Below are 56,596 nucleotides of genomic sequence, written 5' to 3'. Positions count from 1 at the left end.
CAGAACCAGCGGCCAGATCCCGGCCGGCAGGGCAGGGCTTTGCCCGGCCAGCTTCATATGCACAGCCGCAAACACCACCCAGCTGAGGCACACCCCGGTGTAGCAGGACACCGGATGCGCCACCCCCTTCAGCGTCAGGTCGCGCAGCGGGTGCGAGACCGCTGACAGCAGAACCAGCAGGATCCAAAGCAGCTCCACTCAGCCGCCTGCCGCTTGGCCCGGGCGGTCCAGATAGGCGTCGAAATGCACCGTGACCTGGTCCTCGTTCACCTGCACCACGCTGTAGGCCAGGGGCTCGACGCTGTAATCCGTGCCAACCCGTTCCGGCACCAGCGGGATCTGGTGGTTGGTGCTGGGCAGCGACGTGAACGGATAGCCGCGCCAGTTCACATAGGTGATCCGGTGAATGTGGCCGTAGAAGATGTGGCGGATGTTCCGGCCTTTCTGCAGGGCCGCATGAAATGCATCAGGGCCGCGCAGCTTGATATCGTCCACATAGGGCAGGCCGATGTCGAAAGGCGGATGGTGCATAAACAGGAACACTGGCGCATCGCCTGCCTGTTCCAGCTCCTCTTCCAGCCAGGCCAGGCGCGTGGCACAGAGCTCGCCGTCATGCACGCCGGGGCCGCCTGTCAGCGTGTCCAGGAACACAAACTTGGCGCCGTCTGCCGTGCGGCTGTACTGAACAAACCCGTTTGCGTCGCGCGGATGGTCCGGGAACACCTGCAGGAACGTCTCCCGCACGTCGTGATTGCCCAGCATCAGGAACACCGGCAGCGGAAACGCCTGCAGCTGCTCCTGCAGCCAGCCATAGGCCTCCGGATCGCCTTCATCGGCCAGATCGCCGGAGATCACGCAGAACGCGGCATCGCTGTGCCATTCGGCAATGTCCGCCAGCACCCGCGACAGGTTTGCTGCCGGATCGCCGCCGTTGAGCGTCGCGCCGGAGCGCGTCAGGTGGATATCGGTGAGATGGATGAACTTCATGGCACTATCCTGCAAAGCCTGCTGTCCGTCCGCACGATAAAACCAGCAAGCGCCAGCGGCTGATAACAGGAAACCGCCATCAAAGTTGCAAGAGCGCGACAATTTTTGTCCGCGCAAACAAAAACGGCGGCGCCCAGGGAGGAGGAGGGGCGCCGCCGTTCTGTCAAACACCGGAATTCAGGGAGGAGGAGATCCCGGTGATCCAAGCCCGGCTTTTGGCCGGTATAGGGTGCGGCAGCATCAGGGAGGAGGAGGATGCTGCCGCGTAAGACAGGCTCTTCAAGGGAGGAGGAGAAAGAGCCTGATCTCTATCAGTTGTTTTCGTAAGCCGCCTGATAGGCGACGCGCTTGATTTCCGAGCGGTTCAGGCCCAGGTCCGCCAGCTCGCGGCGCGACAGCGCCGACAGCTCGTTGACGGTCTGGCGGTACAGGCGGTAGCGGACAAACTTGACCAGCAGCGCATCCAGGAAGCCAACCGGGGATGCCACGTTCACCGCGGAGATTTGCTGTACTGCTGCCATGGGTCCGTTCCTTCGTCTAACCGTCTCGTCCTGCGCTGCATCAGCGCTTGCTTGAGGCGTAATCTAGGCATCCCGCCGCCGGGTGCAATCCCGTGCTTCGTCATTGCTGCTATGCAGCATTTGCATGGGTGGTGATCTTGTATGTAACTGGAAAATGACAATATTTTCCGCACCCCTTTACACATATGCATAATTTTCCGGCACCAGCCGCGCGCAGCGCATGGCTGCGCGGACGGTTGCTTGCGGCTGCGCATCCCCTTGTTCCTCCCCGGCGCCTGCGGCAATCCGGCAAGGCGGGTTCCAAGGCGGGAAACCCCTGCATATATATGTGCCGGACAACACGCAGGAGAGCAGTCATGGCGGCCACCAAGGAACAGATACACGCGGCACTGGAGCGGCTGGCCCTGCCGGATGGCGGCACCCTGGTGTCGCGCGACATGCTGCGGGCGCTGCGCATCGAAGGCGGCAAAGTAAGCTTTGTGATCGAAGCGCCCAGCCCCGAGATCGCCAAGCTGATGGAGCCCCTGCGCAAGGCCGCCGAAGCGGCAGTCCTGTCGCTGGACGGCGTTGAAACCGTCTCCGCCGCGCTCACTGCCCATGCCCCGCAGCAGCCTGCGCCCAGCCTCAAGGTCGGCGGGCACCCGAAACCTCAGGCCGAACCGCTGAAACCGTCCGGCGTCAAGCGCATCCTGGCCATCGGCTCGGGCAAGGGCGGGGTGGGGAAGTCCACCATTTCTTCCAACCTGGCGGTGGCGCTGGCGAAACAGGGCCGCAAGGTCGGCTTGCTGGACGCTGATATCTACGGCCCCTCCCAGCCCCGCATGATGGGCGCCAAGGGCCGCCCGGCCAGCCCGGATGGCAAAATCATCGAGCCGCTGCACGCTCATGGTGTCACCCTGATGTCGATCGGCTTCATGGTCGATGACGCCAAGGCTGTGGTCTGGCGCGGCCCGATGCTGATGGGCGCGCTGCAGCAAATGCTGGGGCAGGTGAACTGGGGCGAGCTGGATGTGCTGCTTGTCGATCTGCCGCCCGGCACCGGCGATGTGCAGCTGACGCTGTGCACCAAGGCCGAGCTTTCCGGCGCCATCGTGGTCTCTACCCCGCAGGATGTGGCGCTCTTGGATGCGCGCAAGGCGCTGGATATGTTCAACACCCTGAAAACCCCGGTGCTGGGGCTGATCGAAAACATGTCCTTCTTCACCTGTCCAGATTGCGGCGGCGAGCATCACATCTTCGGCCATGGCGGCGTTGCGGCTGAGGCTGAAACGCTGGGCCTGCCGCTCCTGGGCGCCTTGCCGATTGATCTGGAGACCCGGCTGGCCGGCGACAGCGGCACACCCGTTGCAGCGGGCGAGGGCGCCATGGCGCAGGCTTATGCCCGCATCGCCGAGGGATTGGTTAAGGGCGGCATGGCCTGACGTCTCCCGGCACCCCCTATATAATATGTGTGAAGGCCCGCCGCTTTGGCGGGCTTTTTCTGTTCCGGGGCTCTGCGGATGGGCGCCGATGGGAAGGGCGGCTTGTTTTGGGACCGGATGGGACCCGCGGCCTGGCGCGGGACCTTATGGGATATCCGGGATTGCATGGGAGGCCTGGGAATTCACGGGACGGCTGGGAATTCATGGGTGCCATGGGAAATTATGGCCCAATTCCCGCACCCCACCTCTTGAAGTTGCGAATCGCCGGGTGTTGAAACGGTTTTAGCGGGTATTTCCAAAGGGGGGCTTTAGTTCACCATGTGAACGTAAGGGGAACTTGGGCCGGTTTGGTGAGTCTTTCGGCGGAATCGCGGGAAACTATGGGAAAAAAATTGCAGGTGCAACTCGCCTCTATATCTAGTGTTTGGGCTGAAGGTGATCACAACAAGTCCGGATTTTTGCCCTGATTTTGCCCCGAATCCCTCTCGAATCCTTGGAATCTCTGTCAAGGATTCGGCGGGTTCCCGCAGAAAACAGTTGCAGGACCATCAATTCCCATAGTATCCCTACTACATCGAATGAGACGAGGGACGGGGCGCCAAACGACCCCAAAGCCAAACTAAAAGAGCAGGTTTCATACAGGCCTTCGCTTTCATCGAACAAAGAGATCCGGCGCGCGGGCGAGCAGACATCCCCCCAGGTGGCGCGCGCAGTCGGACATCCCGCAAAGCGGGCCAAGGCGGCGGGTTGATCAGTGGCAGCAGATCAACCCGCCCCTTTTCATTCTGGGGGACGGATTAACGCGAGGGACACGCGAAAAGGACGGTAACTTGGGCCGCAGGTTCAGAGGCGAAAGCCACCATAAGGTGGACACAAAGGGGCGGGTCTCGATTCCGGCCTCCTTTCGCCGTGTGCTCGAGGCTGCCGATCCCAACTGGCAGCCGGGCCAGAACCCGGAACTGGTGATCGTCTACGGCGACAAGCGCCGCAACTTCCTGGAATGCTATACTATCGAGGCGATCGAGGAGGTCGACGCCAAGATCGACCAGCTCCCGCGCGGCTCGATGCAGCGCAAGATGCTGCAGCGGATGTTCCACGGCCAGTCCTTCCCGACCAATGTCGACGAGACCGGCCGCCTGGTTCTTCCCGCCAAGCTGCGCCAGAAAATCGAGCTGGACGCCGAGGCCTTCTTCATCGCCGCGGGCGACACCTTCCAGATCTGGAAGCCCGAGACCTACGAGGAAGAAGAGCTGGCCAAGGCCGAAGAATGGATGGAAGACCTGCCCGAGGACTTCGATCCGATGGAATTCCTAGACGGCGCTGGGGGCGCTTAAACAATGACCCAGGACCAAACAGCTGCCAATGGTCCCCACATCCCGGTTCTTCTCCGCCCGCTGCTTGCAGCCGTGGCCCCCGTTTCGGGCCGCTGGCTGGATGGCACCTTCGGGGCAGGGGGCTACACCCGCGGCCTGCTGGAAGCGGGTGCCGAGCAGGTCACCGGCGTCGACCGCGACCCGCTGGCCTTTGAACTCGCCAAGCCCTGGGCAGGGGACTACGGCGACCGCCTGATCCTGCAGCCCGGTGTCTTCTCCCGCATGGATGAATATGCGCAAGGCTTGGACGGCGTGGTGCTGGACCTTGGTGTCTCCTCCATGCAGCTGGACCTGGCCGAACGCGGCTTCTCCTTCATGAAGGACGGCCCGCTGGACATGCGCATGTCCCAGTCCGGGCCTTCCGCCGCCGATCTGATCGCCGAGCTGACCGAGGCGCAGATCGCCGACATCCTGTTCCACTACGGCGAGGAACGCGCAAGCCGCCGCATTGCCAAAGCCATTGTGAAAGAACGGGCAATCGAGCCGATCACCACCACCCTGCGCCTTGCGGGCATCATCGAGAGCTGCCTGCCGCGCCCCAAGCCCGGCCAGTCGCACCCCGCGACCCGCAGCTTCCAGGGACTGCGCATCGCGGTGAACGCCGAATACGACGAGCTGTTCGAGGGGCTGCTGGCTGCCGAGCGTGCGCTGAAGCCCGGCGGGCTCTTGGCGGTTGTCACCTTCCACTCGGTCGAGGACCGCATGGTCAAACGCTTCTTCCAGCACCGCGCAGGCAAAACCGGCCGCGCCAACCGCTATGCGCCGGAACAGGAAGAGACCCCCTCGCAGTTCGAGCTGGTTACCCGCAAGGCCGTTGGCCCGGACGACCAGGAGCTGGCCGAAAACCCGCGCGCCCGTTCCGCGCGCCTGAGGGTCGGGCGCCGCACCGATGCCGCGCCGGGGCCGATCTCGGCCAAGGAGCTTGGAATGCCGCAGCTGAAAGAGGCGCGCAAATGAAGACGCTGCTTTACATCGCAACCTGTCTTGCCGTCTTTGGCCTGGCCTTCTGGGCCTACCGCGAAAACTACGCCACCCAGCAGGTGCTGAAGGAAACCCGTCAGCTGCAGCGTGAAATCGGCGCTGCGCAGGTGCGCCTCGGCGTGCTGCGCGCCGAATGGGCTTACCTGAACCGCCCGCAGCGCCTGCGCGAGCTGGCAGAGATCAACTTCGAAAGCCTCGGCCTGTTGCCGCTGCGCCCGGATCAGTTCGGCCGCGTCGATGAGGTCTCCTATCCGGCGCCGCCGGAGCTGGAGATCACCAATGGCGTTGAAGTCTCGGGCCTCAATGCGGAGGACTACCCATGATCCGCACCCCGCTGCGCCCGCTGGCCCGGATCCTGCACGCCCGCGCAACCGGCGGGAACCCGGATCAGATCGAGCAGGACAACATTTCCCTGCGCCATCAGGAGATGCAGGTGCAGGCCCGCCAGCGCTCCGAAGGGCGCCTTCTGGTGCTGGGCCTGTTCTTCCTCTTTGCCTTTGGCACCATCGCCACCCGCATGGGCATGACCGCGGTTTCCGAGCCCGCTGAGCCCGTTGCCAGCGTGCCCGGCAGCGCCATCGCCGCGCAGCGGGCCGACATCGTCGACCGCAACGGCCGCCTGCTGGCCACCAACTTCGAGACCCATTCCCTTTATGCCCAGCCGCCGCAGATGATCGATCCGGTCGGCGCCGCGCAAAAGCTGGTGGAAATCTTCCCGGACCTGGATCTAGAGCAGCTCACCAAGGACTTCACCGGAAAGCGCAAGTTCCTGTGGGTGAAGAAGAAAATCAGCCCCGAGCAGCTCCAGGCTGTGCATGACATCGGCGATCCCGGCCTGCTGTTCGGACCACGCGAAATGCGGCTATATCCAAACGGCAGCCTCGCGGCCCATGTGCTGGGCGGCGCCGGTTTCGGCAAGGAGGGCGTGAACGCCGCCGAAGTCATCGGCGTGGCCGGTGTCGAGCGCCAGTTTGACGATTATCTGCGCGATCCCGGCAATGCCGGCAAACCGCTGCAGCTGTCGCTCGACCTCACCGTGCAGGCCGCGGCCGAGCAGGTGCTTTATGGCGGCATGAAGCTGATGAACGCCAAGGGCGCCACCTCGATCCTGATGGATGCCCATACGGGCGAGGTGATCTCGGTGGTCTCCTTCCCGGATTTCGACCCCAACGACCGTCCGCGCCCGCCGACCTCCGGCTTTGACCCCTCGGCCAGCCCGCTGTTCAACCGCGCAGTGCAGGGGGTCTATGAACTCGGCTCCACCTTCAAGATCTTCACCGCCGCCCAGGCGATGGATCTGGGCCTGGTCAACGCTGACACCGTGATCGACACCCGCGGGCCGCTGCGCTGGGGCCGCTTTGCGATCCGCGATTTCCGCCACTACGGCAACGAAATGTCGGTCACTAAAATTATCGTCAAATCCTCCAACATCGGCACCGCGCGGCTGGCGCAGCAGATCGGGGTGGAGCGGCAGAAGTCGTTCCTCGACACCCTCGGCATGCTGGAGCCGACCCCATTTGAAATCTCCGAAGCCGCAGGCGGGAAACCGCTCTTGCCCGCCAACTGGTCCGAGCTGTCGGCGATGACCATCTCTTACGGCCACGGCATCTCGACCACGCCGATGCACCTGGCCGCGGGCTATGCCGCGGTGGCCAATGGCGGCCGCTACGTGGCGCCGACGATTCTGAAACAGAGCGTGCCGCAGCTGGGCGAACGGGTGATGAGCGAAGCCTCCGCCGAGGCTGCGCGCAGGATGTTGCGCAAAGTGGTCTCCGAAGGCACCGCGTCATTCGCCGAGGTTGAGGGGTATCAGGTGGGCGGCAAGACCGGCACCGCCGACAAGCCCAAGCCCCGCGGCGGCTATTACGATGACAAGGTCATTGCCACTTTTGCCTCTATTTTCCCTGCACATGACCCGAAATACGTGCTGATCGTGACGCTGGACGAACCCTCCATCATTGCCCACGGAGAGGAGCGCCGCACCGCTGGCTGGACCGCCACCCCGGTGGCGGCAGAGATGATCGGGCGCGTGGCACCCTTGCTGGGTCTGCGTCCGCAAGTTGAACCTGCAGAGGTGACTGGTATAACCCTCACTTCGAACTGAACCAGGGAACTGAACCAGGCAGAGGGCCGCCATGAGCAGCAGACCAGACCAGCCCCAGAACCAATTGAGACTGAGCCAATTGGGGCTTACTGCCCGCGGCGGCGCCGATCCAGAGATCAGCGGCATTGCGGTGGACAGCCGCGAGGTGCGCGAAGGGTATCTGTTCGCAGCGCTTCCCGGCAGCCAGGTGCATGGCGCCAAGTTCATCCCCGGCGCGCTGGAGAAGGGCGCCACGGCAGTGCTGACCGATGCAGCCGGTGCCGAGATTGCCGCCAAGGTTCTGGAGGAAAGCCACGCCGCGCTGGTGGTGGTCGAGGATCCGCGCCAGGCGCTGGCCTATGCCGCCGCGCTCTGGTTCGGCGGCCAGCCGCAGACCGTGGTGGCGGTGACCGGCACCAATGGCAAGACCTCGGTCGCCACTTTCGTGCGCCAGATTTGGATGGAGCTAGGCCATCAGGCAGTGAACATGGGCACCACCGGCATCGAAGGCGCTTGGGCCTATCCGCTGGCCCATACCACGCCGGAACCCATCACCCTGCACCGCGCCCTGTCCGAGGCCGCCGCTGCGGGCGTGACACATGCCGCGATGGAGGCCTCCTCGCACGGGCTTGACCAGCGCCGTCTGGACGGGGTGCAGCTGGCCGCGGCGGGTTTCACCAACTTCACCCAGGACCACCTGGATTACCACGAGACGTTTGAGGCCTATTTTGCTGCCAAGGCAGGCCTGTTCCGCCGGGTGCTGCCGGAGGAAGGCGTTGCGGTTATCAACATGAACGATCCCCGCGGGGCAGAGATGCGTGCGGTGGCCGCCGCCCGCGGCCAGGAGGTGATCAGCGTCGGCCGGGGGCTTGGCGATCTGAGCCTTCTGGGGCTGCGCTATGATGGCACCGGTCAGGATCTGCGGTTCTCCTGGCATGACAAGCCGTATCAGGTGCGGCTGAACCTTATTGGCGGCTTCCAGGCCGAAAACGTGCTCTTGGCCTGCGGGCTGGTGATTGCCGGCGGCGAGGATCCGGAACGGGTCTTTGAAACCCTGCCGCATCTCACCACCGTGCGCGGCCGGATGCAGCTGGCAGCAGAGCGGGACAATGGCTCGGCAGTGTTTGTGGACTACGCCCATACGCCAGACGCGGTCGCCAGCGCCATCAAGGCGCTGCGTCCGCATGTGCTGGGCCGTCTGATTGCCATTGTCGGCGCCGGCGGCGACCGCGACACCACCAAGCGGCCCCTGATGGGGCAGGCGGCGCATGAAAATGCCGACGTGGTGATTGTCACCGATGACAACCCTCGCAGCGAGGACCCGGCCATCATCCGCGCCGCGGTCAAGGGCGGCGCCCCGGATTGCATCGAGATCGGCGACCGGGCCGAGGCGATCCTGCGCGGGGCTGACATGCTGCAGGCGGGCGATGCGCTGATCGTCTGCGGCAAGGGCCATGAAACCGGCCAGACCGTGGGCGACACCGTGCTGCCCTTTGATGATGTGGAGCAGGCCAGCATTGCCGTGGCCGCATTGGACGGGAGGCTGGCATGACCCTTTGGACTTCAAGCGAGGCTGCCGCTGCGACTGGCGGGCAGGCACAAGGGGAGTGGGCCGTTAGCGGCATGTCCATCGACACCCGCACCCTTGAGCCCGGCGACATGTTTGTGGCGCTGAAGGCTGCCCGCGACGGCCATGACTTCGTCGCACAGGCGTTGGAGAAGGGGGCAGGTGCCGCTTTGGTCTCCCGGGTCCCTGAGGGCGTTCCTGCCGATGCGCCGCTGCTGATTGTGGATGAGGTGCAGGCCGGGCTGGAGGCTCTGGGCCGGGCGTCGCGCGCCCGAACCGATGCCAAGGTTGTTGCAGTGACCGGCTCGGTCGGCAAGACCTCGACCAAGGAAATGCTGGCGCGGATGCTGTCGGATCAAGGCCGCACCCATGCGGCGGTGGCCAGCTACAACAACCACTGGGGCGTGCCGCTGACACTGGCGCGGATGCCGCGCGGCACCGAGTTTGCGGTAATCGAGATCGGCATGAACCACCCCGGTGAGATCGCGCCGCTGGCTAAGCAGGCGCGTCCGCATGTGGCGATGGTGACGACGGTGGCCGCGGTGCATCTGGAGGCCTTTGAGAACGTCGAAGGCATCGCGGCTGAGAAGGCTGCGATCATGGAAGGGCTGGAACCCGGCGGCACCGCGGTGCTGAATGCCGATATCGCCGAGTCGCATGTGCTGCGCAAGGTGGCCGCGGATCTGGGCGCAGATGCCCGCTGGTTTGGCGAAAGCGCGGATAACTATAAGCTGCACTCAGCCGGGATCGAAGGCGAGGAAACTGTCGCCCATGCCACGGCTGCAGGCCGGGAGGTTGAGTTGCATATTCAATCGCTTGGCGCGCATTTTGCGATGAATGCCCTTGGGGCGCTGGCCTGTGTCGAGGCGCTTGGTGCCGACGTCGCGAAAGCGGTGAAGAGCCTGGCGCTTTGGTCCCCTGTGAAGGGCCGCGGCGTGCGCGAAGCTATCCGGCTGGGAAGCGGAGACATCACGCTGCTGGACGACAGTTACAACGCCAACCCGACCTCGATGGCGGCGGCTTTGGCGGTGTTGGCGGCGACGCCGGGCGCGGGGCGCCGGATTGCCTATATCGGCGACATGAAGGAGCTAGGCCCGCAGGAGGTCCAGCTGCACGCCGGGCTGGCGCAGCTGGAGGCGGTGCAGGGCATCGACAAAATCCATTGCATCGGCCCGCTGATGCAGGCGCTGCATGATGCTCTGCCGGAGGCAAAACGCGGCGGCTGGTATGATACCAGTGCGGATGCGGTGCCGGGGCTGGCTGATGAAATCCGGGGCGGCGACATCGTGCTGGCCAAGGGGTCGCTCAGCATGGCGCTTGCCAAGATTGTTGACGGCATCCGCGAAATGGGCCACTCCGGCCCCAACTCTTAAAAAACCCAAAAGGATCGGGGGAAGGGCACAATGCTCTATTGGCTGACCGCTTTGTCGGACGGAGGGGATGTTTTCAACCTCTTCCGCTATATCACCTTCCGCGCAGGCGGCGCCTTCATGACCGCGCTGATCTTCGGCTTTCTGTTCGGCAAGCCGCTGATCAACGTGCTGCGCCGCCGCCAGGGCAAGGGCCAGCCGATCCGCGACGACGGGCCGGAGGGGCATTTCTCCAAGGCGGGCACGCCGACCATGGGCGGGCTGCTGATTGTTGGTGCCCTGCTGACCGCGACGCTGCTGTGGGCGCGCTGGGATAACCCCTTTGTCTGGCTGGTGCTGTTTGTGACCATGGCCTACGGCCTCATCGGCTTTGCCGATGACTATGCCAAGGTCTCCAAGCAGAACACCAAGGGCGTGCCGGGCAAGGTGCGGCTGCTGCTGGGGGTGCTGATTGCGATTACTGCGTCGCTTTGGGCTGCGGCCTATCATCCGGAGCCGCTGCAGAACCAGCTGGCGCTGCCGGTGTTCAAGGACACGCTGATCAATCTGGGCCTGTTCTACGTGCCGTTTTCGATCTGCGTCATCGTCGGAGCCGCCAATGCGGTGAACCTGACCGACGGCTTGGACGGTCTGGCGATCATGCCCTCGATGATTGCGGCCGGCACCCTGGGCGTCATTGCCTATGCGGTGGGGCGGGTCGACTTCACCGAATACCTGGATGTGCATTACGTGCCCGGCACAGGCGAGATCCTGATCTTCACCGCGGCGCTGTTCGGCGCAGGCCTCGGGTTTCTGTGGTACAACGCGCCGCCGGCGGCCGTATTCATGGGCGACACCGGCTCGCTGGCTTTGGGCGGCGCGCTGGGGGCCATTGCGGTGGCCACCAAGCACGAGCTGGTGCTGGCGATTGTCGGCGGGCTGTTCGTGGTGGAGGCGCTGTCGGTGATCATTCAGGTCCTATACTTCAAGCGCACCGGCAAGCGGGTCTTCCTGATGGCGCCGATCCATCATCATTACGAGAAGAAGGGCTGGGCGGAGCCCACCATCGTGATCCGCTTCTGGATCATCTCGCTGATCCTGGCGATGATTGGCCTGGCGACCCTGAAAGTGCGCTGAGCCACGCTTTTTGGCCGCCCTGCAGCTTTGCGGGGCGGGTCATCAGCTCTCCGATTTCTCAAGCCGCGCCGGGGAAACCTGAGCGCGGCTGTTTCGTATGAGGAAGGCGGCGCCGCCGAGGGGCGGAGCACCGGATGGCCCGTGCCAGGGCCATGCCCGTCTATCGGCCTTGTGCGGACCCGCCCTGCACCCGATGAAGAGGTGGTCTTTGGGGGCCGGTCTCCTGGTCGTCGTGTTGCAACGGGCAGAGGTTAGCGCAGAGTCGTGAAGCCCGGGTGAGGGCAGCGTGCGCAAGTCTGGCAACGGATGCGCTCCCGCCAATTTCGGCAGGCTGCGCCTGCCTGCCAATTGTTGGGCGCGGCACGGGCCATGCGGCCCGTGCGGGCGGGCGCTTGAAGGCGGGGCGGCTCCTGTGCAAAGTGCCGCCGGAACTGGTTTTTGAAGATGAGGGCAGGCGATGATCCCGGTCAAAGGATATCAAGGCGCAAAGGTCGCCGTGCTGGGGTTGGGGCGTTCGGGGCTGGCGACGGCGCGCAGCCTTCGCGAAGGCGGCGCTGAGGCGCTGTGCTGGGATGACAATCCGGCGGCGCGGGAGGCGGCGGAGGCGGAAGGCTTCGCCTGCCGCGACCTGCATAAGCAGGGGGCGTTTGAAGGCGTGGCGGCGCTGATTACTTCGCCCGGCATTCCGCATCTCTATCCCAAGCCCAATCCGGTGATCCGGGCCGCGATGGACGCGGGCGTGCCGGTGGACAATGATATTGGCCTCTTTTTCCGCTCCTTTGCCGATGCCGAGTGGCAGATGCACGACCAGCCGCCACGGGTGGTGGCGGTGACCGGCTCCAACGGCAAGTCGACCACGGTGGCGCTGCTGCATCACATCCTGCAGGAGGCCGGGCGCGAGAGCCAGCTGGCGGGCAATATCGGCCGCGGCGTGCTGGATATCGATCCGCCGGGCGACGGCGGCGTGGTGGTGCTGGAGCTGTCGAGCTATCAGACCGAACTGGCCCGTGCTTTGACCCCGGATGTGGCGGTCTTCACCAACCTCTCGCCCGATCACCTGGACCGGCACGGCGGCATGGGCGGCTATTTCGCGGCAAAGCGGCGTCTGTTTGCCGAAGGCGGGCCGGACCGGGCAGTCATTGGCATCGACGAAGACGAGGGGCTGTTTCTGGCTGGTCAGCTATCGGAAGGGTTGGGCGATGACCGGGTGATCCGGATTTCCGCCGCGCGCAAGCTGACCGGGCCGGGCTGGCAGGTCTTTGCCCGCAAAGGGTTTCTGAGCGAGTACCGCAAGGGGCGGCAGGCAGCGTCGATCGACCTGCGGGACATGATGGGTTTGCCGGGAGCGCACAATCATCAGAACGCCTGTGCGGCTTATGCGGCGGCGCGCTCCCTGGGGCTGGCGCCGCGGCTGATCGGCGAGGCGATGGCCACCTTCCCCGGCCTGCCGCACCGCAGCCAGACCATCGCTGAGGCGGACGGTGTGCGTTACGTGAATGACAGCAAGGCCACCAATCTGGACAGTGCAGTGAAAGCGCTGGGGGCATTCAAAAACATCCGCTGGATCTGCGGCGGGCTGGAAAAGGACGGCGGGCTTGATGCGCTGCAGGGGCAGACCGGCAATGTGGTGAAAGCCTATGTGATCGGCCGCGAGGCGGCGGGATTTGCGCTGCAGCTGGATGTGGAGGCAGAGGTCTGCACCACCATGGCGGCGGCGGTTGAGCGGGCCATGGATGAAGCGCAGGCAGGCGACACCGTGCTGCTGGCGCCTGCGGCGGCGAGCTTTGACCAGTATGACAATTTCGAACAGCGCGGCGATGACTTTGCGGCGGAAGTGAAGGCCCGGCTGGGATAGGCCGGCGGAGCGGGGTGAGACGATGAGCACAGAAACCAGGAACACCGTGATGCTGGCCTTCCAGGTCATTCCGCGGCTGCGGGAAGGCAACAACTTTGAGGTGGTCGACCAGGCGATTGCCGTGGTGAAGGACGCCGGCGTGCCGTTTCAGGTTGGTGCGATGGAAACCACCATGAAGGGCGAGCTGGACCAGCTGCTGGAGATCGTGAAGCGGGCCGAGAAAGCCTGTTTGGATGCTGGCGCGGTGGAGGTGATCACCAATATCAAGATCCACACCACCACGCCTGAGGCGCATGACACATTCTGCACCTATACCCGCGGGGTGACGCCGAACAACAAGGTGTTCATCGAGGACTGAGCGGACGGGCTGAGCAGGGAGGAGCTTCCAGACTCACCCAAGCGGAAAATCCGCCTCTGATCCCCCATCGCATGATCTGTGCCTGCCAGAGCTGCCGCGCGCGCTCAAGGGAAACAGCGGTATCCGCCTTTGGCGGAGCCTCCGCGATTTCCCTTGACCCCGCCCGCCATCCCCGGCCGTCTCTGCTCAGGCGAAGGCGGCTCCGAAGCGGAAAGTTCCGGAAAAGGCTCAGATGGTTGCGGCGATGGCGGTGCCGGCCGCAAAACCGGAGGACCAGGCCCATTGGAAGTTGTAGCCGCCAAGCCAGCCGGTGACATCCACCGCCTCGCCGATGGCATAGAGGCCCGGGGCGGCTTTGGCTTCCATGGTTTTGGAGGAGAGGCCATCGGTATCGATGCCGCCAAGCGTGACTTCGGCGGTGCGGTAACCCTCGGTGCCGGCGGGCAGCAGGTGCCAGTTCTGCAAGGCATCGCAAAGGGCCTGCAGCGCGGCATCGGACTGGTCGGCCAGACGGCCCTTGAGATCCAGCTGCGGCTTCAGGAAATCCACCAGCTTGCCGGGCAGATGGCGGGAGAGCTCGGTTGTCAGGTCGCGGCGGCCCTCGGCCTGGCGCTGCTCGCGAAGAAGAGTGAATAGAGGTGTTTCCGGGATCAGGTTCACCGTGATCTCTTCACCCTCGTGCCAGTAGGAGGAAAGCTGCAGAACTGATGGCCCCGAGAGGCCGCGGTGGGTGAACAGCAGCGCCTCGTCGAATGAGGTGCGTGCGTTGCTGAGGCGCGCAGGCAAAGCGGTGCCGGCGAGCGGTTTGAAGCGGCCGTCCGGGAAGGTGAAGGGCACGAGGCCCGCGCGGGTCTCTGTCACCGCCAGCCCGAACTGGCGGGCGAGATCATAGGCAAGGCCGGTGGCGCCCATCTTGGGGATCGACTTGCCGCCGGTGGCCAGCACCAGGTTGCGGCAGGTGACGGTGTGCGCTTTGCCCTCGCGCAGGAGCTTGACCCGGTAGCCCGCCGGGGTCGTTTCCACGGTTTCGACGGCGGTTTGCAGCCAGAGATCAGCCCCGGCCTGGCGCATCTCCTCCGCCAGCAGGGTGATGATCTGTTTCGAGGAGCCGTCGCAGAACAGCTGGCCCAGGGTTTTCTCGTGCCAGGCGATGCCGTGGCGGCTGACCAGATCGATGAAATCCCATTGGGTGTAGCGGGCCAGCGCCGACTTGCAGAAATGCGGATTGGCCGACAGGTAGTTCTTGGCCTCGGCATACATGTTGGTGAAGTTGCAGCGGCCGCCGCCGGAGATGCGGATCTTCTCGCCCGGCGCCTTGGCGTGGTCGATCACCAAAGTGCTGCCGCCCGAATAACGCGCGCACATCATGCCGGCCGCACCGGCGCCGAGAATCAGAGTGTTTACCTGCATGGCGCGCATCGACCACGGAAGCGGCGTCGGCGCAAGGGGGCGGGGGTGCGGGCCGGTTAATGGGGGGCGATGGAAGGGCTTGGGATGCGCCTGGACCTGAGCAGGGGAAGTGTTTGGTTGAGCGAGTTGCGGCGAATGTGTGCGTCGAGCCCAATTCTACGTAAGCAAGCCTATTCTTTCCAAGGCTCGCTCATCTCTTTCAATTCCAAGTCCATTGAGCCAGTAAGCCGTTCTTGTGCGCATGTGGAGCAAAGAAAAATTTCTCGATACATTTGCTGGTCAGCGCCGTCTAAACACTGCCAAAGATTGCAGATGGAAACGAGAACGGCCTGTATGTCGCTTCGTTCAATCCGCTGTTCGCAAACCCAACATTGTCGTACAATCATAAGGTAGCAATAAGTTCCTAGTCTTAAAACTTCAACGGGAGCAATGCTCCGTTAGCCGTCGTCCAACGCGATGATTGGCAAAGCCTGCATTCTGCACCTAGCAGCCGCAAGATCCGGTCACATTCGCGATCATCCGGGTGCCTGGGGCGGGGCACTCCGGCGGCCAAGGCGGTTCGCTGTGCATGCCGCAGCTGGCGCGGGACTGCCGGCGGCAGCGCTCCGGCGGCAGCTTCCTGCCTGTCAAGACGGCCTGCGGTCCCGGCGGTGGTTTTCCGCCGAACTGTGTTCTTTTTCTGGCGCCATCGCTCACGATTCGTTACAGTTTCCTTGAGACCCCGAAAACGGGGCGGAGCGAGGCATATAGTGGCGGTATTCCCATGACTGAGATGGTCTATGGCGCGGTTCCCGTGCAGGCAGGTGAACCGATTCTCCCCAAATGGTGGCGGACGCTGGATAAGTGGACGATGTCCTGCATCCTGATGCTGTTCGTGATCGGTTTGCTGCTGGGGCTGGCGGCCTCGGTGCCGCTGGCAGAGAGGAACGGGTTCGGCAATTTCCACTATGTGCAGCGGCAGGCGGTCTTTGGCCTGACGGCGCTGGCGGCGATGCTGATCACCTCGGTGATGTCGCCCACGCTGGTGCGGCGGCTGGCGGTGCTGGGCTTTGCCGTGGCCTTTGTCGCCTTGGCGTTTCTGCCGATCTTCGGAACCGATTTCGGCAAGGGCGCGGTGCGCTGGTATTCGCTTGGCTTTGCCTCGCTGCAGCCCTCGGAATTCCTGAAGCCGGGCTTCATTGTGGTGGCGGCCTGGATGATTGCCGCCAGCCAGCAGATCAACGGCCCGCCGGGCACGCTGATGTCCTTCGGCCTGTGCCTGGCTGTGGTCATGATGCTGGTTTTGCAGCCGGATTTCGGCCAGGCCAGCCTGATCCTGTTCGGCTGGGGAGTGATGTATTTTGTCGCCGGAGCGCCGATGCTGCTCTTGGTCTGCATGGCGGGCGTGGTCGTGATGGGGGGCATCTTTGCCTATAACAGCTCCGAGCACTTTGCCCGCCGCATCGACGGCTTCCTGAACCCGGATGTCGATCCGACCACCCAGCTGGGCTACGCCACCAATGCGATCCGCGAGGGCGGCTTGTTCGGGGTTGGCGTTGGCGAAGGCCAGGTGAAATGGTCGCTGCCTGATGCCCATACCGATTTCATCGTGGCCGTCGCGGCTGAAGAATACGGGCTGGTGCTGGTGGTGGTCCTGATCGCGCTTTACGCCTCGATCGTGGTGCGCTCGCTGTTCCGGCTGATGCGCGAGCGCGATACCTTTATCCGTCTGGCGGGCACCGGCCTGGTGTGCATGTTCGGCGTGCAGGCGATGATCAACATGGGCGTTGCGGTGCGCCTGCTGCCTGCCAAGGGCATGACGCTGCCGTTTGTGAGCTACGGCGGATCCTCGCTGATTGCCACCGGCATTGCGGTGGGTATGCTGCTGGCCTTTACCCGGACCCGTCCGCAGGGCGGGATTGCCGACTACCTGAACGGCCGCGGCCGCTGAGAGATCTGGAAAGAGACCCCCTGGGATGGCACAGAAACTGCTCTTGATGGCGGCTGGCGGGACCGGCGGCCACATGTTTCCGGCGCAGTCGCTGGCGGAGACGATGCTGGCCCGCGGCTGGCGGGTGAAGCTGTCAACGGATGCGCGCGGGGCGCGCTACACCGGCGCCTTTCCGGAGGCGGTTGAGATTTCCGAGGTGTCATCGGCCACCTTTGCCCGCGGCGGCCTGCTGGCCAAGGCGTTGGTGGGGCCGAAGATTGCCGGCGGCGTTCTGTCGATGATGATGCAGATGCGGCGCGAGCGGCCGAATGCGGTCATCGGCTTCGGCGGCTACCCGTCGATCCCGGCGCTGGGGGCGGCAACGCTGCTGAAGCTGCCGCGGATGATCCATGAGCAGAACGGCGTTCTGGGCCGGGTCAATCAGATCTTTGCCAAGCGGGTTGCGGGCGTTGCCTGCGGCACCTGGCCGACCGTGCTGCCGGACGGGGTGCCGCATGAGCATGTGGGCAACCCGGTGCGCGGTGCGGTGATGGAGCGGGCAGGGGCCGGCTATATTCCGCCGGGCGATTACCCGATGTCGCTCTTGGTGATGGGCGGCAGCCAGGGCGCGCGCATCCTGTCGGATGTGGTGCCGGGTGCGATCGCAGCCCTGCCGGAAGCCATGCGCCAGCACCTGCGGGTGTCGCATCAGGCGCGCAGCGAAGATCTGGAACGGGTCAGCGCCTTTTATGCGAAGAATGGGATCAACGCTGATGTGCAGACCTTTTTCAATGATGTGCCTTCGCGCATGTCCGAAGCGCAGCTGGTGATCTCGCGCTCGGGGGCGTCTTCGGTGGCTGACATCTCGGTCATCGGGCGGCCCTCGATCCTGATCCCCTTTGCGGCTGCCGCTGGCGACCATCAAACCGCCAACGCCCGCGGGCTGGTTGACGCTAATGCTGCCGTGATGATCCCGGAAAGCGCCCTTGATGTTCCGGCGCTGGCAGAGCATATGGGCGCGATTCTGAGTAACCCGCAGGCTGCGACACAGATGTCGGCTGCCGCTTTGAGCGCCGGGGTTCCCGATGCTGCCGAACGTCTGGCGGCACTGGTGGAGCAGCTGGCCGAGGAAGGATAAACGTTATGAACCCTGCAACCAAACTGCCTGGTGACGTCGGCCCGATCCATTTCGTGGGGATCGGAGGCATCGGCATGTCAGGCATCGCCGAGGTCTTGCTGAACCTCGGCTACATGGTGCAGGGGTCGGACCTGAAGTCCTCGAAGATCACCAATCGCCTGGAAGAGCTGGGCGCGCGGATCTTTGTAGGCCAGAAGGCGGAGAACCTGGAGGAAGCCGCGGTCGTGGTGATCTCCTCGGCAATCAAACCGGGCAACCCTGAGCTGGACGAGGCGCGCCTGCGCGGCCTGCCGGTGGTGCGCCGGGCCGATATGCTGGCCGAGCTGATGCGGCTGAAGTCCAACGTCGCCATTGCCGGCACCCACGGCAAGACCACCACCACCACCATGATGGCGGAGCTGATGGTGGCGGGCGGTTTCGATCCCACGATTATCAACGGCGGCATCATTCACGCCTACGGCTCCAACGCGCGGATGGGGCAGGGCGAATGGATGGTGGTCGAGGCGGATGAAAGCGACGGCTCCTTCAACCGGCTGCCTGCGACCATCGCTGTGGTGACCAATATCGACCCCGAGCATATGGAGCATTGGGGCGACTTCGACACGTTGCGCGACGGCTTCCTGGAGTTTGTCTCCAACATTCCCTTCTACGGCATTGCAGTCTGCTGCACCGACCATCCCGAGGTGCAGGCGCTGATCGGGCGGATCTCGGACCGCCGTGTTGTCACCTATGGTTTTAACGCCCAGGCCGATGTGCGGGCGGTGAACCTGACCTATAAGGCGGGCGTTGCCCATTTCGATGTGCATCTGCAGGCCGAGGACCGGGTGATCGAGGGCTGTACCCTGCCGATGCCGGGCGATCATAACGTCTCGAATGCGCTCTCCGCTGTTGCGGTTGCGAGGCATCTGGGCATGAACAGTACCGAGATCCGCGAGGCGCTGGCAGCTTTTGGCGGAGTGAACCGGCGCTTTACCAAGGTTGGCGAGGTGGACGGCGTCACCATCATCGACGATTACGGCCACCACCCGGTAGAGATTGCGGCGGTGCTGAAGGCGGCGCGCCAGGCCTGCGAGGGCCGGGTGATCGCGGTGCATCAGCCGCACCGCTACACGCGTCTGTCGAGCCTGTTCGATGATTTCTGCGCCTGCTTCAATGAGGCGGATGTGGTGGCCATTGCCGAGGTCTTTGCCGCCGGAGAAGAGCCGATTGAAGGCGCCAGCCGCGACGATCTGGTGGCGGGTCTGATCCGCCACGGCCACCGCCATGCCCGCGCCATCCTGAGCGAGGACGACCTGGAGCGCCTTGTGCGCGAGCAGGCCCGGCCCGGCGATATGGTGGTGTGCCTCGGCGCCGGCACCATCAGCACCTGGGCCAACGGCCTGCCGGACCGGCTGCAGGGCTGAGGAGGGCCGGGGCATGACCCTTTCGCTGACACTCGCCGCTGTCTGGGCTCTGGCGGCCAATATCCTGGCGATGATCCCCAGCCGGGATAACCACTGGCGGCGGGCCTATGTGCTGATTGCGCTGGGAATCCCTTTGCTGGGCTATGTCACGTATGAGAACGGCCCCTGGTGGGGGCTGGCGGTGCTGCTGGCAGGCATGTCGGTTCTGCGCTGGCCTGTGATTTACCTCGGCCGCTGGATCAAGAGAGGGCTGAGCCGCTGAGCGGCAGCCCGTCAGCTCTGATTTTCACTGGATTTCCAGCAAATACACCGCTTCCCGTTTACCGGGTGTTTCCGTTGTTGTGATAGTTTCCGGGGAAGCCTGGCGGAAATCTGCTGCCAGTCTGTGTTGTGTTGAGTTGTGTTGATTGCCGGCAGCCGGGTTATGGCGGTCCGGCTTCCAGCCCGAGTGTTCTGCCGGAGGCAGGTTGTGTTTGCGATCGTGTTGATTTGGCTGGTGTTTGGCCTGGTGTGGCTGATCAGCTTTTATTACCTGGCCCGGTTTCAGCGGTTCAGGCTGGCGCAGGCGCTGGTGCTGTTCTGGCTGGCGGTTCTGATCCTGCTGGCGCTTGGCATCTACCACAGAAATCATGAGCACGACATTCGCCAGGTCGTGTTGTCCCTTTATTTCAACGGCCATCTTGTTTACGGACTATGCGCGTTCATTGGCTGGAACTTGGGACGAAAGAGACGATGGCGGCGCAATCTGAAATTATTCTTCCGGCGGCTCGCGGGCGGCTCACCGGGCAGAAACCGCTCGCGGAGCTGACCTGGCTGCGGGTCGGCGGCCCTGCGGATCATCTGTTCCAGCCGGCCGACACGGAAGACTTGGCCGCTTTCCTGCGGGCGCTGGATCCGGCGGTGCCGGTGTTCCCGATGGGGGTGGGCTCCAACCTGATCGTGCGCGATGGCGGATTGCGCGCCGTGGTGGTGCGGCTGGGCCGCGGCTTCAATGCAATCGAGGCAGACGGCGATACGGTAACCGCCGGGGCTGCGGCGCTGGATGCGCATGTGGCCAAGCGCGCGGCGGATGCGGGAATCGACCTGACCTTCCTGCGTACCATTCCCGGCTCGATCGGCGGCGCGGTGCGGATGAATGCGGGCTGCTACGGCAGCTATACGGCGGATGTGTTTGTCTCGGCGACCATCGTGACCCGCGCGGGGGAGGTCCGCGAGATCACCGCCCAAGAACTGGATTTTAAGTACCGCCAGACTGCGTTTCCCGACGGTGCGGTGCTGGTTTCGGCCACTTTGCGCGGACCCAACGGCGATCCGGCGGAACTGCATGCGCGGATGGAGGCGCAGCTGCAGAAGCGCGACGAGACCCAGCCGACCCGCGACCGGTCGGCCGGCTCCACCTTCCGCAACCCGGCCGGGTTTTCCTCGACGGGACGGGCGGATGATGTGCATGACCTCAAGGCCTGGAAGGTGATCGACAATGCCGGCATGCGCGGCGCCCGCCGCGGCGGCGCGCAGATGAGCGAGAAGCACTCGAACTTTCTGATCAACACCGGTGGCGCAACTGCCGCAGATCTGGAGGGATTGGGCGAGGAGGTGCGGAAAAAGGTTTACGCCAATTCCGGCATCACGCTAGAGTGGGAAATCATGCGGATTGGTGATCCGCTTCCCGAATAACTGGAATTCCTCAGCGCTGACAAAGGCTTCTCAGGCCGCAGCCTGAGCGGGGCATGGGCTCCAGCCAGGATCCGGGGGCGGCAATTGTTAAACGTGGTAAAGGCATCGTTAACACCCCGGTAATGATTTGGGCGTTAGGGTGCCGAAGAGGCGGCAATGATATGCCGGTGCAAGGGGCGCAAAGCCTCGCAGAAATCAGCCGGACCCAATCCGGCGCAAAGACATAAGGCGGGTCCGTTCGGGGCTCCAAAAACCAGGGGCGCAAAGCCCCGTATATTGAGGCGCTTGTGGTGAGTAAGTCGAGCAGGGCACTCCCGAAAGTCGCGGTGCTGATGGGCGGACCGTCAGCCGAACGCGAGGTATCGCTGTCCAGCGGCCGCGAATGTGCGGCCGCTCTGCGCGGTGAGGGGTTCGAAGTTATCGAGGTGGATGCGGGCCAGGATCTGTGCGCGCGCCTGCAGGAGATCAAGCCGGATGTGGTCTTCAACGCTCTGCACGGGCGCTGGGGCGAAGATGGCTGCGTGCAGGGCATGCTGGAATGGCTGGGTATCCCTTATACCCACTCCGGTGTGCTGGCCTCAGCCCTGGCGATGGACAAGCAGCGTTCCAAAGACGTGTTCAAAGCGGCCGGTCTGCCGGTCTGCGAAAGCGGGATATTCCCCAAGGATGATGTGAGCGCGGGCCATGTGATGGCGCCGCCCTATGTGGTGAAGCCCAATAACGAAGGCTCCAGTGTCGGCATTTATATCGTGCATGAGGCCGCCAACGGCCCGCCGCAGCTGGCGCCGGAGATGCCTGCAGAAGTGATGGTGGAAACCTTTGCGCCTGGGCGCGAACTGACCACCACGGTGATCGGGGACCGGGCGCTGACGGTGACGGATATCCTGACCGACGGCTGGTATGACTACGACGCCAAGTACAAGCCGGGCGGGTCGCGCCATGTGCTGCCGGCCGATCTGCCGCGGGAAATCTTCGACCTCTGCCTGGACTATGCGTTGACAGCGCATAACGTGCTGGGCTGCCGCGGTGTCAGCCGCACGGATTTCCGCTGGGACGAGGCCCGCGGCGCGAACGGGCTGATCATTCTTGAGACCAATACCCAGCCTGGCATGACCCCGACCTCGCTGGTGCCGGAGCAGGCAGACCATTGCGGCATGACCTTTGGCCAGCTGTGCGCCTGGATGGTGGAGGATGCTTCATGCAACCGCTGAAAGGGCGTTTCCGCCGTGAGCCAAGCGAGCGGGCGGACCCGGCGCCGTCGCGGCTGAAGTACCGGCTGCAGCGCTGGATGCTGACCCCCGGCATCCGCTTTGGCCTGCGGTTCGGCGTGCCGTTCTGCCTGATCTTTGCGGCCGGAAGCGCCTATCTGGCGGATGAAGCCCGCCGCGACGCGCTGCGGGGGCTGGTCAATGATGCCCGCGCCGCGATCGAAGAGCGGCCCGAGTTCATGGTCAATGTGATGGCGGTCGACGGGGCGGGTACCAGCGTGGCGCAGGATATCCGCGAAGTGATGCCGCTGGATTTCCCGGTCAGCTCCTTTGATCTGGACCTGCAGCAGATCCGGGACGTGATCACAGGCCTGGATCCGGTGAAGTCCGCCAGTGTGCGGATCCGGCCGGGCGGCATCCTGCAGGTGGATGTTGAAGAGCGCGAACCGGCGCTGATCTGGCGCAGCCGCGAGGGGCTGGCGCTGCTGGATGAAAACGGCATTCACGTGGCTGAGCTGGGCCACCGCAGCCTGCACCCGGATTTGCCGCTGATTGCGGGCGCGGGGGCGGACGGCGAAGCGGTTGAGGCGCTGCGCCTGTTTGCGGCGGCACGGCCCCTGGGTGCGCGCCTGCGCGGGCTGGTCCGGGTCGGCGAGCGGCGCTGGGACGTGGTGCTGGACCGCAAGCAGCGGATCATGCTGCCGGCGGACAATCCGGTGCCCGCGCTGGAGCGGGTGCTGGCGGTGAGTGAAGTGCAGGATTTGCTGGAACGCGATGTGGCAGCGGTGGATATGCGCCTGGCTGGGCGCCCGACCATCCGCATGACCGAAAACTCAGTGGAAAACTGGTGGCGGATCCGGCAGCTGAACGGGGGCGGGCAGTAACAATGACAGATCTCTATCAATCCCAAAGGGCGATGCGCCAGATGCGCCGCCAGGCGATGCAGCGCGGCGTGGTCGCCATTCTGGATGTGGGCAGCTCCAAGATAGCCTGCCTGGTGCTGCGCTTTGACGGCTCCGGCCGCCTCAGCGAGGACGGCTCGATCGGCGCCTTGGCCGGGCAGTCAGGCTTCCGGGTGATCGGCGCTGCCACCACGCGGTCGCGCGGGGTGCAGTTTGGCGAGATCAATGCCATGCAGGAGACCGAGCGGGCAATCCGCACCGCAGTGCAGGCGGCGCAGAAGATGGCCGAGGTGCGGGTGGATCATGTGATCGCCTGTTTCTCGGGCGCCAATCCGCGTTCCTATGGCCTGGATTCCAAGCTGGAGCTGGAAGGGCAGGTGGTTTCCGAGAATGAGGTGGCGCAGGTGCTGGCCTCTTGCGAGGTGCCGGAGTACGGCGCAGGTCGCGAGGTGCTGCACGCGCAGCCGGTGAACTTTGCGCTCGACAACCGCTCGGGGCTGGGCGATCCGCGCGGCCAGATGGGCCAGACGCTGGCGGTCGACATGCATATGCTGACAGTGGATGCCATCGCGGTGCAGAACCTGGTGCGCTGCATTCAGCGCTGCGATCTGGAGCTGGCGGGGATTGCCTCCTCGGCCTATGCCTCGGGCTTTTCCTCGCTGGTCGAGGATGAGCAGGAGCTGGGCGCGGCCTGTATCGATATGGGTGGCGGCTCGACCTCGATCTCGGTCTTCATGAAAAAGCACATGATCTATGCCGACGCGGTGCGCCTGGGCGGCGATCACATCACCAGCGACATTTCGATGGGGCTGGGGGTGCCGTTGGCGAATGCAGAGCGGATCAAGACCTTCTGCGGCGGGGTGCATGCCACCGGAGCTGATGACCGCGACATGATCGATATCGGTGGCGATACCGGCGACTGGGAGCATGACCGGCGCACCGTCAGCCGGGCGGAGCTGATCGGCATCATGCGGCCGCGCGTCGAAGAGATCCTGGAAGAGGTGCGGGCGCGGCTGGATGCGGCGGGTTTCGAATATCTGCCCAGCCAGCAGATCGTGCTGACCGGCGGCTCCAGCCAGATCATGGGGCTGGACGGGCTGGCGAGCCGCATTCTGGGCCAGCAGGTGCGTCTGGGGCGGCCCTTGCGCGTCCACGGCCTGCCGCAATCGGCGACCGGTCCGGGCTTTGCCTCGGCTGTCGGGCTGTGCCTGTTTGCGGCCCACCCGCAGGACGAATGGTGGGACTTCGACATGCCCGCCAGCCGTCATCCGGCAGGTACTTTGGGCCGGGCTGTGCGCTGGTTCCGCGACAACTGGTAAGCAGCAGATCAATTCAACCTTCTTGGCGAATGAGGGCGTGACAGCGTCCTTATGACCCGTTAGGTTGTTCTTAACGTCCGCGAAAACGCGGCGAGTCAGAAGGCCGGGCAGTGGCCGTCACTCAATTCGAAGACCTCCTCCGCAGCAGTGGTTTTGCGGATGGCGGAGCTTTGTTGTGTGTGGCTTGTGCTTGATCCCCAATATCTGCTAGGGACGGCGAAATACCGCGTGTTTGCCTCAGAAAGAGGCCTTATTTTGTGGCGTTTTGCGCTTTTTTGGATGACGCAACATCTGCTGCGCGGTAGGATTATGGTGAATAGGACAGGAACAAGCCCTTTGCGGGAAGGGCGGGTAACACAGGCGGTAAGAGCATGACGTTGAATCTATCGATGCCCGGGCAGGAAGAGTTGAAGCCGAAGATCACGGTGTTTGGTGTCGGCGGGGCCGGCGGCAACGCCGTCAACAACATGATCGAGAAAGAGCTGGACGGCGTTGAATTCGTCGTGGCCAACACCGATGCACAGGCGCTGCAGCAGAGCGCGGCAAAAGCGCGTATCCAGCTGGGTGTGAAAGTCACCGAAGGCCTGGGCGCGGGCGCCCGTCCGCAGGTGGGCTCGGCGGCGGCTGAGGAGAGCATCGAGCAGATCGTCGATCACCTGGCCGGCGCGCATATGTGCTTTATCACTGCCGGCATGGGCGGCGGCACCGGCACCGGTGCGGCGCCGATCATTGCGCAGGCTGCACGGGAACTGGGTGTTCTGACCGTGGGTGTTGTCACCAAGCCGTTCCAGTTTGAAGGGCTGAAGCGGATGCGCCAGGCTGAGGCCGGCGTCGAAAGCCTGCAGAAGGTTGTCGACACGCTGATCATCATTCCGAACCAGAACCTGTTCCGTCTTGCCAACGAAAAGACCACCTTTACCGAGGCGTTCTCGATGGCGGATGACGTTCTGTACCAGGGCGTCAAAGGCGTGACCGATCTGATGGTGCGCCCGGGCCTGATCAACCTCGACTTTGCCGACGTGCGTGCGGTGATGGACGAGATGGGTAAGGCGATGATGGGCACCGGCGAGGGCGAGGGCGAAGACCGCGCTGTCCAGGCGGCCGAGAAGGCGATTGCCAACCCGCTGCTGGACGAAATCAGCCTGAAAGGCGCGCGCGGCGTGCTGATCAACATCACCGGCTCGCACGACCTGACCCTGTTCGAGCTGGACGAGGCTGCCAACCGCATCCGCGAAGAGGTGGATCCGGACGCCAACATCATCGTCGGCTCGACACTGGATACCGGCATGGAAGGCAAGATGCGGGTCTCCGTTGTGGCCACCGGCATCGACGCCGTGGATGTGAACACCGATATCCCGGTGCCGCGCCGCCCGATGTCTGCGCCGCTGCGCCAGACCGTGACCGTCGAGGAAACCCGCACCGCCGCACCGCTGGAGCTGGAAACCCCGGTGGAACAGCCTGCAGCAGCCGAAGCCGCGCCGGTTCCGGAAGCCGCCGAAGCGGAACAGTCCGCCCCGGCGCTGGAAGAGCCGTCGCTGTTTGCCGAAATGAACGCGGAGCAGGCCGCAGCTCAGGAGCAGGCTGAGGACATCTTTGAAGAGGTCGAACCGATGGGCGACGACGGTCTGCCGCCGCCCGCTTACCAGCCGCAGGTGCCGGAGTTCCGCCCGCAGGCGGATGCCGTGGACGCGCAGCCCGAAGCCTCTTTTGTAGCGCCGAAAGCGCCCGCGCCGGGCACCCCGTCGCCGCAGGCGCTGGAACGCCTGCAGGCCGCGGCTCAGCGGGTTCAGTCTCCGGCGGCCCAGCAGGCGCGTCCTGCCGCAGCCCCGGCCGCACCGGCGCCGCAGCAACAGCAGCAGGCGCAGCAGCCTGAGGGCCAGCGCCGCTTTGGTCTCAATTCGCTGATCCACCGGATGACCGGCAGCAATGAAGCCCCGGCTGCCAAGCAGCAGCCGCAGGCGGTGCGCCAGCAGCCTGCCATGCAGGCGCCGGCACCGGCTGCCCAGCCGCAGCAGGCGCAGGCCCAGCAGGCCGATCCGGACCAGGAACGCATCGAAATTCCCGCTTTCCTGCGCCGCCAGGCAAATTAACGGTTCACAAAACCGCTTGAAAAAGCCGCCTCAGGGCGGCTTTTTATTTTTTAATATTAGTGCATTAAGTGGTTCTGAGCGGTGTTTTGCCTATCTGTTACACCCATGTTTCAATCCGTTACAAAGATTGAGTTGTGCCTTTTTTGGCAAAACCTTAACTCTCATCCGCAACACGGCCCCGAGTGGCCGGAAACAGTGGAACGAGGCGCAACGTGCAGAATACGCTCAAGGCATCGGTAGCATTCGAAGGGGTCGGCCTGCATTCCGGCAAGCCCGCACGCATGGTCCTGATCCCGGCTCCGGCGGGGCACGGCGTCGTCTTCAAGCGCACCGATATCGCATTGGGCAACACTGTGCTTCCCGCCCGCTGGGACCTGGTCGAGCGCAGCCCGCTGTGCACCCGCCTGGTCAATGAAGCCGGTGTCAGCGTCTCCACCATCGAACATATCATGGCGGCCCTGGCCGGCTGCGGCGTGCACAACGCGCTGATCGAGATCGACGGGCCGGAAGTGCCGATCGTCGATGGCTCCTCGGCACCGTTTGTGCGCGGCATCATGAAACACGGTGTGCAGCGCCAGGGTGTGCCCGCGACCGCCTTTGAAGTGCTGAAGCCGGTAACGGTGGAACGGGACGGCGCCCGCGCCACCCTGCTGCCGTCCGACCGTCTGACCATCGAATTCCACATCGACTTTGCCGAGGCCGCAATCGGCCGCCAGAGCAAGGTCCTGGACATGCGCAACGGCACCTTTGCGCGTGAGCTGTGCGACAGCCGCACCTTCTGCCGCCAGGCGGATGTTGAAACCATGCAGGCCAACGGCCTCGCTCTCGGCGGCGTGCCGGGCGAGAACGCAATTGTGTTCGACGGAGAGCGGGTCGAAAGCGGCGCAGGGCTGCGCCACATGGATGAGCCTGTTCGCCACAAGATGCTGGATGCGCTTGGTGATCTGGCGCTGGCCGGGGGGCCGGTCTTGGGGCGTTACGTTGGTGAGCGCGCGGGGCACGCGCTGACCAACACTTTGCTGCGTGCCTTGTTTGCGGAGCCGGGTGCGGTCCGGGCCGTCGCCTGCGATGCAGCGATGACCGCACGGCTGCCGGGACAGGGACTGATCTGGTCGGAAATTCCGGCCGAGCAGCGCCGCGTGGCATAAGGCAGAGACTAAAGAACGAGCGGACAGACTGGCCCGGGACCCAATTGTCCCGGGTCTTTTCCTTTCTGCCCCGCCGGCAAGGGGCGGCTGGCCTTGACCCGGCCAATCTTTCTCTGCCATGTGAACGCGGAAGTGGCAAAAGGCGTTTTGCGCCCCAATTGAATATGCTAGAGACGGCATAACCGGGGCGCACACCCGTAAGGCAATGACGGTGAGGTTAGGCACTATGAACGGCATCAGGGCAGGAGCCAAAACCCTCGGCGCAATCCTTCTGATGGCAGCCTTGGCGGGCTGCGGCGGAGACGGCGGCGCCGTCAAGCGGGGCGAGTCGCTGGAAGCCTTCTCGCCGGAACAGATCTATGAGCGCGGCGAGTTCGAACTGGCCAACAGCCGCCCCAAGGATGCGGCATACTATTTTGCCGAGATTGAGCGCCTGTACCCCTATTCCGAATGGGCCAAGCAGGCTGTGATCATGCAGGCCTTCGCGCATCACGGCACCAAGGACTATGAAAACAGCCGTGCCGCTGCGCAGCGGTTCATCGATTTCTACCCGGCGGATGAGGATGCGGCCTATGCCCAGTATCTGCTGGCGCTGAGCTATTACGACCAGATCGACGAAGTGGGGCGCGACCAGGGGCTGACCTTCCAGGCGCTGCAGGCGCTGCGCACCGTGATCGAGGTTTATCCCGACAGCGAATATGCCAATTCGGCGATCCTGAAGTTTGACCTGGCCTTTGACCATCTGGCGGGCAAGGAGATGGAAATCGGCCGCTATTACCTGCGCCGCGGCCACTACACTTCGGCGATCAACCGGTTCCGGGTGGTGGTTGAGGAGTTCCAGACCACCAGCCACACAGCAGAGGCGCTGCACCGCTTGGTCGAAGCCTATCTGTCGCTGGGCCTGACCGGCGAAGCGCAGACTGCAGCTGCAATTCTGGGCCATAACTTCCAGTCGACTGAATGGTATGAGGACAGCTACCGCTTGCTGACGGCCAATGGGCTCAAGCCGAAGGACCGGGGCAACAACTGGCTGAGCCAGATCTACCGCCAGACTATCAAAGGGCAGTGGCTGTAACGGCCGCTGCGGCACGGGGGCAGGGCGATGCTGCGCGCGCTTGATATCCGGGATATCCTGATCATCGATCACCTGGAGCTGAACTTTCAGCCCGGCCTCAATGTGCTGACCGGTGAAACCGGGGCGGGCAAGTCGATCCTGCTCGACTCTTTGGGTTTTGTGCTGGGCTGGCGCGGCCGGGCCGAGCTGGTGCGCCAGGGTGCCAAACAGGGCGAAGTGCTGGCAGAGTTCGAGCTTGCCGACGGTCATCCCGCCCATGCCATTCTTGAGGAAGCCGGGCTGCCGGGCGGCGATGAGCTGATCCTGCGCCGGGTGAATACGGCGGAAGGGCGCAAGACCGCCTGGGTCAATGACCGGCGCTGCTCGGGCGAGGTGCTGCGGGCTTTGTCGGAAACCCTGGTGGAGCTGCACGGGCAGCATGATGACCGCGGGTTGCTGAACCCGCGCGGCCACATGGCTTTGCTGGACCAATACGCGGATGTGCAGGGCCTGCTGGCACAGGTGCGCTCTGCTTGGACCGGTGCCGCCAAGGCGCGAAAGACAGTAGAGGCCACCCGGGCCGCCTTGGAGGCGGTGCGGGCCGAGGAGGAATTCCTGCGCCATTCGGTGGGAGAGCTGGACAAGCTGGACCCGCAGGCGGGCGAAGACGAGGCGCTGGACACCCGCCGCCGCCAGATGCAGGCGGCCGAGCGCATCCGCGGCGACATCGCCCGTGCCCACGCGCTGCTGAGCGAAGGTGCGGAAGGCGCCATGGGCGAGGCACAGCGCTGGCTGGAAGGCGTCACGGGCCAGGAAGAGGATACCGGGCTGGATGAGCCGCTGGCCGCACTCTCCCGCGCGATGATCGAGCTGGGCGACGCTCAGGACGGGGTCGAGCGGGTGCTGGATGCTTTGGAGTTCAACCCGGGCGAGCTGGAAGACTGCGAAGAACGGTTGTTTGCGATCCGGGGCTTGGCACGCAAGCACGACGTGCAGCCGGATGAGCTGGCAAGCTATGCCGAAACTTTGCGCGCCAAGCTGGCAGCACTTGATGCGGGCGACCAGAACCTGGCGGATCAGGAAGCTGCTCTGAAAGCGGCGGAGGCCGCCTATTTGCAGGCGGCAAAGCAGCTGGGCGCGGTGCGCCGGCAGGCGGCAGCGGCGCTGGACAAGGCGGTGATGGCGGAGCTGGCGCCGCTGAAGATGGAACGCGCGGTGTTTGAAACCCGCATCACCACCGCTGAGCCGGGGCCAGAGGGCATGGATGCGGTGGCCTTTACCGTGGCCACCAATCCGGGCGCGCCGGCTGGCGCCTTGAACAAGATCGCTTCGGGCGGCGAGCTGAGCCGGTTTCTGCTGGCACTGAAGGTCTGCCTGCGCGGTGAAGACGCCAGCAAGACGTTGATTTTCGACGAAATCGACCGCGGTGTCGGCGGTGCGACCGCAGATGCTGTGGGCCGCCGCTTGCGCAGCCTTGCGGGCAGCGGCCAGGTGCTGGTGGTGACCCATTCGCCGCAGGTGGCGGCTCTGGGCGGCCATCACTGGCAGGTGCGCAAACAGGTGGTCGACGGCATGACCCTGTCGCAGGTGGTGCCGCTGGCGGACGGCGAACGGGTGGACGAGCTTGCCCGAATGGTGTCAGGTGATACGATCACCGATGAGGCCCGCGCTGCGGCCCGCGCATTGCTGGCCGGGTAACCGCCCCAAAAGCGGCGCCGGGTGAGGGTTCCTTAACCGGATTTATGGCAGTTTTGCGCCATTGAAAACAAAAGATCCGCTGGCAGGCTATGGTAGAAGAAATCCGTTCGTCCCTTTCCGCAATGCTTGTCCAGTGGCTGGCCGGCCTGAAGGATATCTGGCGGGTGCTGCGCCATCGCGGCCCGAGCCAGTTCCAGTTCTGGCTGATCGCCTTGCTGATCGGCATTGCAGCAGGCTTTGCCGCCCTGTTTTTCCGCAAGGGGATCACGGCGCTGCAGGGCTGGATCTACGGCGCGCCGGATGTGCATTACCTGCATTCCTTTGCCCAGGATCTGCCCTGGTACACGCTGGTCGGTATTGCAGCCGGTGGCGGGCTGGTGGTTGGCCTGATCCTGGACCGGTTCACGCCGGACGGGCGGGTGCGCTCGGTCGCTGATGTGATCGAGGGCGCGGCGCTTAATGATGGGCGGGTCGAGCACAAGGAGGGGCTGGCCTCAGCGCTGGCGTCCTTTATCACCCTCTCGACCGGCGGCTCTACGGGGCGCGAGGGGCCGGTGGTGCATATGGCCGGCGTCATTGCCACCTGGGTCAGCAATCGGATCAACGCCGATGGCATCACCGGGCGCGACCTGCTGGGCTGCGCCGTGGCGGCCGGCGTCTCCGCCAGCTTCAACGCGCCGATTGCGGGTGCGCTGTTTGCGATGGAGGTGGTGCTGCGGCATTTCTCGGTCAATGCCTTTGCGCCGATTGTGGTGGCGTCAGTGGCAGGCACCGTGATCAACCGGCTGGAATACGGCGATGTTACCGAATTCACCCTGCCGACACCGGGGGCGCTGCAATTCTATGTGGAGCTGCCGGCTTTCCTGATCCTTGGGCTGATTTGCGGCCTGGTGGCGGTGGCGCTGATGAAAGCGATCTTTTTTGCCGACAAGGTGGGCAACACGGTGCAGCAGCGGCTGCATCTGCCGCGCTGGCTGCGTCCGGCGGTGTCCGGTGCCATGCTGGGCGTGATTGCCGTCTGGTACCCGCATATCATCGGCGTTGGCTATGAAACCACCGTGCTGGCGCTGACCGGCGGCTTGCTGCTGGGGCAGGCGGTGATCTTTACCGCGGTCAAGACCGCGGCTGTTGCCATCACCATGGGCGGGCGCATGGGGGGCGGAGTGTTCTCGCCCTCGCTGATGGTCGGCGCGCTGACCGGGTTGGCGTTTGGCCTGATTGCTACGGCGGTGCTGCCGGACGTGTCGGGCACCCATACGCTTTATGCTTTTGCCGGCATGGGGGCGGTTGCCGCGGCGGTGCTGGGGGCGCCGATTTCCACCACGCTGATTGTGTTTGAGCTGACCGGCGACTGGCAGATCGGCCTTGCCGTGATGGTGTCGGTGTCGATGTCCACGGCTTTGGCTTCGCGGCTGGTGGACCGGTCTTTCTTCCTGACCCAGCTGGAAAAGCGCAACATCCACTGTGCGGCCGGCCCGCAGGCCTATCTGCTGTCGCTGATCCGTGCAGGCGCCGTGATGCGGCCGATGGGCGACAGCCGCTGCGCCACGCTGGAGGATTGCCGTGAAATGCATGAGCAGGGGCTGTGCATCCGCGCCTCCGCCTCGCTGGAGGCCGCGATGCCGGTGTTTGAGCGCGCCGACGTGGCCTATCTGCCGGTGATGATGGAAGAAGGCGGCACCGAGGAGATCATCGGTGCGCTGTATCACGTGGACGCGCTGAAGGCCTACAACCGGGCGCTGGCTGCCACCGCCGCGGAAGAACACAGGTAATGCTCCTGCCATCTGAGGTTGCTAACGGGGAAATTTCCCGCACCTCTCCCCTGACCTGTGAGAAATCCGCTACAGGTGCGGGATTCCGGTAAAGGGATTATTAAGAAATTAGTTGCCCTGCGATAACGGCTGTCTCAACAATAAGTGAGCGACATAGCAAGACTTACTCACTTCGGTTGGAAAATCATGCGCAATTTCGAAATCGGCCCAAAAGAGGCTGATACGAACATGAAGGCGGACGAGCGGGCAAATGAACGGGCGGCACTGGAAGCGGTAATCAACTACGCCATCCAATGCGCCCGGGAAACGGATGTGCTGGGCGCAGGTGATGCGCTGGAGGAAGCCAGGCTGAACCTCAGCCGCACAGTGCTTACCTGATCCGGTCTCTCACCCCAGAAAGGAAGCTGGCATCCGGTCAAGGTGCCAGGCGGTTGTTCTGTACCTTCTGCCGGGGCAGGTACAGCGGGCCTTGGGCTGCCGGCATCCCTGAAATGCAAAACACCGGCGCCTGAGCGCCGGTGCTGGAATTTCCCGCTGTCTGCCCAATGGGGCGGTCGCAGGCCGGAGCAGATCAGACCTGCTCCACTTTCACGGAGTCGCTCAGGACAAAGGCCAGATAGCCCTTGATTTCGGCAACTGCTTCGATCGGATCCTCATAGCTCCAGGCGGCGTTTTCGGTCACCGAGGATTTGTTGGCGATCGAGTAGTAGCTGGCGTCGCCCTTGTGCGGGCAATGGGTGGTCTTGTCGGTCTTGTCGAAAAAGGCCATCGCCAGATCTTCGCGCGGGAAGTAGATGACCGGATCCAGATCGCCCTCCGACAGCTCCAAAGCGTTGGCGGTTTCCCCCAACACGGCGCCGCCGGAACGGACGGTCCAGGTGCCTTCGGCCTTGCGGATACGGATATTGGTCATGCGTGTTTTCCCATTCTCTTCGTTCGTGTCGTCTTTTGCTCAGTCTATGTAACAGCCTATGTAACAAAGGCGTGTCACAAGGGGGCAGTTGCGGCATCAAGCCACGCCTTTGCGGCGGGGCTGAGCTGCGCTGCGGTCTTTTCAACCACCTCCCTGTGATAGGCGTTCAGCCAGTCCTTTTCGCAGGGCGTCAGCATTGCCACGTTTACCAGCCGCCGGTCAATGGGGGCAAAGGTCAGGGTGCGCCAGCTGAGCATTTCGCGCTCCGGGTCGCTGGTCTCCAGCGCCGGGGCTTCTTCAGCAACGATCAGGTTTTCGATGCGGATGCCAAAGGCGCCCTCGCGGTAGTAGCCGGGCTCGTTTGACAGGATCATGCCAGGTTCAAACGGCACATGGCTGGTGCGGGCAAGGCGTTGCGGCCCCTCGTGCACACTGAGGTAAGCGCCAACGCCGTGGCCAAGCCCGTGGTTGAAGTCCTGGCCTGCCAGCCACAGCGGCATTCTTCCGATCGCCTCGATATCGCGGCCTGCCAGCCCCTTGGGCCAGCGCAGGCGGGACATGGCGATCATGCCCTGCAGCACGCGGGTGAAGGCGGCGCGCTCCTCATCGCCGGGCGTGCCGATGGCAATGGTGCGGGTGATGTCGGTGGTGCCGTCCAGATACTGGCCGCCGCTGTCCAGCACCAAGAGGTGGCCGTCCTCAAGCCTGGTGTCTGTCTCATCCGTCACCCGGTAATGCATGACGGCGCCGTTCTCGCCGGTGCCTGCGATGGTCTCAAAACTGATATCGCGCAGGGCTGGGTCCTGACGGCGGAATTCCTCCAGTTTCTTGACCACATCAATCTCGGTGAGTGTGCCGGGCGCCTGGGCATCGAGCCAGGCCAGCAGTTCGATTACGGCGGCACCATCGCGCAGGTGGGCAGCGGCGCTGCCTGCGATCTCAGCTGCGTTCTTGCGGGCTTTGGGCAGGGCACAGGGGTCGCCTGCCGGCACCAGCCGCTCTCCCAGCGCGTCGGCCACGATCTGCGGCAGAGTGCTATTGTCCGCCGCGACTGAGCCGTTGAGTGCGGCAGCGGCCTGCAGGAAGTCTTCTGGCGCGTGCAGCGAGACCGAGGGGCCGAAATGCCCCTCAAGGCCTGCGAGCTTCTCCGCCGCCATGAACAGATCTACGCGGGCGTCGCTGTGCAGGATGGCAAAGCCATGCGCCACCGGGTTGCGCGCCACATCGCCGCCGCGGATGTTGAGCAGCCACATGATGCTGTCAGGCAGGGTGATGATAGCAGCCGCCTGGCCTGTTTCCTGCAAGCCCTTGGCCAGGCGGGCGCATTTGTCTGCGGCGCTTTCGCCTGCGTAGTCAAGCGGGTGGGCCGCTACCGGCTGCATCGGGTGCGCGGGCTGATCCGCCCAGATGCGGTCCACCAGGTTGCCGCATTGCACCAGGGTGATGCTGCTGCCCTTTAGCTCGCGGGTGAGCGCTGTGATCTGCCCGGCGGCATGCAGCCAGGGGTCAAAACCGACCTTGCCGCCTTGCGGCAGCTGTTCTTTCAGCCAGTCCGCCAGCTGCACCTCCGGCCAGGGCACGGGCGTGAAGTCGGCGGCCACCTGCCGCTTTACCTGGGTGCGGTAGCGGCCGTCGATGAAGACGCCGGCGGTCTCCTTGAGTACAGCGCAGAAGCCGGCTGAGCCGGTGAAGCCTGTAAGCCAGCCCAGGCGTTCGTCGCGCGGGGCGACATATTCGCCCTGGTGCGCATCGGCGCGGGGGACCAGAAAGCCGTCGAGGTTTTCGGCGGCCAATTCCTTGCGCAATGCTGCCAGCCGCGGCGGGCCCTGCTCCGGGCGCGCAGTCACATCGAAGGTCTGATACATGGGGCAACTCTCCTGCTTGACGGGCGGGGCGGCTGGGGACGGCGGTCCCTGGCGGCAAAGAAAAGGCGCGGAAGCCTCCGCGCGTTCCTTCTTGTCCCAAATCGCCCCGCGGCTGGCAAGCCCGGGCGGCGGAGAATGACCGGGACCTTGCGGAACTATCGGACCGGGGGGGCGCTCCCGCCCGTTCTCAAGGCATCAAAGATGCCCTTCGCCCGGTTGGGCCGGGCACCGGAGGCCGAGGCCTCCGGTGCCGCCGCGCGCGGATGCGCGCGGCCACGCCCAAGGCTTTTGACGGCATCTTAGATGCTGGCCAAAGGCGCGGGAGTGCTCCGTTTGCGCCTTTAGCAGCGTCCGTTGTCAGCTGGCGCGTTTCATGCCCATGACGCGGGCGCGGGCGCGCGGATCGCTGTCAAAAAGGGCCGCCAGCTGTTCGGTCATGGCACCCGCCAGCTGCTCGACGTCGGTGATCGTCACCGCGCGCTGGTAGTAGCGGGTCACGTCGTGGCCGATGCCAATCGCCAGCAGTTCCACCTGCTTCTTCTTCTCCACCATGGCGATCACGTCGCGCAGGTGTTTTTCAAGGTAGTTCGCAGGGTTCACCGACAGCGTCGAATCGTCCACCGGCGCACCGTCCGAGATCACCATCAGGATCTTTCGGGCTTCCTGGCGGTGCACCATGCGGCGGTGGGCCCATTCCAGCGCCTCGCCGTCGATGTTTTCCTTCAAGAGCCCCTCTTTCATCATCAGGCCGAGGTTGGCGCGGGTGCGGCGCATCGGAGCGTCGGCGCCCTTGTAGATGATGTGGCGCAGATCATTCAGGCGGCCAGGCTGCTGCGGGCGGCCGTCGTTCAGCCAGGCCTCGCGCGCCATGCCGCCCTTCCAGGCGCGGGTGGTGAAGCCGAGGATTTCGACCTTCACGTTGCAGCGCTCCAGGGTGCGGGCCAGAACGTCGGCGCAGATCGCCGCGATCGAGATCGGGCGGCCGCGCATGGAGCCGGAGTTGTCGAGCAGCAGAGTCACCACGGTGTCGCGGAATTCGGTGTCTTTCTCGACTTTGAAGCTGAGCGGCGTGGTCGGGTTGGCAACCACCCGGGCGAGGCGGCCGGCATCGAGGATGCCTTCCTCGCGGTCGAATTCCCAGGAGCGGTTCTGCTGCGCCTGCAGGCGGCGCTGCAGCTTGTTGGCAAGACGCGATACCGCGCCCTTCAGCGGTTCCAGCTGCTGATCGAGATAGGCGCGCAGGCGCTCCAGCTCTGCAGGTTCGGCCAGGTCCTCGGCGTTGATTTCCTCGTCGTGGGTGTCGAGGAACACCTTATAGTCCGGATCGGCCTCGGAGGCAGGCGGCGGCGCGGGCGGCTCCAGCGGCGCTTCGCCGTCGGGCATCTCCACGTCTTCGGCCAGCTCCTCGTCGGCCATCTCGTCCATCGAGACCTGGGCCTGGCTTTCGTCCTGCTGCTGCTCCTGGCTTTGCTCAGGGGAGGCGTCGGCCTGTTCCTCTTCCGAGTCGTCCTGGCCGGTGCTGTCCGGGTCCTGCTGCTCCTCGGCGTTGTCTTCGGCCTCGTCGCCCGTGTCGTCGTCCAGCTCGTCCGGATCATCGCCCAGCTGGTCGCCATAGCCGAGGTCGGAGATCACCTTGCGCGCCAGTTTTGCAAACTCGGCCTGGTCGGCAATGGTTTCGTCCAGGTTTTCCAGCGTGCCGCCGGCCTGGGATTCGATGAAGCCGCGCCACAGCTCCATGATGTTGGAGGCGCCTTCCGGCAGCTCGCGGCCGGTCGCCAGGTGGCGCACCAGGAAGCCTGCGGCGGCAGCCAGCGGCGCCTCGGAGGAGGATTTCATCTGGTCGTAGCCGCGGCGGATCGACTCGTTGCGGATCTTGACGTCGATGTTCGAAGCAGTGCCGGGCATGTGGCGTGCGCCCATCGCCTCGCAGCGGGCGGTTTCCATCGCCTCATAGAGGTCGCGGGCCATTTCGCCCTGCGGCACGTATTTTGCGTGGGTGGCGTCGTCGTGGAACTTGTGGCGCAGTGCCAGCGCATCGGCGGTGCCGCGGGCCAGCAGCACTTCTTCGCGGGTCATCCGGCGGGAGACCTGCGGCAGCCGCATTGAATCGCCCGACAGCCCCGAAGGGTCGACGGTATAGCTCACCGACAGCTCCGGGTCGTCGGCCATCACCTTGGTGGCTTCAGCCAGCGCCTTCTTGAACGGATCGGCTGGGTTGTCGTTTGGCTTTTTCATGGTCGCACCTTATCCGCTTGTCAGCATCGCCTTAGCCTCCGGTAAAGTCCAGTGGGCGGGCTGCGGTTAGGGCAGCGCCCGTCCCGGCGGGGCAGGAAGCGAAGCGCCCGCCCCGTGGGGGGCGGGTCGGGCGCTGCCCGGCCTTTCGGCCGGGCGGCACGTCAAAATCAGCCCAGCGAGACGCTCGCGGCGCTTTCCGGCAGCTCTTCGTCGAAGCAGCGCTGGTAGAACTCGGCCACGGTCTGGCGTTCCAGTTCGTCGCATTTGTTCAGGAACGACAGGCGGAAGGCATAGCCCACATTGCGGAAGATCTCGGCGTTCTGGGCCCAGTTGATCACCGTCCGCGGCGACATCACGGTCGACAGATCGCCGTTCATGAAGGCAGTCCGGGTGAGGTCGGCAACGGTCACCATCTGGGAGATGGTCTTGCGGCCCTCGGCCGTGTTGTAATGCGGTGCCTTCGACAGGATGATCGCAGCCTCGGCGTCGTGGCTCAGGTAGTTCAGGGTCGAGACCAGCGACCAGCGGTCCATCTGTGCCTGGTTGATCTGCTGGGTGCCGTGGTAAAGGCCGGTGGTGTCGCCGAGGCCAACGGTGTTGGCAGTGGCGAACAGGCGGAAGAACGGGTTCGGGGTGATGATCTCGTTCTGGTCCAGCAGGGTCAGCTTGCCGTCATGCTCCAGAACACGCTGGATCACGAACATCACGTCGGCGCGGCCTGCGTCGTATTCGTCGAATACGATGGCAACCGGGTTGCGCAGGGCCCAGGGCAGGATGCCTTCGTGGAACTCGGTCACCTGCTTGCCGTCGCGCAGCTTGATCGCGTCCTTGCCGATCAGGTCGATCCGGGAGATGTGGCTGTCCAGGTTGACGCGGACAGAAGGCCAGTTCAGGCGGGCGGCAACCTGTTCGATGTGGGTCGATTTGCCGGTGCCGTGGTAGCCCTGGATCATCACGCGGCGGTTGTGGCTGAAGCCGGCCAGGATGGCCAATGTGGTTTCCGGGTCGAACTTGTAGGTGTGGTCCATTGCCGGCACCCGGTCAGAGCCTTCGGCAAAGCCCTTGACGGTCATATCCGTGTCGATCCCGAACACATCGCGGACCGAAATTGTTTCGGTCGGTTTCGCATTCATGTCTACAAAGCCGTCGGTCATCCCAGTCGATCCTTATCTCACTTCCCTGCCTTCAGGGTCCAATCCGCGGGATTGGTGCCCGATCTGGCGCGCGCGCGCAAGGGAAAGTCGCGCCTCAAACCAGCTGAAGATGCGATTGGATGGGAACTGGACAGTCGGAAGCGGGGCTTGCAACGAAACTGCGCCCCCGGCCGGGCAGCAGGGGGCGCGTATCGCCGGCTCTTGTCAAGCTTCGGGGGGGTATGCTGCGGCCGGCTCATATTTGCGTAGCCGGCGGCGGGAAGGCTTCAAAGCAGAATGTTCGGAAATGTAAATTTTCGGCAAAAGACCGCCCATGGCTGCGGCGGCCACGGGCAGTTTTCAGATAACAGCCAGGAGAGCTGATCCGGGGTTCAGGCGGCCAGCGCAGGAGGTCCGAATTCCTGTTCAAAGGTGAGGCCGGAGCCAAGCCCGAACTCCAGCCCGGTGAGCATGGTGATTTCCCGGCGCATGTCCTCAGGCAGGTTTCCGGGTTTGGCATAGGCGAGGCAGATCCTGTCAAAGGCGCGGAAGCGGATCGGCATTTCTCCGGCCGTGAGGACCTGCCCGAACAGGCCGCTGGCACGGATCCGGCTGGTGACTTCCTGCAGTTCGGCTTCGGGGCCTTCGAGCAGGAAATGGACGGCATCCTCTTCGCGGATCATCAGGCCGGTGACGCCGCCGCGGCGGCAGTGCGGGCGGGTTGCGTTGATGAATTTGCCAATGTCCTGATGGGACAGGCCGGCGGCGGCGGTGGCTTTGAGGGTAAGGCGGTTCATGGTCTGTCTCCTGTGCGGGCGGGGCTGTGCGGGCGAAGATTTTCGATAAATTCAATCTATACGGGATTCGCGTGCTCCGCCTGCCTGCAAAGGGATAGAAACAGCGCCCCGGACGGAGCAAAGGCGCCAGCAGCTATCCCAAAGGATAGACAGCTGGACTTCAGAATGCAGGCCTCCTGCGGTGAAAAGGCCGGAGGTCAGGCTTCAGCGGCAGGAGCCGGTGTGGCGGAAGGGGCTTCCCGCGGTGCAACAAGTTCTGCAGCCAGCCCGTGCAGAAGGCTGCGGACCGATTCCTCGGCCTGGTCGCGGGATTTCTTGCCGCGCAGCTTGCGGGCCAGCGCAGAGCCGCGGGCGGCGGCCTCCTGCGTCAGCAGCAGCAGGGCGATCTCTCGCAGATGGTGCAGAACCTGCTCTGCCTCATCCCTGGCCGGCAGCGCTGCCAGTCCGTCCGGGGCTGGGCAGCCGGCCAGCAGCGCCTTGAGATCCTGCCCGTGTTTCGAGGCCTCGGCCCGGGCGATGCAGATTTCAGTCATCGCGGCCATTCCGGAAAGAAAACTGCCTGCCGGAAGGCGGGCCGATTGCTGCGAGTAGCCGGCTTGCCGCTCCACGAGGATGTCCTGCCGGTCCGGGTCGAAGGACAGAGCCAGCCCCTCAAGCGCCACTTCAGAGGCGGCTGGCAGGCCTGCGGCGGCGCGCAGGCAAAGCGCTTCAGTGAACAGAACAAGCTGCACCAGGCCCTCCGGCGGCACATCGCAGGAAATGCGCTGGATGCCGCTGCGCCCGGCAGGTTTGAATTTGAGCGCGAGCCGGGCACTGCCGTCCGCCCGCGCTTCCATCGAAAAAATCTTGGCTGGCATGGCGCGAGTTAGCTGCAAACCGGAGGCGGCTGCAAGCGCCTGCGGCCGGATGGGCGGCTGCCCGCCCGGGCAAGGGCGCACGGCAAGCCGGGAAGCATGGGCCAGGCAAAGAAAAAGGGCGGCTGTGCGCCGCCCTGGTAAACCGCACCTGCAGGCTTATTTGAAGCTCTTGCTGTCCTTGATCTGGTCCCAGGCCCACATGACTTCCTGCAGCTGCTCTTCCTGGCTGCGGTCGCCGCCGTTCATGTCCGGATGCAGCACCTTGATCAGCTTTTTGTAGGCCTTGCGGATGTCGGCCTTGGACCAGTCGTCCTTGGCCTCCAGGATTTCGACGGCGCGGCGTTCGGTGGGCGGCAGGCGGCGGCCGGCCTTGGCGCTGCGGCCCGGGTTCTGAGTTGCGTTGGCGCCCAGAACCTGATGCGGATCTTCGATGCCCAGACGGGCCCAGGCACGGGCTTCAGGGTCGCCCATCGGCTTGGTCTCACGCTCCCAGACTTTGTCCTTGGAGCGTTGCGCATTCATCTCGGCTTCGGTGGTGCCTTCGAAGAAGTTCCACTGGTTGTTGTATTCGCGCACGTGCTCTTGGCAGAACCAGTAGAAGTCATCCAGCACATCCGGGGCTTTCGGCGCGCGGAACTTGCCGGGCTCGTTGCAGCCTTCCTTGTCGCAGACGCGCTGGGATGTTTCGGACGCTCCGGTGGCCGCCCGGCGCCCGCGCGGGTTCTTCTTTTTCGCGGAGCGGACGGACATATCAAAGCCAAAAGGATCGGACTTGCTCATTTGGGTGCACCTTCCAGACGCATCTGTTCGACTCGGAGGCCGCAGTTTAATCTAAGGCGCGCCGGATTGAAGGGGGCGCGGAGAAAAAATATGGGGATGAGCGGAAAATGGACGTGAAGACCGAAATCGAGACAGCGCTGCAGGCGGCCTTTGCCCCGACCGCGCTGGAGGTGGTGAATGAAAGCCACAAACACGCAGGCCACGCCGGCGATGACGGCTCGGGCGAGAGCCATTTTGCGGTGATGATCCGGGCCGGGGCCTTTCAGGGCATGAACCGGGTGGCGCAGCACCGTGCCGTGCACAAGGCGCTGGGGGATATCGTGCCGCGCATTCACGCGCTGGCACTGGATATCGGAGCGTAATCAGAAAAAGGGGAGGATCAGTCCTCCCCGTCGCCTTTCTGCTCGGCCCGCTTTTTCAGCGCGGCGGTCATGCCGGAAACCGGGCTCAGCTCTTCGACACCGTCATCTGCCTGCATCTTTGCAGCCCCGGGGCCTGGTACCTGGGCCGCTTCCGGCGGTGCCTGCGGATCGCCAGCCGCGGCGGTCAGCGGCGGTTCGTTGTGACGGAACTCCGGCGCCGGAGCCGCAGCTTCTTGCTGTGGAATTTCGGCAAGCGGTTCTGCGGCAAGGGCGCGGCGGAACACCATCACATTGCGCCAGTTGGTGGTGGAGCCGGTGAGGCCCGAGCGCTCTTCGCTGGGCAGCAGTTCGGCGCGCTGGAATTCCCAGCCTTCTGCGGCCAGCTCATTCAGCAGGAGTTCGATCGAATTGGCAAAGCGTGCTTCGGGTGTCTTTACCCCTTTCGCCTTGGTGCCCTTGGCCGGGGCGGGAACAACCTTGTACTCAAAAGCTTGCATGAACGTCTCCTGTCTCAGTGGGCAGGTTTAGCGGATAGGGGAGAAGGGTCAAGCGGCGGGATGTCCTGAAGAGCCCGCCGCGTCTGGTGTCAGCCCTTTTCCGCTGCCAACTGCGCGAGGGTCAGGCAGACTTCCGTGGCCTTGGCCATGTCCTGCACCGAAATCCATTCCTTGGGGCCGTGAATGCATTGCATGCCGGTGAAGATATTCGGCGTCGGGACGCCGAACTCAGTCAGGCGGGAGCCGTCGGTGCCGCCGCGGATCGGCACGGAGACGGGCTCGATCCCATGTGCGCGGCAGGCATCGCGGGCGAGGTCCACGGGGGTCATGTCCTTCTCCAGCCAATAGCGCATATTGCGGTACTGGTGACTGATCTCGCAGGTGATTTCGGCGCGGGGCTCCGAGGCCTGCACAGCCTCGCAGACCTTGCGCAGCAAGTCGCCCTTGGCGGCCAGACCGTCGAGTTCAAAGTCCCGCAGGATCAGCTTGATCTCCATCTCCGAGGAGCCGCCGTTCATGTCGGTCACATGGATGAAGCCCTCGCGCCCGTCGGTGGTTTCCGGCGTCATCGTGGCCTGCGGCAGGGTCTGGACGATCTTGGCGGCCAGATGGGCGGCGTTGACCATCTTCTCCTTGGCAAGGCCGGGGTGGATTGAGACGCCTGTGATCCTGACCACGGCGCGGTCGGCGCTGAAGCTTTCGTATTCGATCTCGCCCAGCTCGCCGCCGTCCAGCGTATAGGCGAAATCGGCGCCCAGATCTTTTGGCAGCTGTTCGGTGACGCCGCGGCCGATTTCCTCGTCCGGGGTGAAGGCGATCCGGACCGGCCCGTGTTTCAGATCAGGGTTCTGCAGCAGATGGCGGGCCATGGTCATGATGATGGCAACGCCGGCCTTGTCGTCGGCACCCAGGAGCGTGGTGCCGGAGGCTGTGACCAGATCATCGCCTTGCTTCTGAGCCAGATAAGGATGATCAGCCGGCGACAGTACCAAGTGGGGGTCATCGGGGAAGGTGATGTCACCGCCGTTATAACCTTTGATCACCCGCGGCTTGACGCCGGAGGCGTTGAATTGCGGCGCGGTGTCTACATGGGCGAGCAGGCCGATAGTGGGGCCTTCCACCGTGCCGGGAATGGTGGCCAGCACCACGCCGCAGTCGGTCAGCTTTACATCCTGGGCGCCGATCTCCTGCAATTCCTGCTGCAAGAGGTGCAGCATATCAAATTGCACTTCGGTGCTGGGAGAACTGGGTGAGTTTTCATCGCTCTGGCTGTCGATAGCCGCGTAGCGGACCAAACGGTCCTCGAGTTCCTGATCGAAATTGCGTGTCATGAAACCTCCTGAAACTGGCAGGAACAAAGCGGCTGCAGACGCGAAGGTCAAGGCAGGGAAGCCAGTGCTCAGGCTTGATCGTGACCGCCTGGCTATAATGAACAGAAAAGGGCGCCCCGGTTTTACCCTTGGGGCGCCCTTCAGCAATCCGTTTCCGGCTGGGATCAGCCGCCCAGTTTCTTGGCGACCAGCTCGTTCACCGCCTTGGGGTTGGCCTTGCCGCCGGTGGCCTTCATCACCTGGCCGACAAACCAGCCTGCCAGTTTCGGGTTCACCTTGGCCTTTTCCACCTGCGCCGGGTTGGCGGCGATGATCTCGTCCAGGGCGGTCTCGATGGCACCGGTGTCGGTCACCTGCTTCATGCCGCGCTCTTCGACGATCTGCGCCGGGTCGCCACCTTCGGTATAGACGATCTCGAACAGGTCCTTGGCGATCTTGCCGGAGATGGCGTCCGAGGCAATCAGGTCGATGATGCCGCCCAGCTGCGCGGGCGAGACCGGGCTGTCGGTGATGCCTTTATCGTCTTTCTTGAGGCGGCCGAACAGCTCGTTGATCACCCAGTTGGCAGCCAGCTTGCCGCTGCGGCCCTTGGCGGTTTCTTCGAAGTAAGCTGCGGCTTCCACTTCGGCGGTCAGCACCGAGGCGTCATAGTCGCTGAGGCCGAAGTCACCGATGAAACGCGCTTTCTTCTGGTCCGGCAGTTCTGGCAGATTGGCGGCGATGTCGTCCACCCAGGCCTGCTCGATTTCCAGTGGCAGCAGGTCGGGGTCGGGGAAATAGCGGTAGTCATGCGCCTCTTCCTTGGAGCGCATGGAGCGGGTTTCGCCCTTGTCCGGATCGTACAGACGGGTTTCCTGCTCGACCTCGCCGCCGGCTTCGATGATGGCGATCTGGCGGCGCGCTTCGACCTCAATCGCTTGCTGAATGAAGCGCATCGAGTTCATGTTCTTGATTTCGCAGCGGGTGCCGAGATGCGAGAAGTCCTGGGTTTCCTGGTATTTCTCGTACTGGCCGGGCAGGCAGACAGAAACGTTCACGTCCGCGCGCAGGTTGCCGTTCTGCATGTTGCCGTCGCAGGTGCCCAGATACTGCATGATCTGGCGCAGCTTGGCGATATAGGCGGCGGCTTCCTCGGGCCCCCGGATATCGGGGCGCGAGACGATTTCCATCAGGCAGACGCCGGTGCGGTTCAGGTCCACGAAGGACATGTTGGGGTCCATGTCGTGGATCGACTTGCCGGCGTCCTGCTCCATGTGGATGCGCTCGACGCGGACGTTGCGCGCGGTGCCGTCGCCCAGTTCCACCAGAACTTCGCCTTCTCCGACGATCGGGTGGTAGAGCTGCGAGATCTGATAGCCCTGCGGCAGGTCGGGGTAGAAATAGTTCTTGCGGTCAAAGGCGGACCACAGGTTGATGTCGGCCTTGAGGCCCAGGCCAGTGCGCACCGCCTGCTCGACGCAGTATTCGTTGATCACCGGCAGCATGCCGGGCATCGCCGCGTCGACAAAGGCCACGTTGGAGTTCGGCTCGGCGCCGAACTTGGTGGAGGCGCCGGAGAACAGCTTGGCATTGGAGCTGACCTGGGCATGCACCTCCATGCCGATGACCAGTTCCCAGTCATGCTTGGCGCCCGCGATCACCTTGGGCTTGGGGAGTTCATATGTCAGGTCGAGCATGGTTTTCCGCCGTATCCGAATGTCCTTGGTTGGCAAGCGTTCTAGGCTTGTGTGCGGGCAGGGGCAAGGGGGCAATGACGGGTGGAAGGGTACATTGATTTGCCCTTTGCGCGGGCCGCAGGCCCGGGCGGCGCCCGTCCCGCCCCCATGGGCGGGCGCTTCACGCCCACCCTCGGGACGGGCGCCGCCCTTAGCGATCGGCTGCCGGGCTTTGATTGCCCCCCTTGGCGGCGGCGGGCTGCGGGGCTAGAACTGGCAGCCCGAGCAGAATATCAGGAGGCCGCCTTGGACACATCCGCCCGTATCAGCCAGACCATTGCCGGTGAAATCAGCGCCAGTTCGAAACAGGTGAGTGCGGCCGTCGCGCTGCTGGATGAAGGGGCGACGGTGCCCTTTGTTGCGCGCTACCGCAAGGAAGCGACCGGGGGGCTGGATGACAGCCAGCTGAGGACACTGGCGGAACGGCTGGAGTATCTGCGCGAGCTGGAGAAGCGGCGGGCCGCGATTCTGGAATCGGTTAAGGGCCAAGACAAGCTGACGGATGAGCTGGCGGCTTCGATTGCCAGGGCGGAGACCAAGGCGCAGCTGGAGGATATCTATCTGCCCTACAAGCCCAAACGGCGCACCAAGGCGATGATTGCGCGCGAAAACGGGCTGGAGCCGCTGGCGGAGGCTATTCTGGGGGATCGGGGCGCAGACCCGGAAAAGCTGGCAGAGGGTTATGTCACTGAAGCTGTTGCGACGGTGAAGGACGCTCTCAATGGCGCGCGGGATATTCTGACCGAGCGTTTGACCGAAAATGCTGAGCTGCTGGGGCGGCTGCGGGAGTTTCTGCAGCGCGAGGCGGTGGTCATGGCCAAGGTGGTTGAGGGCAAAGAGCAGGAAGGCGCCAAGTTTGCGGATTACTTTGCCCATTCCGAGCGCTGGGCGGATGTGCCTTCGCACCGGGCGCTGGCGATGCTGCGCGGCTCAAACGAAGGTGTGCTGACGCTGGATGTTGGCCCCGAGCCGGAAGAGGGCGCTGCGCGGGCTGAGGCGATGGTCGCCGCGGTGCTGGGCGCGGGCGGCAATGGGTCGGGCGACATATGGCTGCGCAAGGTGGCGGGCTGGGCCTGGCGGGTGAAGCTGAGCCTGTCGATGATGCTGGAGTTGATGGGCGATCTGCGCGGCCGCGCACAGGAGGACGCCATTCAGGTCTTTGCGCGCAACCTCAAAGACCTGCTCTTTGCAGCGCCAGCCGGTGCGCGGCCGACTCTCGGGCTGGACCCGGGCATTCGCACCGGCGTTAAGGCGGCAGTGGTTGATGCAACCGGGAAACTGGTGGCCACCGAGACCTTGTACCCGTTTCAGCCCAAGAATGATCTGCGCGGGGCGCAGGTATCGATTGTGAAACTGATCGCCGAGCACGGCGTGGAGCTGATTGCCATCGGCAACGGCACCGCCAGCCGCGAGACCGAGCGGATGGTGGCGGAGGTGCTGAAGCATCTGCCGGCCAAGGTGAAGGCGCCAACCAAAGTGGTTGTGAGCGAGGCTGGCGCCTCGGTCTATTCCGCCTCCGAGCTGGCGGCGCGGGAGTTTCCGGATCTGGATGTCTCTTTGCGCGGCGCGGTTTCGATTGCCCGGCGCCTCCAGGATCCGCTGGCGGAACTGGTGAAGATCGAACCCAAAAGCATTGGCGTCGGCCAGTACCAGCACGATGTGGACCAGCATAAGCTGTCGAAATCGCTGGAGGCGGTGATCGAGGATGTGGTGAACGCCGTTGGTGTTGATCTCAACATGGCCTCTGCGCCGCTGCTTTCCCATGTCTCGGGCCTTGGCCCCGGGCTGGCAGAGGCGATTGTGGCGCATCGTGACGTGAACGGCGCCTTCAAGTCGCGGCGGGAGTTGCTGAAGGTTGCGCGGCTGGGGCCCAAGGCGTTCGAGCAGTGCGCAGGATTCCTGCGGATCCGGGACGGCAAGGAGCCGCTGGATGCTTCCTCGGTCCACCCCGAGGCCTATGATGTGGCGCGCAAGGTTGTGACGGCGTGCGGCCGTGACATCCGCCAGATCATGGGGGATGAGAGCGCCTTGCGGGGGCTGCGGGCTGAGGATTTTGTCAGCGACAGCTTTGGCCTGCCCACGGTGCGCGACATTTTCCAGGAGCTGGAGAAGCCGGGCCGCGATCCGCGCCCGTCGTTTGTCACCGCGTCGTTCAAAGACGGGGTGGAGGAGATAACCGACCTCAAACCCGGCATGGTGCTGGAAGGCACGGTGACCAATGTGGCGGCCTTTGGCGCCTTTGTGGATATCGGGGTGCATCAGGATGGGCTGGTGCATGTGAGCCAGCTGGCGGACCGGTTTGTCAAAGATCCGCATGAGGTGGTGAAGACCGGCCAGGTGGTAAAGGTGACCGTCACCGAGGTGGACGTGCCGCGCAAGCGTATCGGCCTGACCATGCGCAAGGACGGCGGTGCCTCGGCCAAGGAAGACCGCAATGCCCGCGGGCCTTCCAAGAACACCGGGCCGCGCCGCGGCGGCAAGCCGGGCGGGCCCCAGGGCGGCCGGGGCAAGATGTCTGCCGGTCCCAAGGGCGGCAAGCAAGGCGGCCAAGGCGCGGGCCAAAGCACCGGCGCGCTGGGCGCGGCCTTGATGGATGCGTTCAAGAAGAAGTGACGAAACGGGGCGTTGGCCCCGTTTCTGCAGCCCGGTCAGAGGTTAGGCCGGGCTGAACTGCAGGCCTTTTTCGGTGAAGGCAACTTTCTGGCCGCCTTCGATTTCCTCGCGGAACTGCCCGGCGATGGCTTGCAGTGCGCCGGCATGGCCGCGGGCGGCAAAGCGGCTGAGCGAGGTGATGCGGGCGCTGTTGTCAAATCCTTCGGCGGCATGGGCCCAGACCAGCGGGTGCAGCTCTTTCAGATGGTCACGGATCAGCCAGTCCGCTGCCTCGGCGATCTTCAGCCGCGGCACGTCGGCCTGCAGGTTCTGCCCCAGGCCCTTGCGCAGGGTGACGGTGCAATAGGCGGCCAGAAGGTTGATCATGTCCTGCGAGGGGTTGGCGGCAACGATGTCCCGCAGCCCGTCCAGGAAGAACCGCGTATCGACCCGGGCACAGGCCTGGTCGTCGATGGTGATGGCGTCGAAGTAGACCCAGGTGTAGCCGCCGGCCCCCCAGATGCCTTCAGTGCGCGAAGCGGTGCGGCGGGCCTCCAGTTCCAGCGCGGCATAAGAGCCCGACCAGCGCGGCAGCATATGGGTGCCAAGGGTGCGCATGTGGCGGTGGTTGTTTGGGGCAAGGTCGATCAAAGCGCTGAACTCATCGGCCACCTGCAGGGCTTCACCATTGTGCCCGGCCAGCAGAGAACATTGGGCGCCTTTGAGGAACGGGCTGTTGCAGCTGCCGTCCGCCAGCGGCTGCAGCAGGGCGGCGGCGCGGTCGAAATGGGCGGCGCAGCGGTGCCGGCTGGACGGGTCCGCCGCCTGGCCCTTGCCAGGGGTGCGCCAGGCCCAGCCGATATCGATATGGGCCAGCGCCACGAGGGCGGTCAGATAGGGGTCATTGCGGTGCTCGGCGCGCAGGGCTTCAAAGGCCATCAGTCCGCGGATCAGGCTGCGGCTGCTGGCGTCTTCTTCCTCGGCCAGGGCGTGCTCGGTGGCGTTCACCACATCGGCGCGGGCGCCATAGGCGATCAGGTCGGCAACAGGCAGCCCGCAGCGGGTAGCGGTGCGGGCCTCATCCGCCTCCCGGATCTGGCGGGACAGGTCCTCCCAGCGCTCCTGGCGGGCCAGAAACTGGCCGCGGTTCTGGGCACCGGTGCTGTCCGGGTCGTCTTCGCTGCTGCAAACAGGGATCGACAGGCTGTCCTCCAGCGGCCGGGTCAGCAGCTCCTCCGCCGGGGCCGGGGAGGGGGCGGGAGAAGGAGCAGGTTCCGGGCGTGCAGCGGGCCGGATACGGCTGGAAACCTTGCCGGAAATCCGGGACAAGAGATCCCGCGCCTGTCGAGACGGTGTGAGCATTCGTGCTTCCTGATAAGTGGCAGCTTATTGTTGTTCACAGTTTCGTCAGGCAATGGGGCGCAAAGATGGCGGCACTGGGGAAGTTCCGGTTCCAAGGCGGATTCCTGCCTGTGCGGCCGGGCTGCTGCGGTTCAGAAGGCCGTGAAGTGGTGCCGCTGAGTCAGGATCGCGCGCTTTTGGAATTCGGCATCCAGTTCCGTATGGGGCGGGGTGGCTTCCTGCGGCAGGCGGATGCGCTGGCCGCTGCGCAGGATCAGGGTGGCGCGCACCGAGAAGTCCCAGCGGGTGTCGAACCGCACCTTGTCCAGCTCGCCCAGGTCGGCGCTGCCGGTCAGGCTGCCGGTGAACCATTCGATGCGGCTGCCGGAAATTCTAAGGCCGGCCAGCGGGTTGCGGATGAGATCGGCGAGCGCAGGCAGTACCGGCAAGGCCAGCAGAAGAACCAGCCACCAGGCGGCCTGCAGCACCAGCCACAGCACCAGCAGCGCTGCCAGCCAGCCGCCGGTGGCCAAAACTGCGGCGGGGGTGCGGCCCCGGCGGGAGAAGCTGTAGTCTTCCGCCGGCGGCAGGGTTTCTGGCGTCTCAGGCATCCAGGATCCGGGTGACCATTTCATTGGTGTCGCGGCTCAGGCCCTCAGCGCCGGCGATCCGCGTCAGCTGGGCGCGGATCAGCGCCTGCCGGTCGCTGCCATAGCGCTTCCAGGTCTGGAACGCGGCGCACATGCGGGCGGTGGTCTGCGGGTTCAGCTTGTCCAGCGCGATGAGGCTGTCTGCCAGCAGCTGGTAGCCTTCGCCGCTTGCATGGTGGAAGCCCGCATGGTTGCCCGCCAGCGCCCCCATCACCGCGCGGAAGCGGTTGGGGTTCTTCATGTCGAACAGCGCGTGTTTGGTGAGGCCTGCGGCGGCGGCAGCAGTTTTTTCCGGCGCCGCGCAAGCGATCTGCAGGGCAAACCACTTGTCCATCACCAGCCGGTCATCCTGCCATTGATCAAAGAAGGCCTGGCTTTGGGCGTCGCCCTTCTCGGCCTTCAGCAGCGCAGCCAGGGCGGCATACTGCTGGGTCATGTTGCCGGCGGCCTCATACTGGCGCGCCGCCTGCTCGCCGCCGTCGAGACGGGTCAGCAGCGACAGGATGCGGCCGTTGAGGGCGCGCTTGCCGGCGCCTTCGGCATCGGGGGAGTAGGGGCCTTCAACGGTGGTCGCGGCATAAAGCCGGGGCAGGCTGGTTTCGAGCTGCTGTGCCAGGGTCTGGGTGAAGGTTTCGGCAGCGTCGTAGATCTTCTGCGGATCTGGGGTATAGCCGCGTTCATGCAGGGTCTGGGCGATGTCGGCCTGGCTGGGCGGTGACAGCACCAGGGCGCGGAAGGCCGGGTCCTGTTCGTCGTCGCGCACCAGCTTCTCCAGCGCGTCCAGATAGGCGGTATCGGGCGCGGCGCCATCCAGCACCATTGCCACGCGGGTTTCCTTGGCCAGCGCGTTGCCCGCTTCCCAGCGGTTGAACGGGTCGGTGTCATGGGCCAGCAGGAAGGCGCGCTCGGCGTTGGTGGTGCCGCGCTCCAGGATCACCGGGGCAGAGAACTCGCGCAGGATTGAAGGCACAGGCTTGGAGGCGAGGCCGTCGAAGGTGAAGCTTTGCTTCGCCCCGGTCAGCTCCAGAACTTGCGTGCCGCGCACTTCATCACCGTTGGGCGACAACAGGCCGACCGCCATCGGAATCACCCGCGGCGCCTTGTCGGGCTGGCCGGGGGTGGGCGGGGTCGATTGCTCGAAGGTCAGGGTATAGGTGCCGTCGGCGTAGTCCTCGGAAACTTTCACCCGCGGGGTGCCGGCCTGGCTGTACCACAGTTTGAATTGCTGCAGATCGCGGCCGGTTGCGTCCTCAAACACCTTCAGCCAGTCCTCGATTGTGCAGGCCTGGCCGTCGTGGCGCTCAAAGTAGAGCTTCAGCGCCTTGTAGTAATTCTCATCGCCGACCAGCCGTTTCAGCATGCCGATCACCTCGGCGCCTTTTTCGTAGACGGTGGCGGTGTAGAAGTTGTTGATCTCCTGGAACTGCTCCGGACGCGGCGGATGGGCGAGGGGACCGTTGTCCTCCGGGAACTGGCGGGCGCGGAGCGTAATCACGTCGTCGATCCGCTTAACCGGCTCGGAGCGCATGTCAGAGGTGAACTGGGCATCACGGAAGACCGTCAGCCCTTCCTTCAGACAGAGCTGGAACCAGTCGCGGCAGGTGATCCGGTTCCCGGTCCAGTTGTGGAAGTACTCATGCGCAATAATTGCTTCAATTCGTTCGAAATTTGCATCTGTGGAGGTTTCGGGCGACGCGAGGACGCAGGAGGAGTTGAAAATGTTCAACCCCTTGTTCTCCATCGCCCCCATGTTGAAGTCGTCCACGGCAACGATATTGAACAGCTCCAGGTCGTATTCGAGGCCGTAGACGTCCTCGTCCCACTTCATCGACTTTTTCAGCGCTTCCATGCCGAAGGCGCATTTGTTCTCGTCGCCGGGGCGGACCCAGATGTTCAGTTCCACCTCTTTCCCGGACCGGGTGGTGAAGCTGCCCGGATGGTTCACCAGATCGCCCGCCACCAGCGCAAAGAGATAGGCCGGTTTCGGCCAGGGATCGTGCCACTCTGCCCAGCCTTCGCCCGCGCCCATCGGGTTGCCGTTCGACAGCATCACCGGCTCGTCGCCTTCGATGCGGACGGTGAAGGTGGACATCACGTCGGGGCGGTCCGGGTAATAGGTGATCTTGCGGAACCCTTCGGCCTCGCATTGGGTGCAGTACATGCGGTTGGACATGTAAAGCCCTTCCAGCGCGGTATTGCCGGCCGGGTTGATCTCCACCTCGGCCTCCCAGGTGAAGGGAGTGCTGGGCACCGCGCAGGTGAGACCCTTATCGGTCACGTCCGGTGTCGCGTCCTGGCCGTCGATCTTCGCTGAGATCAGCTGCAGCTCCTCGCCGTGCAGAAAGAAGGTCTTGTCCGCCGCATCCGGTTTCGGCGCAAAGCGGATCTTGCTGATGACGCGGGTGGTTTCCGGCGTCAGGCGGAAGGTCAGGTGAACACTTTCGACGTCAAATCCAAAAGGCGTGTAGTCTTTCAGGTAGAAGGTCTGGGGCGTGTCTTTGGCCATTCTCGCTCTCCTCTGCACTGCTTCCTTCAGGTGTAGCGGACAGGGGCGGGACTGCAAGCGGAATGGCGGCTGGAAGGCAGTAACCGGAAAAATCCGCAGCACTTTCTTGGAAAACAAGAAATTGAGTTTGGTTTCACAAGGGGGCTGGTTTGTTGCCGATCGGAAACTTCTGGCCTAGATAGGTCGGCATGCAGTGGTGTACCGCCGGAAGGAGCAGAGCATGAGCCGGGTCGAGAAACAGGGAATTCAGGTTGCGCCGGAGCTGGCGGAGTTCATCGAGAAGCAGGCGCTGCCGGGCACCGGTGTCGAGGCGGATGCGTTCTGGAAGGGCCTGGCGGAGCTGGTGAACACCTTCGGCCCGGAAAACCGGGCGCTGATCGCCAAGCGGGAGGAAATCCAGGCCAAGATCGACGCCTGGCATATCGCCAACCGGGATAAGCCGCACGACCACGAGGGCTATAAGGCGTTTCTGACGGACATCGGCTATCTGCTGCCTGAGGGTGCGGATTTTGAGATCGAGACGCAGAATGTCGACCCGGAAATTGCCCAGGTGCCGGGGCCGCAGCTGGTGGTGCCGATCACCAACGCACGCTATGCGCTGAACGCGGCCAATGCCCGCTGGGGCAGCCTGTATGACGGGTTCTATGGCACCGATGCGATGGGCTCTGCTGCGCCCAAGGGCGGTTATGACCGGGGCCGCGGCGCGCGGGTTGTGGCGCGGGCGCGGGTGTTTCTGGACGAGGCCTTTCCGATCACCGGCACCAGCCATGCGGACGTGCGCCGCTACCATGTTCAGGACGGCCAGTTGCTGATCGACGACCTGCCGCTGGCGCAGCCGGAGAAATTCGCGGGCTTCCGGGGCAACCCCAAGGCGCCGGACTCGGTGCTGCTGCGCAACAATGGCTTGCATGTGGAGCTGGTGTTTGACCGCGCCCATGCGATTGGCGCCCGTGACCAGGCCGGCCTGGCGGATGTGCGGCTGGAAAGCGCGATGTCGGCGATCATGGATTGCGAGGACTCGGTGGCCTGTGTTGATGCCGAAGACAAGGTGCTGGCCTATTCCAACTGGCTGGGCTTGATGAAGGGCGATCTGGAGGCGGTTCTGGACAAGGGCGGCAAGACTATCACCCGCCGTCTGAACCCGGATTTCGGCTTTACCGCGCCCAACGGCACGCAGTTGACGATCAAGGGCCGCGCGCTGCTGTGGGTCCGCAATGTGGGCCATCTGATGACCAACCCGGCGGTGCTGGATGGCGACGGCAAGGAGGCTTTTGAAGGTCTGCTGGACGCGATGATCACTGTGATGATCGCCATGCATGACTTGAAGCGCGACAGCGGCAACTCGGCTCATGGCTCGGTCTATGTGGTGAAGCCTAAGATGCACGGGCCGGAAGAAGTGGCATTCGCAGACCGGATCTTTGCCAAGGTCGAAGATATCCTGGGCCTGCCGCGCCACACCGTGAAAATCGGCATCATGGACGAGGAGCGCCGCACCTCGGTGAATCTCAAGGAATGCATCCGCGCTGCCAAGCACCGGGTGGCTTTCATCAACACCGGTTTCCTGGACCGCACTGGCGATGAAATCCACACCTCGATGGAGGCGGGGCCTTTCAGCCGCAAGGATTTCATCAAGCGCAAGGCGTGGATCGGCGCTTATGAGAATCTGAACGTGGATATCGGCCTGGAATGCGGCCTGTCCGGGAAGGCGCAGATCGGCAAGGGCATGTGGGCGATGCCGGACATGATGGCGGCGATGATCGAGCAGAAGATCGAGCATCCGAAATCCGGCGCCAACTGCGCCTGGGTGCCCAGCCCGACCGCTGCGACCCTGCACGCGCTGCATTACCACAAGGTGGATGTGCTGGCTGTGCAGGCAAAGCTCAAGGCAGGCGGCCGCCGCGCCCATGTGGACGGTATCCTGGAAATCCCGCTGGCCACTTACCGCAAGTGGTCGCCGCGCCAGATCGCCCGCGAGGTGGACAACAACGCGCAAGGCATTCTGGGCTATGTGGTGCGCTGGGTCGATCAGGGCGTTGGCTGTTCAAAAGTGCCGGACATCAATGACGTCGGGCTGATGGAGGACCGCGCGACCTGCCGGATCTCGGCGCAGCACATCGCCAACTGGCTGCACCACGGGGTGGTCAGCGAAGAGGAAGTCATGGGCTCCCTGCGCAAGATGGCCAAGGTGGTGGACGAGCAGAACCGCGGCGACAATACCTACCGCGCGATGGCGCCGGGCTTTGACACCATTGCCTTTGAGGCCGCTTGCGATCTGGTGTTCAAAGGCCGGGTGCAGCCCTCGGGCTATACCGAGCCGGTTTTGCATGCCCGCCGCTTGGAGCTGAAGGCAGAAGCCGCGTCAAACTGACCGTGTAAAACAGTTTCCCTGCAAAAAGGGGTAGTCAAAGGGGGCCTTTTGGCCTCCTTTTTGTTTTTTCGGCGTCAGCTTAGCGGAGGGCAGGAGACCTATGGCAGAAATTTCACTGGAGCAGGCACGCACAATCATTCGCGTTGCCTTGGAGAAAGGGCGGGAGATGGGGCTGAAGCCGCTCTCTGCCGTGGTGCTGGACGCGGGCGGCCATGTGAAGGCGTTCGAGCGCGAGGACGGTGCCGCGCCAGGCCGGTTCCCGATTGCGCATGGCAAGGCCTATGGGTCTGTGATGCTGGGGATGGCAGGTTCCGCGCAGATGGCGCGGGCGGAGAGCCAGGCCTACTTCATGGCAGCGGTAAACGGCGTCTACGGCGGCCAGGTGGTGCCGGTGCCGGGCGGCGTGCTGGTGCGCGGTGCCGATGGTGCGGTGATTGGCGCTGTTGGTGTGACCGGCGACACGTCCGACAACGATGCGGTTGCCGCCGTGGCCGGGATCGAAGCTGCAGGGCTGCAAGGCGAAATCTAAGAGAAATGAACACTCTGCCGCCCCGTTTCATGCGCCGGGGCGGCCGTTCCGCTGCGTCAGATTCCAAGCCTGTGCGCGCGTGAACAATCTGTTGCGCCGCGCCGGCTGTTGAACCTGGCAGGGACCAGAGCTAGGTTTTTCTTCAGGAAATAGATTTATGAGTGGAACATGGCGCGTCCCAAGGTTGGCATTATCGGCAATTCCTACCTGATCAACGATCAGTATCCCGTGCATGCGGGCGGCACGATGAATTCGGAAGCGATTGCCGAGGTTGCGGGATGTATGCCGCTGATGATCCCCTCGGACCCGCGTTTTGTCACTGTCGCGGAATTGCTGGACACGTTTGACGGGTTCCTGCTCACCGGCGGGCGGCCCAATGTGCATCCGCATGAATACGGCGAGGCAGAAACTGAGGCGCATGGCGCTTTTGACCGGGCCCGCGATGCGATCACTTTGCCGCTGATCCGCGCCTGTGTGGAGCGCGGCCAGCCGTTTCTGGGCATCTGCCGCGGCTTTCAGGAAGTCAATGTGGCGATGGGCGGGACCTTGTACCCTGAGATCCGCGATTTGCCGGGGCGGATGAACCACCGGATGCCGCCGGACGGCACTCTGGAGGAAAAATTCGCTCTGCGCCATACGGTTAAGTTCAATCCTGGCGGCGTCTTCCACCGTTTGTTCGGCGCGGAAGAGGTGATGACCAACACGCTGCACGGCCAGGGCATCAAGCGCCCGGGCGCGCGGGTCGTGGTGGACGGCCATGCGCCTGACGGCACGCCGGAAGCGATCTTTATCAAGGATGCACCGGGCTTTACCCTGTCGGTGCAGTGGCATCCCGAGTGGGAAGCGGCCGCGGATCCGGTGTCGCGCCCGCTGTTTGAAGGGTTTGGCACAGCGGTTCGCGCCTGGTCTGAAGGCGGGGCGCAGGCAGGGCTGCAGAAATCGGCCTAGAGTGTTTTTCGAGGTGTTTTGGTGACGTTCGACATGGCAGCCAGCCCGGATTGCGGGGCGGCGGTTTTCAGGATCAGGCAATTCAAGGCAGAAGATGCCGGCGCGTTGGCAAATGTGTTCCATGCGGCGGTGCATGGAATTGCAAACCGGTTTTACACGCCTGAACAGCTGTCTGCCTGGTGCCCGGAGGTGCCGTCTGCAGACGCCATGTGCCGGAAGATGTCGGACGGGCGGGCAGTCTGGGTTGCGGCGGACTGTGAGGACATTCCGGCAGCATTTATAGATCTGGAGGCCGACGGCCATATCGACATGCTGTTCTGCCATCCGCGTGCTGCCGGTCAGGGGGCTGGCGCGGCGCTGTATGCCAGGCTTGAAGCCGCTGCGCTGCGGCAGGGGCTTGGGCTGTTGTATGTGGAAGCCAGCGAGGCGGCCCGCGGGTTTTTTGAGCGTATGGGTTTTGCGTTGGACCGGCGGCGCGAGTTTGAGCGCGGCGGTGTGAAGATCCACAACTACCGGATGGTCAAGATCCTGGACTGACACCGGCGCTTGCGGCCTGCTGTTGAACTGCAGGCCGCCGGCCCGGTCAGATCAGCAGATCAAACATGTGCATCAGGGGCAGCTGCCGCGCGCGCTTGCCAGTGAGGGCAAACAGAGCATTTGCCAGCGCAGGCGCCGCTGGGGGGGGGGCCGGGTGGCCGGCCCCCCCCCTATGGGCCTGGGTCTCCCGCCCTTGGGCTTCGGTTTCCGGCCTCCTGTGGCTGCGCAGGGCGGCATAGTCCGGGGAGTTGCCCCGTTCCGCCGCCCCGCCCGGGGAGGGGGG

At 64.2% G+C, this 56,596-nt stretch carries 49 protein-coding genes (1 of these 49 cut by a window edge); 31 read left to right on the top strand and 18 right to left on the bottom strand.

Annotated features, from left to right (window positions below; genetic code table 11):
- From RA20_RS17845 to RA20_RS17835, 3 genes are all read right to left on the bottom strand, one after another.
- Positions 1–198, bottom strand: partial view of a hypothetical protein gene (locus RA20_RS17845; RefSeq protein ID WP_039131833.1) — the start only. It extends 666 nt beyond the left edge of the window; 198 of the gene's 864 nt are visible here — the first part of the coding sequence; its start codon is at positions 196–198; the stop codon falls past the left edge of the window.
- A complete protein-coding gene (locus RA20_RS17840) occupies positions 199–987 on the bottom strand; it encodes a phosphodiesterase (protein WP_039131830.1) in 789 nt (262 codons plus the stop codon).
- Between the two features lie 311 nt (positions 988–1,298).
- Entirely contained in the window at positions 1,299–1,508 is a 210-nt protein-coding gene (locus tag RA20_RS17835) for a DUF1127 domain-containing protein (RefSeq protein WP_039131828.1), read from the bottom strand.
- A 356-nt stretch (positions 1,509–1,864) separates the two neighbouring features.
- Between RA20_RS17835 and RA20_RS17830 the strand changes: the two genes are divergently transcribed.
- The 10 genes from RA20_RS17830 (at position 1,865) to RA20_RS17785 (ending at position 13,632) form a co-directional block, all read left to right on the top strand.
- A complete protein-coding gene (locus RA20_RS17830; RefSeq protein WP_039131826.1) occupies positions 1,865–2,929 on the top strand; it encodes an Mrp/NBP35 family ATP-binding protein in 1,065 nt (354 codons plus the stop codon).
- 830 nt (positions 2,930–3,759) lie between these two features.
- On the top strand, positions 3,760–4,263 hold the full coding sequence (gene mraZ / locus RA20_RS17825; protein WP_082018049.1) for a division/cell wall cluster transcriptional repressor MraZ: 504 nt from the start codon (positions 3,760–3,762) through the stop codon (positions 4,261–4,263).
- 3 nt (positions 4,264–4,266) lie between these two features.
- Positions 4,267–5,259, top strand: a complete 993-nt coding sequence (rsmH, locus tag RA20_RS17820) for a 16S rRNA (cytosine(1402)-N(4))-methyltransferase RsmH (RefSeq protein ID WP_039131820.1) — start codon at positions 4,267–4,269, stop codon at positions 5,257–5,259.
- Positions 5,256–5,606 carry a cell division protein FtsL gene (gene ftsL / locus RA20_RS17815; protein ID WP_039131818.1) on the top strand — a complete coding sequence of 117 codons (351 nt, stop codon included), beginning with the start codon at positions 5,256–5,258 and terminating at the stop codon, positions 5,604–5,606. The genes rsmH and ftsL overlap by 4 nt, the downstream gene beginning before the upstream one ends.
- Entirely contained in the window at positions 5,603–7,387 is a 1,785-nt protein-coding gene (locus RA20_RS17810; protein ID WP_039131815.1) for a peptidoglycan D,D-transpeptidase FtsI family protein, read from the top strand. Before ftsL ends, RA20_RS17810 begins: the two co-directional genes overlap by 4 nt.
- A gap of 31 nt (positions 7,388–7,418) precedes the next feature.
- Positions 7,419–8,918, top strand: coding sequence for a UDP-N-acetylmuramoyl-L-alanyl-D-glutamate--2,6-diaminopimelate ligase (locus RA20_RS17805; RefSeq protein WP_039131812.1), 1,500 nt, complete (start codon positions 7,419–7,421; stop codon positions 8,916–8,918).
- Complete coding sequence (locus RA20_RS17800; RefSeq protein WP_039131810.1) at positions 8,915–10,306, top strand: UDP-N-acetylmuramoyl-tripeptide--D-alanyl-D-alanine ligase; 1,392 nt, start codon at positions 8,915–8,917, stop codon at positions 10,304–10,306. Before RA20_RS17805 ends, RA20_RS17800 begins: the two co-directional genes overlap by 4 nt.
- Before the next feature lie 30 nt (positions 10,307–10,336).
- The gene (gene mraY / locus RA20_RS17795) at positions 10,337–11,419 is read left to right on the top strand and encodes a phospho-N-acetylmuramoyl-pentapeptide-transferase (protein WP_039131807.1); all 1,083 of its coding nucleotides are present in this window, start codon (positions 10,337–10,339) and stop codon (positions 11,417–11,419) included.
- Between the two features lie 457 nt (positions 11,420–11,876).
- Complete coding sequence (murD, locus tag RA20_RS17790) at positions 11,877–13,274, top strand: UDP-N-acetylmuramoyl-L-alanine--D-glutamate ligase (RefSeq protein ID WP_039131805.1); 1,398 nt, start codon at positions 11,877–11,879, stop codon at positions 13,272–13,274.
- Positions 13,275–13,296: 22 nt separating this feature from the next.
- Positions 13,297–13,632: a thiamine-binding protein gene (locus RA20_RS17785; protein ID WP_039131803.1), complete on the top strand. Its 336-nt coding sequence runs from the start codon at positions 13,297–13,299 to the stop codon at positions 13,630–13,632.
- Positions 13,633–13,860: 228 nt separating this feature from the next.
- Here the strand turns inward: RA20_RS17785 and RA20_RS17780 are convergent, their stop codons facing one another.
- On the bottom strand, positions 13,861–15,042 hold the full coding sequence (locus RA20_RS17780; RefSeq protein ID WP_039131851.1) for an NAD(P)/FAD-dependent oxidoreductase: 1,182 nt from the start codon (positions 15,040–15,042) through the stop codon (positions 13,861–13,863).
- Between the two features lie 763 nt (positions 15,043–15,805).
- Here RA20_RS17780 and ftsW point away from each other — a divergent pair.
- The 15 genes from ftsW to RA20_RS17705 all read left to right on the top strand — a co-directional run bounded on the left by ftsW (position 15,806) and on the right by RA20_RS17705 (position 32,735).
- Positions 15,806–16,972: a putative lipid II flippase FtsW gene (gene ftsW / locus RA20_RS17775; protein ID WP_039131800.1), complete on the top strand. Its 1,167-nt coding sequence runs from the start codon at positions 15,806–15,808 to the stop codon at positions 16,970–16,972.
- A 25-nt stretch (positions 16,973–16,997) separates the two neighbouring features.
- Complete coding sequence (locus RA20_RS17770) at positions 16,998–18,089, top strand: UDP-N-acetylglucosamine--N-acetylmuramyl-(pentapeptide) pyrophosphoryl-undecaprenol N-acetylglucosamine transferase (protein WP_039131798.1); 1,092 nt, start codon at positions 16,998–17,000, stop codon at positions 18,087–18,089.
- A gap of 5 nt (positions 18,090–18,094) precedes the next feature.
- Positions 18,095–19,492 (top strand): UDP-N-acetylmuramate--L-alanine ligase, encoded by a 1,398-nt coding sequence (gene murC, locus RA20_RS17765; RefSeq protein ID WP_039131795.1) that lies wholly within the window; start codon positions 18,095–18,097, stop codon positions 19,490–19,492.
- 13 nt (positions 19,493–19,505) lie between these two features.
- Complete coding sequence (locus tag RA20_RS17760; RefSeq protein ID WP_039131793.1) at positions 19,506–19,754, top strand: DUF2484 family protein; 249 nt, start codon at positions 19,506–19,508, stop codon at positions 19,752–19,754.
- Positions 19,755–19,961: 207 nt separating this feature from the next.
- A complete protein-coding gene (locus RA20_RS25840; RefSeq protein ID WP_193748867.1) occupies positions 19,962–20,300 on the top strand; it encodes a hypothetical protein in 339 nt (112 codons plus the stop codon).
- Entirely contained in the window at positions 20,225–21,166 is a 942-nt protein-coding gene (gene murB, locus RA20_RS17750) for a UDP-N-acetylmuramate dehydrogenase (protein ID WP_039131787.1), read from the top strand. Before RA20_RS25840 ends, murB begins: the two co-directional genes overlap by 76 nt.
- A 290-nt stretch (positions 21,167–21,456) precedes the next feature.
- Complete coding sequence (locus tag RA20_RS17745) at positions 21,457–22,377, top strand: D-alanine--D-alanine ligase (RefSeq protein ID WP_082018050.1); 921 nt, start codon at positions 21,457–21,459, stop codon at positions 22,375–22,377.
- The gene (locus RA20_RS17740) at positions 22,365–23,258 is read left to right on the top strand and encodes a cell division protein FtsQ/DivIB (protein ID WP_039131781.1); all 894 of its coding nucleotides are present in this window, start codon (positions 22,365–22,367) and stop codon (positions 23,256–23,258) included. Before RA20_RS17745 ends, RA20_RS17740 begins: the two co-directional genes overlap by 13 nt.
- A gap of 2 nt (positions 23,259–23,260) precedes the next feature.
- Complete coding sequence (gene ftsA, locus RA20_RS17735) at positions 23,261–24,595, top strand: cell division protein FtsA (RefSeq protein WP_039131779.1); 1,335 nt, start codon at positions 23,261–23,263, stop codon at positions 24,593–24,595.
- Positions 24,596–24,966: 371 nt separating this feature from the next.
- The gene (gene ftsZ / locus RA20_RS17730; RefSeq protein ID WP_039131776.1) at positions 24,967–26,685 is read left to right on the top strand and encodes a cell division protein FtsZ; all 1,719 of its coding nucleotides are present in this window, start codon (positions 24,967–24,969) and stop codon (positions 26,683–26,685) included.
- Between the two features lie 212 nt (positions 26,686–26,897).
- Entirely contained in the window at positions 26,898–27,833 is a 936-nt protein-coding gene (gene lpxC / locus RA20_RS17725) for a UDP-3-O-acyl-N-acetylglucosamine deacetylase (protein ID WP_039131774.1), read from the top strand.
- A 226-nt stretch (positions 27,834–28,059) separates the two neighbouring features.
- Entirely contained in the window at positions 28,060–28,908 is an 849-nt protein-coding gene (locus RA20_RS17720; protein ID WP_039131772.1) for an outer membrane protein assembly factor BamD, read from the top strand.
- A gap of 27 nt (positions 28,909–28,935) precedes the next feature.
- The gene (gene recN, locus RA20_RS17715) at positions 28,936–30,585 is read left to right on the top strand and encodes a DNA repair protein RecN (RefSeq protein ID WP_039131769.1); all 1,650 of its coding nucleotides are present in this window, start codon (positions 28,936–28,938) and stop codon (positions 30,583–30,585) included.
- Positions 30,586–30,674: 89 nt separating this feature from the next.
- Positions 30,675–32,357 carry a chloride channel protein gene (locus RA20_RS17710; protein ID WP_039131766.1) on the top strand — a complete coding sequence of 561 codons (1,683 nt, stop codon included), beginning with the start codon at positions 30,675–30,677 and terminating at the stop codon, positions 32,355–32,357.
- Between the two features lie 186 nt (positions 32,358–32,543).
- Positions 32,544–32,735, top strand: coding sequence for a hypothetical protein (locus RA20_RS17705; protein WP_039131764.1), 192 nt, complete (start codon positions 32,544–32,546; stop codon positions 32,733–32,735).
- Between the two features lie 193 nt (positions 32,736–32,928).
- On the opposite strand, the gene RA20_RS17700 is transcribed toward RA20_RS17705, so the two are convergent.
- From RA20_RS17700 to RA20_RS17670, 7 genes are all read right to left on the bottom strand, one after another.
- Entirely contained in the window at positions 32,929–33,270 is a 342-nt protein-coding gene (locus RA20_RS17700) for a DUF427 domain-containing protein (protein ID WP_039131762.1), read from the bottom strand.
- 74 nt (positions 33,271–33,344) lie between these two features.
- Positions 33,345–35,135 carry an aminopeptidase P family protein gene (locus RA20_RS17695; RefSeq protein WP_039131760.1) on the bottom strand — a complete coding sequence of 597 codons (1,791 nt, stop codon included), beginning with the start codon at positions 35,133–35,135 and terminating at the stop codon, positions 33,345–33,347.
- Between the two features lie 357 nt (positions 35,136–35,492).
- Entirely contained in the window at positions 35,493–37,370 is a 1,878-nt protein-coding gene (gene cobT, locus RA20_RS17690) for a cobaltochelatase subunit CobT (RefSeq protein WP_039131757.1), read from the bottom strand.
- Positions 37,371–37,537: 167 nt separating this feature from the next.
- Complete coding sequence (gene cobS, locus RA20_RS17685; protein ID WP_039131755.1) at positions 37,538–38,524, bottom strand: cobaltochelatase subunit CobS; 987 nt, start codon at positions 38,522–38,524, stop codon at positions 37,538–37,540.
- Positions 38,525–38,895: 371 nt separating this feature from the next.
- Positions 38,896–39,300 carry a BLUF domain-containing protein gene (locus RA20_RS17680; protein ID WP_039131752.1) on the bottom strand — a complete coding sequence of 135 codons (405 nt, stop codon included), beginning with the start codon at positions 39,298–39,300 and terminating at the stop codon, positions 38,896–38,898.
- Between the two features lie 197 nt (positions 39,301–39,497).
- Positions 39,498–40,157, bottom strand: coding sequence for a hypothetical protein (locus RA20_RS17675; RefSeq protein ID WP_052249054.1), 660 nt, complete (start codon positions 40,155–40,157; stop codon positions 39,498–39,500).
- A 156-nt stretch (positions 40,158–40,313) separates the two neighbouring features.
- Positions 40,314–40,937 carry a DnaJ domain-containing protein gene (locus tag RA20_RS17670; RefSeq protein WP_039131749.1) on the bottom strand — a complete coding sequence of 208 codons (624 nt, stop codon included), beginning with the start codon at positions 40,935–40,937 and terminating at the stop codon, positions 40,314–40,316.
- 107 nt (positions 40,938–41,044) lie between these two features.
- Between RA20_RS17670 and RA20_RS17665 the strand changes: the two genes are divergently transcribed.
- Positions 41,045–41,299: a BolA family protein gene (locus tag RA20_RS17665; RefSeq protein WP_039131747.1), complete on the top strand. Its 255-nt coding sequence runs from the start codon at positions 41,045–41,047 to the stop codon at positions 41,297–41,299.
- A gap of 17 nt (positions 41,300–41,316) precedes the next feature.
- On the opposite strand, the gene RA20_RS17660 is transcribed toward RA20_RS17665, so the two are convergent.
- From RA20_RS17660 to gatB, 3 genes are all read right to left on the bottom strand, one after another.
- Complete coding sequence (locus RA20_RS17660; RefSeq protein ID WP_039131744.1) at positions 41,317–41,796, bottom strand: DUF4177 domain-containing protein; 480 nt, start codon at positions 41,794–41,796, stop codon at positions 41,317–41,319.
- Between the two features lie 89 nt (positions 41,797–41,885).
- Positions 41,886–43,127: a peptidase T gene (pepT, locus tag RA20_RS17655; protein WP_039131741.1), complete on the bottom strand. Its 1,242-nt coding sequence runs from the start codon at positions 43,125–43,127 to the stop codon at positions 41,886–41,888.
- A 164-nt stretch (positions 43,128–43,291) separates the two neighbouring features.
- Positions 43,292–44,803, bottom strand: a complete 1,512-nt coding sequence (gatB, locus tag RA20_RS17650) for an Asp-tRNA(Asn)/Glu-tRNA(Gln) amidotransferase subunit GatB (RefSeq protein ID WP_039131738.1) — start codon at positions 44,801–44,803, stop codon at positions 43,292–43,294.
- Positions 44,804–45,088: 285 nt separating this feature from the next.
- On the opposite strand from gatB, the gene RA20_RS17645 reads away from it, so the two are divergent.
- The gene (locus RA20_RS17645) at positions 45,089–47,455 is read left to right on the top strand and encodes a Tex family protein (RefSeq protein WP_039131735.1); all 2,367 of its coding nucleotides are present in this window, start codon (positions 45,089–45,091) and stop codon (positions 47,453–47,455) included.
- A gap of 42 nt (positions 47,456–47,497) precedes the next feature.
- Here RA20_RS17645 and RA20_RS17640 read toward each other — a convergent pair whose 3' ends face one another.
- From RA20_RS17640 to pepN, 3 genes are all read right to left on the bottom strand, one after another.
- Entirely contained in the window at positions 47,498–48,796 is a 1,299-nt protein-coding gene (locus RA20_RS17640) for a hypothetical protein (protein ID WP_039131733.1), read from the bottom strand.
- 131 nt (positions 48,797–48,927) lie between these two features.
- Positions 48,928–49,386, bottom strand: coding sequence for a hypothetical protein (locus RA20_RS17635; RefSeq protein WP_052249053.1), 459 nt, complete (start codon positions 49,384–49,386; stop codon positions 48,928–48,930).
- Positions 49,379–51,931, bottom strand: coding sequence for an aminopeptidase N (pepN, locus tag RA20_RS17630; protein WP_039131730.1), 2,553 nt, complete (start codon positions 51,929–51,931; stop codon positions 49,379–49,381). The genes RA20_RS17635 and pepN overlap by 8 nt, the downstream gene beginning before the upstream one ends.
- 220 nt (positions 51,932–52,151) lie before the next feature.
- On the opposite strand from pepN, the gene RA20_RS17625 reads away from it, so the two are divergent.
- The 4 genes from RA20_RS17625 to RA20_RS17610 all read left to right on the top strand — a co-directional run bounded on the left by RA20_RS17625 (position 52,152) and on the right by RA20_RS17610 (position 56,313).
- A complete protein-coding gene (locus tag RA20_RS17625; RefSeq protein ID WP_039131728.1) occupies positions 52,152–54,299 on the top strand; it encodes a malate synthase G in 2,148 nt (715 codons plus the stop codon).
- 100 nt (positions 54,300–54,399) lie between these two features.
- On the top strand, positions 54,400–54,828 hold the full coding sequence (locus tag RA20_RS17620) for a GlcG/HbpS family heme-binding protein (RefSeq protein ID WP_039131725.1): 429 nt from the start codon (positions 54,400–54,402) through the stop codon (positions 54,826–54,828).
- A gap of 168 nt (positions 54,829–54,996) precedes the next feature.
- Complete coding sequence (locus RA20_RS17615; RefSeq protein ID WP_039131723.1) at positions 54,997–55,776, top strand: gamma-glutamyl-gamma-aminobutyrate hydrolase family protein; 780 nt, start codon at positions 54,997–54,999, stop codon at positions 55,774–55,776.
- Between the two features lie 33 nt (positions 55,777–55,809).
- The gene (locus RA20_RS17610) at positions 55,810–56,313 is read left to right on the top strand and encodes a GNAT family N-acetyltransferase (RefSeq protein WP_039131844.1); all 504 of its coding nucleotides are present in this window, start codon (positions 55,810–55,812) and stop codon (positions 56,311–56,313) included.
- A gap of 46 nt (positions 56,314–56,359) precedes the next feature.
- On the opposite strand, the gene RA20_RS25975 is transcribed toward RA20_RS17610, so the two are convergent.
- Positions 56,360–56,596 (bottom strand): hypothetical protein (locus RA20_RS25975; protein ID WP_039131720.1); only part of this gene is annotated, 237 nt, incomplete at its 5' end.

The organism is Leisingera sp. ANG-Vp, assembly GCF_000813725.1.
Classification (GTDB): Bacteria; Pseudomonadota; Alphaproteobacteria; order Rhodobacterales; family Rhodobacteraceae; genus Leisingera.
The sequence above is the reverse complement of the archived record's forward strand: the minus strand, read 5'-3'. Positions and strand labels throughout refer to the sequence as shown.

What these genes read in the sequence shown, in the direction of transcription:
- RA20_RS17840 (WP_039131830.1), bottom strand. Translation starts at nt 987, where the DNA reads ATGAAGTTCATCCATCTCACCGATATCCACCTGACGCGCTCCGGCGCG.
- RA20_RS17835 (WP_039131828.1), bottom strand. Translation starts at nt 1,508, where the DNA reads ATGGCAGCAGTACAGCAAATCTCCGCGGTGAACGTGGCATCCCCGGTT.
- RA20_RS17830 (WP_039131826.1), top strand. Translation starts at nt 1,865, where the DNA reads ATGGCGGCCACCAAGGAACAGATACACGCGGCACTGGAGCGGCTGGCC.
- rsmH (WP_039131820.1), top strand. Translation starts at nt 4,267, where the DNA reads ATGACCCAGGACCAAACAGCTGCCAATGGTCCCCACATCCCGGTTCTT.
- ftsL (WP_039131818.1), top strand. Translation starts at nt 5,256, where the DNA reads ATGAAGACGCTGCTTTACATCGCAACCTGTCTTGCCGTCTTTGGCCTG.
- RA20_RS17810 (WP_039131815.1), top strand. Translation starts at nt 5,603, where the DNA reads ATGATCCGCACCCCGCTGCGCCCGCTGGCCCGGATCCTGCACGCCCGC.
- RA20_RS17805 (WP_039131812.1), top strand. Translation starts at nt 7,419, where the DNA reads ATGAGCAGCAGACCAGACCAGCCCCAGAACCAATTGAGACTGAGCCAA.
- RA20_RS17800 (WP_039131810.1), top strand. Translation starts at nt 8,915, where the DNA reads ATGACCCTTTGGACTTCAAGCGAGGCTGCCGCTGCGACTGGCGGGCAG.
- mraY (WP_039131807.1), top strand. Translation starts at nt 10,337, where the DNA reads ATGCTCTATTGGCTGACCGCTTTGTCGGACGGAGGGGATGTTTTCAAC.
- murD (WP_039131805.1), top strand. Translation starts at nt 11,877, where the DNA reads ATGATCCCGGTCAAAGGATATCAAGGCGCAAAGGTCGCCGTGCTGGGG.
- RA20_RS17785 (WP_039131803.1), top strand. Translation starts at nt 13,297, where the DNA reads ATGAGCACAGAAACCAGGAACACCGTGATGCTGGCCTTCCAGGTCATT.
- RA20_RS17780 (WP_039131851.1), bottom strand. Translation starts at nt 15,042, where the DNA reads ATGCAGGTAAACACTCTGATTCTCGGCGCCGGTGCGGCCGGCATGATG.
- ftsW (WP_039131800.1), top strand. Translation starts at nt 15,806, where the DNA reads ATGACTGAGATGGTCTATGGCGCGGTTCCCGTGCAGGCAGGTGAACCG.
- RA20_RS17770 (WP_039131798.1), top strand. Translation starts at nt 16,998, where the DNA reads ATGGCACAGAAACTGCTCTTGATGGCGGCTGGCGGGACCGGCGGCCAC.
- murC (WP_039131795.1), top strand. Translation starts at nt 18,095, where the DNA reads ATGAACCCTGCAACCAAACTGCCTGGTGACGTCGGCCCGATCCATTTC.
- RA20_RS17760 (WP_039131793.1), top strand. Translation starts at nt 19,506, where the DNA reads ATGACCCTTTCGCTGACACTCGCCGCTGTCTGGGCTCTGGCGGCCAAT.
- murB (WP_039131787.1), top strand. Translation starts at nt 20,225, where the DNA reads ATGGCGGCGCAATCTGAAATTATTCTTCCGGCGGCTCGCGGGCGGCTC.
- RA20_RS17740 (WP_039131781.1), top strand. Translation starts at nt 22,365, where the DNA reads ATGCAACCGCTGAAAGGGCGTTTCCGCCGTGAGCCAAGCGAGCGGGCG.
- ftsA (WP_039131779.1), top strand. Translation starts at nt 23,261, where the DNA reads ATGACAGATCTCTATCAATCCCAAAGGGCGATGCGCCAGATGCGCCGC.
- ftsZ (WP_039131776.1), top strand. Translation starts at nt 24,967, where the DNA reads ATGACGTTGAATCTATCGATGCCCGGGCAGGAAGAGTTGAAGCCGAAG.
- RA20_RS17720 (WP_039131772.1), top strand. Translation starts at nt 28,060, where the DNA reads ATGAACGGCATCAGGGCAGGAGCCAAAACCCTCGGCGCAATCCTTCTG.
- recN (WP_039131769.1), top strand. Translation starts at nt 28,936, where the DNA reads ATGCTGCGCGCGCTTGATATCCGGGATATCCTGATCATCGATCACCTG.
- RA20_RS17710 (WP_039131766.1), top strand. Translation starts at nt 30,675, where the DNA reads ATGGTAGAAGAAATCCGTTCGTCCCTTTCCGCAATGCTTGTCCAGTGG.
- RA20_RS17705 (WP_039131764.1), top strand. Translation starts at nt 32,544, where the DNA reads ATGCGCAATTTCGAAATCGGCCCAAAAGAGGCTGATACGAACATGAAG.
- RA20_RS17700 (WP_039131762.1), bottom strand. Translation starts at nt 33,270, where the DNA reads ATGACCAATATCCGTATCCGCAAGGCCGAAGGCACCTGGACCGTCCGT.
- RA20_RS17695 (WP_039131760.1), bottom strand. Translation starts at nt 35,135, where the DNA reads ATGTATCAGACCTTCGATGTGACTGCGCGCCCGGAGCAGGGCCCGCCG.
- cobT (WP_039131757.1), bottom strand. Translation starts at nt 37,370, where the DNA reads ATGAAAAAGCCAAACGACAACCCAGCCGATCCGTTCAAGAAGGCGCTG.
- cobS (WP_039131755.1), bottom strand. Translation starts at nt 38,524, where the DNA reads ATGACCGACGGCTTTGTAGACATGAATGCGAAACCGACCGAAACAATT.
- RA20_RS17680 (WP_039131752.1), bottom strand. Translation starts at nt 39,300, where the DNA reads ATGAACCGCCTTACCCTCAAAGCCACCGCCGCCGCCGGCCTGTCCCAT.
- RA20_RS17675 (WP_052249054.1), bottom strand. Translation starts at nt 40,157, where the DNA reads ATGCCAGCCAAGATTTTTTCGATGGAAGCGCGGGCGGACGGCAGTGCC.
- RA20_RS17670 (WP_039131749.1), bottom strand. Translation starts at nt 40,937, where the DNA reads ATGAGCAAGTCCGATCCTTTTGGCTTTGATATGTCCGTCCGCTCCGCG.
- RA20_RS17665 (WP_039131747.1), top strand. Translation starts at nt 41,045, where the DNA reads ATGGACGTGAAGACCGAAATCGAGACAGCGCTGCAGGCGGCCTTTGCC.
- RA20_RS17660 (WP_039131744.1), bottom strand. Translation starts at nt 41,796, where the DNA reads ATGCAAGCTTTTGAGTACAAGGTTGTTCCCGCCCCGGCCAAGGGCACC.
- pepT (WP_039131741.1), bottom strand. Translation starts at nt 43,127, where the DNA reads ATGACACGCAATTTCGATCAGGAACTCGAGGACCGTTTGGTCCGCTAC.
- gatB (WP_039131738.1), bottom strand. Translation starts at nt 44,803, where the DNA reads ATGCTCGACCTGACATATGAACTCCCCAAGCCCAAGGTGATCGCGGGC.
- RA20_RS17640 (WP_039131733.1), bottom strand. Translation starts at nt 48,796, where the DNA reads ATGCTCACACCGTCTCGACAGGCGCGGGATCTCTTGTCCCGGATTTCC.
- RA20_RS17635 (WP_052249053.1), bottom strand. Translation starts at nt 49,386, where the DNA reads ATGCCTGAGACGCCAGAAACCCTGCCGCCGGCGGAAGACTACAGCTTC.
- pepN (WP_039131730.1), bottom strand. Translation starts at nt 51,931, where the DNA reads ATGGCCAAAGACACGCCCCAGACCTTCTACCTGAAAGACTACACGCCT.
- RA20_RS17625 (WP_039131728.1), top strand. Translation starts at nt 52,152, where the DNA reads ATGAGCCGGGTCGAGAAACAGGGAATTCAGGTTGCGCCGGAGCTGGCG.
- RA20_RS17620 (WP_039131725.1), top strand. Translation starts at nt 54,400, where the DNA reads ATGGCAGAAATTTCACTGGAGCAGGCACGCACAATCATTCGCGTTGCC.
- RA20_RS17615 (WP_039131723.1), top strand. Translation starts at nt 54,997, where the DNA reads ATGGCGCGTCCCAAGGTTGGCATTATCGGCAATTCCTACCTGATCAAC.
- RA20_RS17610 (WP_039131844.1), top strand. Translation starts at nt 55,810, where the DNA reads ATGGCAGCCAGCCCGGATTGCGGGGCGGCGGTTTTCAGGATCAGGCAA.